Raw genomic sequence first — 55,680 nt, 5'->3', positions numbered from 1 at the left:
TGATCGACGATCCCCTTGACGACGTGTTCGAGCGCGGCAGACAGCACGGGGATTACTCGGCCGAGGTCTCGGCGGCGTCCTCAGCGGGCGCCTCGGCGGGAGCGTCGGCCTTCTTCTCGGCCTTGGGCTTGACGACCGACTTCTTCGAGGCGTCGGCCTCGAACGCGGCCTTGGGCTCGCGGACCTTGACGGTCGAAACGGCGTCCTTGTCGCCCTTGAACTTGCCCCAGTCGCCCGTGAGCTTGAGGATGGCGGCGACCTGCTCGGTGGGCTGGGCGCCGACCGACAGCCAGTACTGCGCGCGGTCCGAGTCGACCTCGATGAACGAGGGCTCCTCGGTCGGGTGGTACTTGCCGATCTCCTCGATGACGCGACCGTCGCGCTTGGTGCGCGAGTCGGCGACGACGATGCGGTAGTAGGGCGCGCGGATCTTTCCGAGGCGCTTGAGACGGATCTTGACAGCCACGATGACTCCAAATGATGAAAACGAACGAACCGAACGCCTGGAGAGTGGGGTGCACACCCGGCGGAAGCTCAAAAGGGTGGACCGACACTGGATAGAGGGTCGAGTGGCGGGTCCAGCCCTCTATTCTGCCAGACGCGCGGACCTCGCGGTGACAGGCGACACGCCGCGACACGGAGGGTAGCGGAGGATCCGCGCGTCGGGGCCCCGTGTCAGACTGACCGCATGAGGCTCCCGTTCGCTGCATCGACGCGTTCGTCCGTGGGTCTGGAGTGGGAGCTCATGCTCGCCGACCGCGAGACCGGCGACCTGGTCCCGCGCGCCCCTGAGGTCCTCGAGGAACTCGAGGAGAAGTCGGCGCTCGAGCGCTTCACGGTCACCGGGGAGCTGCTCACCAACACCGTCGAGGTGACCAGCGGCGTCGGCCACACCCTCGCCGAGGCCGTCGACGACATCGGCGACGCGATCTGCGCGCTGCGCGAGGAGACCGAGCCGCGCGGCGTCGAGCTGCTCTGCGCCGGCAGCCACCCGTTCGCGCAGTGGTACGACCAGCAGGTGACCGACAAGACGCGCTATCACACGCTCATCGAGCGGACCCAGTGGTGGGGCCGCAACATGATGATCTGGGGCATCCACGTGCACATCGGCGTCGACGACGTCGACAAGGTCATCCCCATCGTCAACGCCCTCACCGTGTTCCTCCCCCACCTGCAGGCGCTGTCGGCCTCGAGCCCGTTCTGGGCCGGCGAACGCACGGGGTACGCCTCGAATCGCGCCCTCGTCTTCCAGCAGCTCCCGACCGCGGGACTCCCCTGGCAGCTGCAGACCTGGGACGACTTCGAGGGCTACCTCGACGACATGGTGCGCACCGGCGTCATGGCGGATGCCAGCGAAGTGCGGTGGGACATCCGTCCGGCGCCGAAGTGGGGAACGGTGGAGATCCGCGCGTGCGACGGGATGTCGACGCTGCCGGAGCTCGCCGCCGTCGCGGCCCTCGCGCAGACACTGGTCGAGCACTTCTCGCGCCTGCTCGATGAGGGGCGCGAGTTGCCCGGCATCCCGCCCTGGTACGCGCGCGAGAACAAGTGGCGTGCCGCTCGCTACGGGCTCGACGCCCGGGTGATCGTCGACCGCGAGGGCACGCAGCGCCCGGTGGTGGAGCACCTGCGCGAGACCATGGAGGAGCTCGCCGAGGTGGCGCTGGAGCTGAAGTGCGCGCGCGAGTTCGCGAGCCTCGAGACCATCCTCGCCACCGGGGGCAGCTCCGCTCGACAGGTCGCGGTGGCCGACGCGGCCGACGGCGACCTGCGCGAGGTCGTGCAGCATCTCATCCGCGAGTTCCGGGGTGGCCCCACGCTGCGCGAGCACCTCGCCGCGCTGCGCGTCTAGAGGGCGGTCTCCGCGCGGGTTCATAGGCGCGCGCTCGTAGGATCGCGTCATGCATTCTGCGCGCCGCGTCCGGGCGACCTCGCTGGTGGCCCTCTGCGCGGGAGCGGTGGCCCTGCTCGCCGGGTGCGCGGCCGAACCGGTCGGTGCAGCCCACACGCCGTCCTTGGCGGCCCCGCAGCTGCCGGCACCGAAGGCCACCGCCTCCGTCACGCCGAGTCCCGTCATCACCCCCGCGCCGGTGCGCACCGTCGCCCTGGGCGACTCGCTCATGTCGGGTTTCGGTCTCGATCCCGCCGAGGCGTGGCCGGTCATGCTGGCCGCGCGCGGCGAGGTGGCCATGACGAACCTCGCATGTGCCGGGATGGGCTTCGTCGTGCAGGGCGACTGCGGAACCACCTACGCGGGCTTCGTCCCCGCGGTCGCCGCTCTGCAGCCTCAGCTGCTCATCGTCGAATCCTCGAGCAACGACTTCTGGGAGGATGCCGACGAGATCCGCGCCGACACCCAGGACACGGTGGCCGAACTGCACGACGCCGCCCCCGATGCGCGCATCGTCGGGCTCAGCACCATCTGGAACGACGAGGACGACGTGCCCGACGACACGGCCGTCACCTCCGACGCGTTGCGCGAAGCCGTCGACGCGGTGGGCGGGACCTATCTCGACATCGGCCAGCCGCTGCGAGGTCACCCCGAGTGGATGCAGGAGGACGACGTCCACCCCACCCCCCGCGGGCAGCGGGCGATCGAGCAGACCGTCATGTCGGCGTTGCAGGACGCCGGCATCCTGCCCTAGGGCCTCGGATCGCGCCGGTCAGCCCCGACCGAGCATCTTCTGCAGCTCGGCGAGGTCGGCCTCGCTCGGGGCGTTCTGACCGCCGAGACCGAACCCCGAACCCGTGGGGGCGGTGGTCGCCGCGATCCCGGCGTTCTCGGCCGCCCGCTTGGCGGGGTTGCCCGAGCGTGACCCCTTGGCCTTCTGCTGCTTGCCGCGCTTCGACGAGGCGCCGGGCTTTCCGCCCACCGGCCCCATGCCGGGGATGTTGGGCACGCCGCCGCGCGCGACGGTCTTCATCATCTTCGCGGCCTGGTCGAATCGCTGGACGAGCTGGTTGACGTCGGTGACGGTCATGCCCGAACCGCGCGCGATGCGCAGACGGCGCGAACCGTTGAGGATCTTGGGGTTGCGACGCTCGGCCAGCGTCATCGAGCGGATGATGGCCTCGGTGCGGTCGATCTCGCGCTCGTCGAAGTCCTCGAGCTGCTGCTTCATGTTCCCCATGCCCGGGAGCATCCCGAGCATCTTCTTCATGGAGCCCATCTTCTTCATCTGCTGCATCTGCTCGAGGAAGTCCTCGAGCGTGAAGGTCTCCGTCGCGAGCTTTTCGGCGACCTTCATCGCCTCGGCCTCGTCGAAGGCCGACTGCGCCTGCTCGATCAGGGTGAGGATGTCACCGAGGTCGAGGATGCGGGACGCCATGCGGTCGGGGTGGAAGGGCTCGACGTCGTCGAGACCCTCACCGGTCGACGCGAAGATGATCGGGCGTCCGGTCACCGAGGCGACCGAGAGGGCGGCGCCACCGCGGGCGTCACCGTCGAGCTTCGACAGCACCACGCCGGTGAAGTCGACGCCGTCCTGGAAGGCCTTGGCCGTGTTGACGGCATCCTGACCGATCATCGCGTCGATGACGAAGAGCACCTCGTCGGGCTGGGTGGCCGTGCGGATGTCGGCGGCCTGCTTCATCAGCTCGGCGTCGACGCCCAGACGTCCGGCGGTGTCGATGATGACGATGTCGTGCTGCTGACGCGTCGCGTAGGCGACGCCGTCGCGGGCGACCTTGACCGGGTCGCCGACGCCGTTACCCGGCTCGGGGGCGTAGATGGTGGCACCGGCGCGCTCGGCGACGACCTGCAGCTGGTTGACGGCGTTGGGACGCTGGAGGTCGCATGCCACGAGGAGGGGCGTGTGGCCGTCCTTCTCGAGCATCTTGGCGAGCTTGCCGGCGAAGGTCGTCTTTCCGGAGCCCTGGAGGCCGGCGAGCATGATGACGGTCGGCGGGTTCTTGGAGAACTGCAGACGGCGCTGCTGTCCGCCCAGGATGCCGATGAGCTCGTCGTTGACGATCTGCACGACCTGCTGCGCGGGGTTCAGCGCCCGGTTGACCTCGTCGCCGAGGGCGCGCTCGCGCACCGCGGCGGTGAACTCCTTGACCACGGGCAGCGCGACGTCGGCGTCGAGGAGGGCGCGGCGGATCTCGCGCACCGTCCCGTCGACATCGGCGGGCGTGAGCTGGCCCTTCTTCCGGAGGTTGCGGAAGGTCTCTGTGAGCCGGTCGGAGAGGGTGCCGAAAGTCGCCATGATGAGTCGAGTTTACGCGGCGACGGCCCGGACCGCCGCCGGGGACGGCCCGACACCGGATGCCGGCCCCTCACGCCGCGGCCAGGGCCTCCGACATCGCGTCGGTCAACGAGCGGCCGGCGGTGTGATCGGCCCATGCCCAGACGGCGGCGAGGACGGCCGCCGACAGAGCGCCCGCGCGCACCTGCGCGGCCAGGGGTGCGGCGCCCTCGCGGACCAGCCGCGCCGCGGCCTCGCGCTGCAGGCGGAACTGGCGGATCGCACGATCGCGATCCAGCTCGGCGGCGATCCCCATGGCATCCGCGTTGACGATGGCGAGTGCGAGGGCGTCCGGGGCGAGCCCGTCGCCGATCGCGGCGAGGACCTCGAGAGGGGCGCCCCCGTCGCGCAGGTCGGCGACCGCCGCGTCGACCCGTTCGTCGAAGCCCGACCACAGCACATCGCTCTTGGCGGAGAAATAGTTGAAGAAGCTCGAGCGGCTCACGCCGGCACGGCGGGTGATGTCCGAGACGGAGGTCGCGTCGTACCCCTGCTCGAGGAACAGCTCGCACGCGGCCTCCGACAGCACTTCGCGCGAGGAGGCGCGCGGTCTGCCGCTGCGGGGCTCGGGGGTCACCGCTCCAGACTATGTCGCGACCCGGGATGTATTGTTGGACTCAATCCAACATCGGAGGGGTCGATGATCGACATCCACGACGCCGGCCTCGCGCCGTACTACGTCCCGTATCTCGACGGCTGGGCACACCAGCGTCGCATCCACGCGGACGTCGTGGCCGGCACCCGCGCCGACACCCTGCTCCTGCTCGAGCACGAGGCCGTCTACACGGCGGGGAAGCGCACCGAGGCGCACGAGCGCCCCGACGACGGCACCCCCGTGGTCGACGTCGACCGCGGAGGCAAGATCACCTGGCACGGGCCGGGGCAGCTCGTGGGATACCCGATCGTTCGCCTGCCCGAGCCGATCGATGTCGTCGCGCACGTCCGGCGCCTCGAGGCGCTGCTGATCGACGCCCTCGGTGCGAACGGCGTCGACGGGTTCCGCGTGGAGGGACGCAGCGGCGTCTGGGTCCGACGCCCCCTCGGCGTCGACAAGATCGCGGCGATCGGTGTCCGCGTCGAAAAAGGAGTGACGATGCACGGCTTCGCCGTCAATTGCGACAACACCCTCGCGGGGTTCCGGCACATCGTGCCGTGCGGGATCTCGGATGCCGGGGTGACCACCGTCAGCGAGGTGCTCGGGGCCGACGTCTCCCCCGCCGACCTCGTGCCCGCCATCGAACGCGTCTTCCGCGCCGAGTACGCGGCGGTCGCCGCATGAGCGCCTGCGGGACCGGCGGCGCCGGGGCTCCGGCTTCCACCGCCCCGAACGGGCGGAAGCTGCTGAGGCTCGAGGTGCGCAACGCCGAGACACCGATCGAGCGCAAGCCCGAGTGGATCAAGACGAAGGCCAAGATGGGCCCCGAGTACACCGCGCTGCAGAACCTCGTGAAGACCGAGGAGCTGCACACCGTGTGCCAGGAGGCCGGGTGCCCCAACATCTTCGAGTGCTGGGAGGATCGCGAGGCCACCTTCCTCATCGGCGGCTCGCAGTGCACCCGCCGCTGCGACTTCTGCCAGATCGACACCGGCAAACCCGCCGACTACGACCGCGACGAGCCGCGCCGCGTGGCCGAGAGCGTCACGCGCATGCAGCTGCGCTACGCCACCGTGACCGGCGTCGCGCGCGACGACCTCCCCGACGAGGGCGCCTGGCTGCACGCCGAGACGGTGCGTCGCATCCACGCCGAGAACCCCGGCACGGGAGTGGAGATCCTCGCGACCGACTTCTCGGGCAACCCCGCGCACCTCGACGAGGTGTTCTCTTCGCGCCCCGAGGTGTTCGCGCACAACGTCGAGACGGTGCCGCGCATCTTCAAGCGCATCCGTCCCGCCTTCCGGTACGACCGCTCCCTCGGGGTGCTGAGCGCCGCGCGCGATGCGGGGCTCATCACGAAGTCGAACCTCATCCTCGGCATGGGCGAGGAGCCCGAGGAGGTCGTGCGGGCGCTCGAAGACCTGCACGCAGCGGGTACGGACATCATCACGATCACGCAGTACCTGCGCCCCACCCCGCGCCACCTCCCCGTCCAGCGCTGGGTGAAGCCCGCGGAGTTCGTGGAGTTCAAGGAAGAGGCGGAACGCATCGGCTTCCTCGGCGTACTGGCGGGCCCGCTGGTGCGCTCGTCGTACCGCGCGGGGCGCCTGTGGGCGCAGTCGATGGTGTCGAAGGGGCGCGAGATCCCCCCGCACCTCGCGCACCTCGCGAAGGACATCGCCTCCGCCGACGCCGGCTTCGCGCAGGCGGTGTGAGCCGACGGATGCCGGGAGCGTCCGCCCCGCAGCGGATGCCGCGGCATCCGCGAGCCGAGGCGTGACGCGTCAGACCGGCCAGACGTACGGCAGGTCGTCGGCGACGTCGCCGAACCGCGGGACGTAGAACTCCGGGTCCTTGCGGACGAGGTTGGAGCGGTGCGCGAGGTGGAACGCCTCGTCCCCGATCCAGGGCGGGAGGTCGAGATCGCTCTGCGCGGTGCCGTCGACCTCGGGTGCGAACGCCAGGATCTTCTCGCGCACCGTGTCGGCGTGGCCCTGGGCGATCCACTCGTCGGACATCACGAGACCGTAGGCGACCAAGGCCGGCAGGTGGCCGTCCCACATCTTCGCGGCCGGGTGGTGGCGCCAGCCGTGACCGGGCACGGTGAGCGCTCGGAGCAGCTGGAACGTCTCGACGCGCTGCTTGCCGAGGCGCTTCGGGTCGAGGGCGGCGGCGGAGTCGCGGAACGACGGGTACGGCAGGAAGGTCTGCACGATCAGTCGGCGCTGGTGACCGACTGCACCCGCCCGTCGGAGGCGAGGTTGACCAGGAGCACGTCGTCGGTGGCATCGGGATCGAGCGCGTACTCGAGCACCGCGAACGGGTCGGCGCCGCCGTGCTCGTCGGCGAGGATCGTCATGCTCATCAACTGCAGGGCCTTGATGACGTCGATATGGGTGTCGCCTGACGCGTCGAGGAGCAGGTCGTCGAGCTCGTCGCCCAGGGTCGCCTGCTGCTGGAGGATGTACTCGGTCACCTCGCTGGTGCGCGAGTCGAGCTCGTTGACCATCGCATTGCGGGCGGCGAGATCGACGGCCTCGAGCGACGAGATGAGCGAGGCGGCGACGTCGAGGGCCTCGGTCGACACGTCGTCCTGGTCGGGCGCGGTGAGGTCGACCGTCACGCTCTGGTCGCCGAACTCGACGTTCTCGCTCCAGAAGATCGACCCGTCGGGGCCCGACTCGAGGAGTCCGAAGAAGTCGTGCTCGATCGCCATGAGTCCCATGTAAGCATCACGCGCGGGCTTCGGGAAGGAGACCCGCCCGGAGCCGACGGTGCGGTATGGGCGCTCAGTCGACGAGCGACGCGGCGAACACGTGCGGGGTGAAACCGGTGAGATCGCCGATGCCCTCGCCCTGGCCGAGCAGCTTGACGGGGATGCCGGTGCGCTCCTGCACCGCGAGGACGAACCCGCCTCTCGCGGAACCGTCGAGCTTGGTGAGCACGAGCCCGGTGACGCCCGCGCTGTCGAGGAACGCCTGCGCCTGCATGAGCCCGTTCTGGCCCGTCGTGGCATCGAGCACCAGCAGCACCTCGCTGATGGGGGCCTGCTTCTCGACGACGCGCTTGATCTTGCCGAGCTCGTCCATGAGTCCGCCCTTGGTGTGCAGGCGCCCGGCCGTGTCGATGAGCACGATCTCGGTGGCGGTCTCCTTGGCGTGAGCGACGGTCTGGAAGGCGACGGATGCCGGATCCTGACCCTCGTGCTGCGGACGCACGATCGTGGCTCCCCCGCGCTCGGCCCACGTCGCGAGCTGGTCGACGGCGGCGGCGCGGAACGTGTCGGCGGCTCCGACCACCACGGTACGGCCGTAGCGCTGAAGGAACTTGGCGAACTTGCCGATCGTCGTCGTCTTGCCGACGCCGTTCACGCCGACCACGAGCACGACGGCGGGACGCTCGGTGAGGCGCAGCGTGGTGTCGAACTTCGCGAAGTGCTCCTCGAGCGTCTCGCGCAGCATGCGCTGCAGATCTCGGGGATCGGTGGTGCGATAGCGCTCGACCTTCTCGCGCAGTTCGTCGATGAGGCGCTCGGTGACGTCGGGACCGAAGTCCGCGGTCAGCAGCGCCGTCTCGAGGTCGTCCCAGGTCGTCTCGTCGATGGTGGGTTTGACGAACAACCCGCGCAGCGCGCGGCCCAGCGACCAGGAGTTCTCAGCCATTGCTTCAGCTTACGGGGGCCGCCTCGTCGCGGGCGGCGGCGGGGGCAGCCGGTCGCGACGCCGCGCGGTCGCCCACGCGCTGCCCCACCACCGCCGACACCCCGTCCTGCCGCATCGAGACGCCGTACAGCGCGTCGGCGATCTCCATCGTGCGCTTCTGATGGGTGATGACGATGAGCTGGCTGCTGGCGCGCAGCTTCTCGAACACCCCGAGGAGCCGGCCGAGGTTCGCGTCGTCGAGGGCGGCCTCGACCTCGTCGAGGATGTAGAAGGGGCTCGGGCGCGCCGTGAAGATCGAGGTCAGGAACGCCACCGCCGCGAGAGAACGCTCCCCGCCGGAGAGAAGGGACAGCCGCTCGATCTTCTTGCCGACGGGCCGCACAGCCACCTCGATGCCCGTGGTCAGCGGGGAGTCGGGATCGGTGAGCGAGATGCTGCCGGAACCGCCGGGGAAGAGGATCGGGAAGATGTCGGTGAACGCCGCCCGGGTGTCCTCGAACGCGGCGACGAAGATCGTCTGCATCCGCTCGTCGAGCTCGGCGATGATCGTCTGCAGATCGGCGCGCGTCTGCTGCAGGTCGGCGAGCTGCTCGGTGAGGAAGGCGTGCCGCTGCTCCAGCGCCGCGAACTCCTCGAGCGCGAGCGGATTCACCCGGCCGAGCTGCCCGAGCTTGCGCTCCGCATCCTGGAAGCGGCGTTTCTGAGCCGCGCGGTCGAAGGCCGTCGGCTGCCCATCGCCATCTGCGGGGACACCCTGGTCGGGACCGTATTCCGAAACGAGAATGTTTTCCTCGAGCGCCAGTTCCGATCGCACGCGTTCGAGCAGGCTCGTGACGTGGAGCTTCTTCTCGTGCATCTGGAGCTCGAGACCGTGCACGTTCTCGGTCAGGCGCGCGAGGCGTTCGCGCACGGCCGCCTCCTCCGCACGGGCGCGGGTCAGCTCGTCGGTGACCGCGGCGCGGGCGGTCTCGGCCGCCGCGAGCTCCACGCGGGCCTGGCTGACCGAGCGGTCGACCGAGTCCAGGAGGGCCGGGAGCGCCCCGGCGACCTCGGCCGCCACCTCGCGCTGGGCGCGGCGGATCACGGCACGGCGGGCGGCTTCGTCGGCGGCGGCGCGTTCGCGTTCGCGCTGCTGCTCGAGCTGCACGATGCGCAGCTCACCGGCACGCACCCGCTCCCTGAGCGTTTCGATGTCGAGGCGCGCGCGCATCTCGCGCTCGCGCGCCGTCTCGACCTCGGCGGCCAGGGGCTCCCTCGCCGATGCGTCCAGCAGCGGCCGGGGTGCGTCCAGCGCACGGGCGAGGGCGTCGTCGGCCCGTCGCGCCGCCGCCTCGGCCTCGGCCACGGCCGTCTCCGCTTGAGCGACACCGGCCGCGAGCCGGTCGCACTCCGCCATCGCCGCCTCGTGACGAACGGTGACGCGGTTCACCTTTTCGGCGTGGGCCGCCAGGGCGGCATCATGCGCGCGCAGTGTCGACAGCGTCTCCTTGGTGCGCTGCCGCGCGTCGGCCAGCGCCCGCTGCTCGTCGGTGAGGGCTTCGCGGAGCGAGTCGGCGACCACCACGATCTCGTCGAGCCGTTCGGCCGCGGCGTCGCGCTCGGCCGCGAGCTCGAGACGCGAGCGCCCCGAATCCGATCCGGCCCGGAGCGTGTGCGCGGTCATCACCTCACCCGTACGCGTGACGACGGTCACGTCGTGCGGGATCCGCTCGCGCAGCTCGTGCGCGGCGGCGAGGTCGTCGACGATCACGGTCCGGCTCAGGATGCCGCGCACCCCGTCGGACGCCGTGATCACGTCCGTCGCCGGGGTCGCGCCGAGGTCGGGAGGCGACACCGCGTCCGCATCCCCGGCGATGGCGATCTCGACCAGGCCGAGGTCGGACGCCGACGCCTCGCGCGCAGCGGCGAAGGCGGATGCCGCGTCGTCGACCAGCAGGCCCTCCGCGAGCGAGCCGAGCGCCGCCGCGATGGCGGCCTCGAAGCCCGCGGTGACCTTGACGTCGTCGCTCACGAGCCCGCGCACGCCGGGCCCGCCCGCCGCGAGGAGGTCGGCAGCGGCGTTGCGCACGTCGAGGGCCCGGCCGAGGGCCGTCGTCTGGGCGGCCAGGGCGTCACGCTCGCGCTCGGCGGCGTGCAGGCGCTCACGGAGTCCGGCCACGGTCGTCTCGACCTCGTTCGCGTCGCGCTGCGCGCGCTCGTACGCGGCCGCGTGCTCCGCCGTCGACGCCTCGGGGACGACATCGGGATCCAACTCGGCCCGGGCCTCCTCCGCTTCCGCTCGACGCGCGAGCGCGGCGTCCAAAGCCCTCTGCTGCCGCTCCAGACCGCCGCGCACGGCGGTGAGAGCCGAGTTCGCGGCATCCGCCGTTCCCCGTAGAGCCTGGATCCTGAGGTCGTGCTCCGACACGAGGGCGCTCTGGGCGGCGATGTCGACGTCGAGGGCATCGAGGTCGGCCCGCGCACGGACGACAGCGCGTGCCGCATCGGCCGCGGCATCCTGGGCGTCGCCCAGACCGGATGCGATGTCGTCGATCTCGGAGCGGACGTCATCGATCGTGCGCTGCGACACCGTCGGTGTGAACCCGGACCCGTCGCTGTCGTCATCGCTCAGCAGGGTGAGGCGCTGCCCGGCGAGGGTGTAGAGGCCGCGCAGACGCTCCTGCACCTGCTGAAGGGCGAAGGCGACGCTGCGGGCCCGATCGACGGCCTCGGAACGCTGATCGTTCTCGAGGCGCTCCACGCGCCGACGCAGTCCGTCGGCCTGCTCCTGGAGCCCGAGGCGCTCGGTGTGGCGCTCGCTCTCGGCGCGGGCCGCGTCGGCCAGCTCCGTGCGCAGGCGCACGAGGTCGTCGGCGTACAGGCGCGCCTTGGCGTCGCGCACGACCGCCGCGATCGTCGCCGCCTCTCGTGCGATCTCGGCCTGCTTGCCGAGGGGCTTGAGCTGACGACGCAGCTCGCCCGCCAGGTCGCTCAGGCGCGTGAGGTTCGTCTCCATCGCCTCGAGCTTGCGGACGGTCTTCTCTTTGCGGCGACGGTGCTTGAGTATGCCGGCGGCTTCTTCGATGAAGCCTCGTCGGTCTTCGGCGGTGGCCTGGAGGACGGTGTCGAGGCGCCCCTGGCCGATGATGACGTGCATCTCGCGTCCGAGGCCGGAGTCGCTCAACAGCTCCTGCACGTCGAGCAGTCGGCAGGTCTGTCCGTTGATGGCGTACTCGCTCGCCCCGTTGCGGAACAGCGTGCGACTGATCGTCACCTCGCTGTAGTCGATGGGCAGGGCGCCGTCGCCGTTGTCGATCGTCAGCTGCACCTCGGCACGGCCCAGCGGGCCGCGCGTCGACGTGCCGGCGAAGATGACGTCCTCCATCTTGCCGCCGCGCAGCGTCTTCGCCCCCTGTTCCCCCATCACCCACGCGAGTGCGTCCACGACGTTGGACTTGCCGGAGCCGTTCGGGCCGACGATGCAGGTGACGCCCGGCTCGAGGGCGAAGGTGGTCGACTGGGCGAAGGACTTGAAGCCTTTGAGCGTGACGCTCTTCAGATGCACGTCACCCTCCCTCGATCGTCCCGGCGCTCCACGCTATCCGAACACCCCCGGAATTCCGCGGCGGCGGGCCGATCTCGACGCGCAGACGCGCCCGGGGAGCGGCCGTTTCTGAGGATGAGCTTGACATTCGCTGAAAGCGTTCGCTAGCGTCGGGGGTCGCAACCGACGTCGAAAGGAGGTTCCTTCCATGATTCGCATCACCACCGGCTTCACCGCCCCCGGCTTCATCGCCGTCCCCGTGCTCTCCGCATCCGTGTCCGAAGGGGCTTCCACCGTCGGCATGCCCTCCCGACTCGGATAACCCCGTCGCGTCGAGACGTTCCCCGTCTCCGCGTCCGCGAGCCTCTCGTGCTCGCCGGACCTTCCCGGTCCCTCCACGCGCTCGTCGCGTCATCCGCTCGCTTTCATCCTCACGGAGTATCCGCATGAACGCCCTGTTCACGCGCGCGCCGCAGCACGCCTCGGCCGCGCCCACCCCGACACCCACCCCGTCGACGGTCACGTTCGACACCACCGCCTACCGCCCGCTCGGCCTGCTCGACCGGCTGTCGCTGCGCCTCGGCCTCTGGCTGCTGACGCGGCACGCCGATCGAGCCCGAGCGCTCGACCACCAGGCGGTCAGCGCGTACCGCGCCCGCACGGTCCAGGCCGAGCGCGAGAAGCGCGAACGCGCCTGGCGAAGCGCTGCGGCCTTCAGCCGCCCGCCCTTCTGAGCGGTGGGGCCGACGCATGACGTCGGCCCCACCGGCATCCCCCTTCGACCCGAAAGCTGTGACATGACCACCCTTCCGGCCGGCCTCGAGCTGCGCCCCCTCCACATCCCGACCTCCCTCGACGGCCCCGATGCCGCGGACTTCCTCGACATGGTGCGTTTGCGCAACCTCGTCTATGCCGAGGTCTCCGGCCACGACGACTCCTCGATGCCCGCCGACGAACTGCTCCCCCTCTATCAGCCACGACCCGAGATGAGACGGTTCTCCTGGATCGCGGTCTTCCACGGCGAAGTCGTGGGCCGGGTGGGTCTCGACTTCCCGCAGGAAGACGGCGCCCGCACCGGGTTCTGGCTGATCGAACTGCGGCGCTCCGCCTGGAGCCACGGCATCGGCCGCGCCGCCTTCGCCGAGATCGAGCGCATCGCCCGCGACGAAGGCCGCACCATTCTGCAGGCGTGGGCGGAGCACCCCGCCGCAAACGGCCCCCGTCTCGCGGCACCCACGGGTTTCGGGGCGATACCCGAAGACCACGCGGCGCGCTTCCTGTTGGCATCCGGGTGCACCCTCGAGCAGATCGTGCGGGTGAGTCAACTCGATCTGGCCGGCGCGCGCCCGCACCTCGGAACCCTGCTGGCCGAGGCGGAGGAGGCGGCCTCGGGCTACCGCGTCGTGCAGTGGACGCTGCCCACCCCCGACGAGTTCGTCGACGGTTTCGCGTGGATGAAGTCGCGCATGGTCACCGACGCGCCCTCGGCCGATCTCGAGTTCGACGAGGAGGTGTGGGATGCCGACCGCCTCCGCCGCTACGAAGCCGGATACCTCGACGCGGGGCGGCACATGCTCGTCACCGCCGCCCAGCACATCGACAGCGGCGAGCTCGCGGCGTTCAACGAGCTCGTGATCGGGAAGGACCGCACCACGGTGACGAGCCAGGAGGACACCCTGGTCGTCGCCGCCCACCGCGGCCACCGCCTCGGCATGCTCGTCAAGTGCGCCGGGCTTCTCGCGTGGCACGACGTCGCGCCGCTGTCCCCGCGCGTCATGACGTACAACGCGGAGGAGAACCGCCCGATGCTCTCGATCAACGAACGCATCGGCTTCGCCCCCATCTCGTACGAGGGCGTGTGGAAGAAGATCCTTGCCTGATCGTGTGAGTCGCCAGAAATCGTCGCCGGGGAGCAGCCCGGAGCGACGATTCCTGGCGACTCGCGCGAGTCGTGGTCAGCGCAGGCGCTGGCAGTGCGGGCAGAAGTGGCTCGAGCGGTTCATGAACGACACGCGCACGATCGGCCGACCGCATCGCGGGCACGGCTGGCCGGTGCGCCCGTAGGCGTTGAGCGAGTGGGCGAAGTACCCCGCCTGCCCGTTGACGTTGACGTATTGCGCGTCGAAGCTCGTTCCCCCCTCGGCGAGAGCCTTCTCGAGCACCGCCTGCACCTCGCCGAGCAGGCGGTTGACCGCCCGCGTCGACAGAGCGGATGCCGGAGTCTCGGGGTGGATGCGCGCGGCCCACAGCGACTCGTCGGCGTAGATGTTGCCGATGCCACTGGCCACCGTCTGATCGAGCAGCACGCGCTTGACGCCGGATGACGTGCGCCCCAGCCGTGCGCGGAAGCGCGCGGCGTCGAAGGCCGGGTCGAGGGGATCGCGCCCGATGTGCGCGACCTGCGTGGGGACCCGAGCGAGTCCGGAACCGCGTCCCCCTGCGGCGCCGTCGGGCGTGTCGACGAGCTCGTCGATCGCGAGCGAGCCGAACGTGCGCTGGTCGGCGAAGACGACCGACAGCGGACCGTGCACGGGGTGCTCGAGCTCGATCCGGATACGCTCGTGCCGCTCCTCGGGAGCCCCGGGAACGCGCAGGAGCATCTGACCGCTCATGCCGAGATGCGTGACGACCGTCTCGTCGTCGGACACCGGCATCCACAGGAACTTGCCGCGTCGCACGGCCGCGTCGATGCGTCGGCCGGTGAGCTCGCCTTCGAAGTGGGCCGCTCCCCCGGTGTGGCGGGTCAGGGCGCGGTCGTCGCGCACGTCGACCGATGTGATGAGCGCCCCGCGGACGGCGGGCTCGAGGCCCGCCCGTACGACCTCGACCTCGGGAAGCTCAGGCACGCGCGTCGAGTTCGCGCCAGGCGGTCAGCGCGGCGGCCATCTCCGCCTGCTTCTTGCTGGAGCCCTGGCCCGTGGTCACGACGTCGCCCACCGTGACGGTCGCGGTGAAACGACGGTCGTGGTCGGGTCCGGCGGCTTCGACGCCGTAGACGGGGGCGGTCAGACCGAGACGGGCCGCGATCTCCTGCAGGCTCGTCTTCGGGTCCATCGCGGCGCCGTAACGCTCGGGGTCGGCGAGAAGCGGCTCGACCAGGCGCAGAACCATCGCGGTCGCCGCCTCGGGTCCGGCCGAGAGGAAGGCCGCGCCGATGATCGCCTCCATGGTGTCGGCGAGGATCGAGTCCTTGTCGTGCCCGCCGGTGAGGATCTCGCCACGGCCGAGACGCACGTGATCGCCGAGCGCGATGCCACGGGCGACCTCGGCCAGCGCCACGGTCGAGACGACGCTCGCACGACGCTTGGCCAGGCTGCCCTCGTCGAGGTCGGGATGCCCGGTGAACAGACGCACCGTGACGGCTTGGCCCAGCACCGAGTCGCCGAGGAACTCCAGGCGTTCGTTGTGGGCGATGCCACCGTTCTCGTAGGCGAACGAGCGGTGCGTCAAAGCAAGAGAAAGAAGCTCGGGGTCGATGTCGACCCCGAGCTTCTCGGTGAGCGCATCGCGCTCGACGTTGTTACGCGTCACGAAGTGCCGATCAGACGTCGGCGACCTTGCGGCCCTTGTACTCAAGGAAGAGCTCGGTGCCCTGCGAGTCGGTGACGACCTTCGCCTGGTGAGGGCGGCTGTAGACGACCTTGCCGTTCTCGATGGTCTTGACCAGGGCGGGGGCTTCAGCCTTCCACTGGGCGCGACGCGAACGGGTGTTGGAGCGGGAGACCTTCCGCTTCGGGGGGTTACCTGCCATGTCTAGCTCTTCTCTGTCTTGGGGGCGGCGCGGAGCGCATCGCCGTGGTCTGGGGTGTACTGCTGGAGCGCAGCCCATCGAGAATCGACGGGCGACTGCTCCGGTTCGCCGGGGCTTTCCGTCAGCCTCTCGCCCGTGTTCGGGTCGAGCCCGGGGCAATCCGGCTGACACACCGGCTGGAACGGAAGCGACAGGACGATGGCATCCCGGACCAGATTTTCAAGATCCACGTGGTCGTCTTGAACGTCGAAGTCACTCGCTTCTCCCCCAGGATACGTGAAAAGTTCCTGGAACTCGACTTCGACAGGCTCGGTGATGTCGATGAGGCAGCGTCCGCACACGCCCGTGGCGGTGGTGTCGACGGTTCCCGACACGAGGATGCCCTCGTGCACGGACTCCAGACGCACGTCGAGTTCGAGCACCTCGGCCTCGGGGACCGAGACGAGACCCTCGCCCCATTTCTCGGGGGCGGGGATGTCAAGCGAGTGCTCGCGCATCTCTCCGGGCTTGCGCTCGATGTCGCGCACGGGGAGCTGGAAAGGTCCGGGACGGTGGGTTCTCACGGTCGACAATGCTACCCGCGCGCCCCTGGGCGCGGGCCGGGCGCCGCGCGGCGAGCCCGCCTCCTGCGATGTCGCCCGCCGCGCGCGCGTGTCACGGATGCGGCGCCGCGACGTCAGAGGTCGCGCGCGCCCGTGTCGAGGAACCGCGCCACGGCCGCCGGCACGTACGGCGACACGTCGCCCCCGAGTCCCGCGACCTGCCGCACGAGGGAGCTCGACACGAGCGCGTGCGAGGGGTCGGGCAGCAGGAAGACGGTCTCGACGTGCGCGAGGTCGCGATTGACGATCGCCATGGGGGTCTCGTACGCCACGTCGACCTGCGAACGGATGCCTTTGACGAGCACCTTGGCGCCCACGTCGGTCGCGTAGTCGACCAGCAGGCCCATGCTCCAGGCCGCCACGATCACGTCGCCCTCGATGCCCGCCTCGCGGATGGATTGCTCGAGCAGACTCTGCCGCTGCGCGATGGGCAGCATGGCCTCTTTGCCGGGGTTGTGCACCACCAGCACGTGGAGCTGGTCGAACAGACCGGCCGCGCGTCGGATGACGTCGAGATGGCCGAGCGTGGGCGGGTCGAACGAGCCGGGGACGACGGCGATCCGGGGGTCCATTCGGCCAGCCTAGCGAGGAGCTTCCCCCGCGGGGCCGACCACTCAGGACTTCGCCAGCGCGGCGCGCTCCTCGACGCCGACGCGCCGCTCCAGGGCGGCGGCGAGGCCCGGATGCCGGGTGAGCGCCGGGTCGTCGGCGAGGACGCGCTCGCCCTCGGCGCGGGCCTCGGTGATGAGCGCGGCATCCGTGACCACGCGCAGCAGCCGCAACGAAGACCGCACCCCCGACTGCGCGCCGCCGAGCACGTCTCCCTCGCCGCGCAGCTCGAGGTCGACCTCGGCGAGGGCGAATCCGTCGAGGGTCGCGGCGACGGCCTCGACCCGCGACCGGGCGGAGGTGCCCGGAGCAGCCTCCGTCACGAGCAGGCAGAGACCCGGCAGACCGCCGCGGCCGACGCGCCCGCGCAGCTGATGCAGCTGCGAGACGCCGAAGCGATCGGCTTCGAGGATCACCATCGTCGATGCGTTGGGCACGTCGACGCCGACCTCGATCACCGTGGTGGCGACCAGCACGTCGATGTCGCCGCGCGAGAAGGCCTGCATGACGGCATCCTTCTCGTCGGAGGCCATCTTGCCGTGCAGGATCTGCACGCGGATGTCGGCGAACGACGGCAGCTGTGCGAGGAGCGCGTCGACCTGCACGACGCCCCATCGGGTGCGATTTCCCTCGCCCGCGGCGGTGGCGACCGGGGCGTCGGCGGGCTCGTCGCTCTTGCCGTCGGCGGAGACCTGCTCCGCGTCGATCGCGGGGCACACCACGAAGGCCTGCCGGCCGAGCGCCACCTCTTCGGCCACGCGGTCCCAGACCCGGGCGAACCAGCCCGGCTTCTCGGCGAGCGGAGCGACGAACGATTGGATGCCGGCACGCCCGGCCGGCATGGTGCGGATGGTCGAGACGTCGAGGTCGCCGAAGACCGTCATCGCCACGGTGCGCGGAATGGGCGTCGCCGTGAGGACGAGGGTGTGCGGAGAGTCGCCCTTGGAGCGCAGCGCCTCGCGCTGGTCGACGCCGAAGCGGTGCTGTTCGTCGACCACGACGAACCCGAGGTCGGCGAAGGTGGTGGTCGCGCTCAGCAGCGCGTGGGTGCCGACGACGATGCGCGCCTGACCGGAGGCCACCCGCAGCGCCGCCTTCCGACGCTCGGCCGCCGGCATCTGCCCGGTGAGGAGGGTGGGCATGAGCTCGGGGGCCAGCTCCGGTCCCAGCATGCGGGCGATCGAGCGCAGGTGCTGGCCCGCGAGCACCTCGGTGGGCGCGATAAGCGCGGACTGGCCGCCGGACTCGGCGACCTGGAGCATGGCGCGCAGGGCGACCAGGGTCTTGCCCGACCCGACCTCGCCCTGCACGAGCCGGTTCATCGGCCAGTCGCCGACGAGGTCGGCCGCCAGCTGCGCGCCGACGCTCCGCTGGTCGGGAGTGAGGTCGAACGGGAGGATGGCGTCGAAGCGTTCGAGAAGCCCTCCCGCGGCGGCGGGACGTCGGGCGGCGGAGAGCGCACGCACGAACTGCCGCTGCTGCAGCAGAGCGGTCTGCAGCACAAAGGCCTCCTGCATGCGCAGCGTCTCGACCGCGGGCGGGATGTCGTCGTCACTCTCGGGGCGATGGATGCGCTCGAGCGCGGCGCGGGCGTCGAGGAGGCCGCGGCGCGCGCGCAGATCGTCGGGCAGGGGGTCGTCGATCTCGCCCAGCCCGTCGAGCACGAGCGCGATCGTCTTCTGCACGAGCGTGCTCGGGACGGAGCTCGTGGCCGGATAGATCGGAATGGGTCGCTTCGCGGTGACCTCCGCTTCGGCGCGCGCTTCGGCGATGTCGTCGAACAGCTCGTAGTCGGGGTTCGTCAGCTGCGTCTGCCGCCGGTACTCGCCCACCTTCCCCGAGAAGATCCCCCGTCGGCCGGGGGTGAGGTCTTTCAGTCGCCAGGGCTGATTGAAGAACGTCAGCGACATACGGCCGTCGCCGTCGCTGATCACGACCTCCAGCAGCGACCCGCGGCGGTTCTGCATGCGCCGCTCGTTCGCGCTGACCACCTCGGCGACGATGGTCACCGGCTCGCCCAGCGGCAACGTCGCGATGGGCGTGAGCTCGCCCCGCCGCGCGTACCGACGCGGGTAGTGCTCGAGGAGCTCGCCGACCGTCTTGACGCCGAACGCCTTGTCGAACGCCGTCGCCGTCTTGCCGCCGACGGCGCCATCGAGGCGGGACGCGAGCGAGAGTCCGGGCATGCTCCGAGTCTAGGCAGCCCCTCGGACACGACCCGCCCGTACCTCGGGGCCGCCCGGAGCGGGCCCCTGGTCGCGGGGCCGATCCGCGGCATCCGTAAACCGTAGGCTGGAGCGGTGACGCGCATCATCTCGGGCCGCGCCGGCGGCACCGTCCTCGACGTCCCCCCGAAGGGCACGCGCCCCACCAGCGACCGGGTGCGCGAGTCCCTCTTCGGCGCTCTCGAGTCCGCGGGCGTCCTCGACGACGCCCGCGTCGCCGACCTGTACGCCGGGTCCGGCGCTCTCGGCCTCGAGAGCCTCAGTCGCGGCGCCGCGTCCGCCGACCTCGTCGAGCTCTCCGCCCCGGCGGCGGCCCTCATCCGCAAGAACGCCGACCGTCTGCGCACGGCGGGCGTCACCGCGCCCGCGCGCGTGCACCGCGCGAACGTCACGACCTACCTCGCGGCATCCGCGCAGGTCTGGGACCTGGTGTTCATCGACCCGCCCTACGACGTCTCGGAGACCGAGATCACGAGCGTGCTCGTCGCGCTCGCGCCGCGGCTCAGCCCGGAGGCGACCGTGATCGTCGAGCGTGCGAAGCGCTCCCCCGCGCCCGATTGGGTCGCCGCCGGCCTCGAGGCCGACCGCGACCGGGCGTACGGCGACACGACGATGTGGTGGGGACGCCCCGCGACCTGACGAGCGCCTCGTCGCACGGTCGACGGGAGGGCCGGGGGACGCGCGCCCCACGCCGTTCGAGCGACAGGAGCGCGCACGGTGGTCACGCCCCGCCGACGGGGACCGCGGCCTCAGCCGCGCCCCGCGTCCCAATCGCGGTACGGGTCCCACCCGCCCGGGCCCTCCCAGGCGCGCCCGTCGACCCGCACCGCGTCGTCGCCCCGGGCGACCACCGTGCCGATGCGACGGCCGTGGGGCTCGGCATCCGGGGGGAACACGACGAGGAACCCGTGGTCCTCTCCCCCGTCCAGGGCGCGCGCCGGCTCATCGCCGAGCGTGGCACTGTCGATCTCGATCGTGACGTCGGAGGCGTCGGCCAGGCGCGTGGCGTCGAGGACGAGACCGTCGGAGACGTCCATCATGGCCGTCGCCCCGGATGCCGCGGCCGCCAGCGCCGCGGCCAGAGGCGGGCGCGGGGCGAGTTGGCGCGACACGGCCCGTGCGTCGAGGGGGTCGAGCGCCGCGCGGGCCTGCGGCGTCAGGGAGACGGGGGCGCCGTCGGCGTCGGTGAAACGCCGGAACAGCACCTCGAGCCCCCTCGCCGCCTCGCCGAGCTCGCCGATCACGTAGACGCCGTCGCCCACGCGGGCACCTGAACGGCGAACGGGGTCGCGCCCCTCGAGGCTGCCGAGCGCCGTCACAGCGATGGTGAGGGTGTCCGAGACGGTGAGGTCCCCACCCTCGACTGCGCAGCCGGGGGCCAGCTCGTCGCACGCCGCCGCGAGACCGTCGGCGAGGCCCTGCACGAACGACACGGGTGTCGCGTCGGGCATCGCCAGCGCGACCAGAAGAGCCACGGGGCGGGCGCCCATGGCCGCCACGTCGGCGAGGTTGACCGCTGCGGCCTTGAAACCGAGCTCGAACGGCGACGACCAGGCCAGGCGGAAGTCGGGCCCGTGCACGAGCGTGTCGGTCGTGGCGACCACGCGCCCGTCGGGCACCGAGAGCACGGCGGCGTCGTCGCCCGGGCCCACGGGCGCGGTCGAGGGCGGGAGGCGATCGAGGATGCCGCGGAGGACCTGCCCCTCGGACAGCTCGCCCACAGTTGTCTCGGGGGTGGTCTCGGCGTCGGTCACCCTCCCACGCTATTAGCCTGGAGGGGTGCCCCGCTCTCCCCGTACCCTCGCGCTGCTGACCGCTCTCGCCCTGCTCCCGGGGCTCGCGGCGTGCAGCGCGACGGTGGCGATGGAACCGGCGAAGGACGCGAACGACCCGGCGTGCGCCGACATCGTCTCGCGCCTGCCGCAGACCATCTCGGGCCAGGAACGTCGATGGACCGACGCCCAGGCCACCGGAGCGTGGGGCGACCCCGCCGCGATCCTGATGACCTGCGGGCTCGAGACGCCCGGCCCCTCGACGCTGCCGTGCCGTTCCTTCGACGGCGTCGACTGGCTCGTCGACGAGTCTCAGGCCGCCGACAACCGCTACACGCTCACGACGTTCGGTCGCACCCCCGCCCTGCAGGTCTACCTCGACTACGAGGCGGCGAGCAGCGGCGACGTCGCCCAGGCGCTCGGACCGCTGATCCGCACCTATCTGCAGCCCACCGGCTCGGTGTGCACCTCGGCGTCCGACGCCACGGCGACCCCCAGCGCCGCGCCGTAGCCCGCCCCCTTCCGACAGCGGACCCCGCCCGGGGGCCACGGCGCACCCATGAGCACCGCGGCGGTGGAACACGGCGACACGCCGCTCACCGGCATCCACTCGCGGTGTGTCAGACCGTCGGCCCGCCGTGAGGCACGGAAGGGGACGATGCGGAGATCGGCAGAGCGCGGAATCCGGCGACGGCCCGCGGAGGGATGACGCGAGCACGACCGCGGGTCGGTTCGCAGACACGCCTCGTCCCTGGCGCTCACCCCCGGCGTGTCGTCTCGACGACCCGCGGTCGTGCGCGGCCGCGGCACCCCGCGACGGGTCAGGCCCTCTCGAGCGCGGCGTCGAGCAGGTCGCTGATGAGGTCCGGGTACGACAGGCCCGAGGCGATCCAGCACGTGGGGAACATCGAGATCGGGGTGAACCCGGGCATCGTGTTGACCTCGTTCACGTAGAACTCGGTGCCGGTGTAGAAGAAGTCCACGCGGGCCAGCCCCTGACCGCCGATCGCCTCGAAGGCCTGGGCGGCGATGCGCTGCATCTCGGCGAGCTCGCCGTCGCGAAGGTCCGCGGGGCAGACCAGGTCGACGCCGGGGGCGTCGAGGTACTTGGCCTCGAAGTCGTAGAACTCGCGGCCCGTGACGACGATCTCCCCCGCCACCGAGACCCGCACCGGCCCGCCGTCGCGCCCGGGCAGCACGCCGCACTCGACCTCGCGTCCGACGATCGCCTTCTCGACCAGCACCAGGCCGTCTTCGGCGAAGGCGGTGTCGAGCGCGGTGTCCAGGTCTTCCCAGCGGGAGACCTTCGTCACACCGACGCTGGAACCCGCCTCGTTGGGCTTGACGAACACGGGCAGGTCGAGCGCCCGCATCCGCCCCTCCCACAGCCCGCGGTCGCGGGCGAGGTCTGCGCGCGTGACGGCCACCCACGGCACGACGGGCACGCCGGCCGCGCGGAGCACCTGCTTGGTGACGTGCTTGTTCATGCCGATCGCCGACATCAGCACGCCGCCGCCGGCGTACGGGATGCCGAGGAGCTCGAGCAGGCCCTGTACCGTGCCGTCTTCGCCGAACCGTCCGTGCAGGATCGGGAGCACCACGTCGACCTCGCCCAGCGAGCGGGTGCCGTCGGCATCCGTCACCGTCCACTCGCGCGACAGCGTCGAATCGGGCAGGCGTACCCGCGTGCCGTTGTCGCGGACCTCGGGCAGCGCGTCGGGGATCAGCGCGAACTTGTCGGGGTCGTCGTCCTCGAGCACGAAGGCGCCGTCGCGGGTGATGCCGACCGGGATCACCCGGAAGCGCTCACGGTCGATCGCCCGCAGCACCCCGCCCGCCGTGGCGGAACTGATCGAATGCTCGCTGGAGCGCCCGCCGAAGAGCACCACCACCACCGGATTGCTCATTCTGCGTCCTCTCGCCCTGCGGCTGGTCGTCGTCTGTGGTCAGGTGCGGGGCGATGTCGCGGGGATCCATCGTCCCGTCGAGCACCATCTTCACCTGCTGCACGATCGGCATGTCGACGCCGACCTGCTTCGCGAGTTGCAGCACGGGCGCGACGGATGCCAACCCCTCGGCGGTCTGCTGCATCTGCGTGACCACTTCTTTGTAGCCGTAGCCCTGGCCGAGCAGCCGCCCCGCGGTGTTGTTGCGGCTGAGCGGCGACTGGCACGTCGCGATCAGGTCGCCGAGGCCCGCGAGGCCCTGCAGGGTCTCGGGCTGCGCGCCCTGGGCGACCGCGAAGTCGGTCATCTCGACGAGCCCGCGGGTGATGATCGAGGCCTTCGTGTTCTCGCCGTAGCCCACGCCGTCGACGATGCCGATCGCGACCGCGATGAGGTTCTTCAGCACGCCGCCGAACTCGGTGCCGATGACGTCGGTGTTCACGAACGAGCGGAAGTACCGGTTGCGGGCGCGCCGGGCGACGGCCTCGGCCGTCTCGGGGCTCAGCGAGCTGATGACCGCGGCCGTCGGCTGCTCGCGCGCGATCTCGAGAGCGAGATTCGGACCGGATGCCACGGCGATGCGCGCCGGGTCGCACTCGAGCACCTGCTCGATGACCTGGCTCATGCGCAGGCCGGTCGACTTCTCGACGCCCTTCATGAGCGACACGAGCGGGACGTCGGTGCGCTCCACGAGCGGGCGGATCGCGGCGAGGTTCTCGCGCAGAGACTGGCTCGGCACCGACAGGTAGATCTGCTCGGCTCCGGTCAACGCCTCCGCCAGGTCGGTCGTCGCCGTCATGGAGCGGGGCAGGTTGATGCCCGAGAGGTAGCGGCTGTTGCGCTTGGACTCGGTGATCTCGGCCGCGAGCTCCGGGCGCCGCGCCCACATGACGACCGAGGCTCCGCCGTCGGCGAGGATCTTGCCGAACGTCGTGCCCCAGCTGCCGGCACCGACGACGGCGACCTTCGGACCCGCGGCCGGCTGCAGGTTCTTACGAGTCAAGGCGGCCCGTTTCGTTCTGCCCGTGCTGAGACGGGTTCCACCGCTCGGTGGGCGCGGGAATGCCGCGGATGCCGGAGAGCATCTCCGTGATGCGGTTCATCAACGCGTCCGTCGCCCGGGTCAGCGTCGCCGGTTGGGTGGGCGCGGCGGCGTAGTCCGACATGTCCATCGCCGGTCCGAACTCCACGATCACCCGCGAACGGCGCGGGAACCGCAGCTTGCCGTAGCGCGGAAGGATCTGCTGCACACCCCACTGCGCCATCGGGATGAGGGGCAGGTCGCCCGCGAGAGCAAGCCGCACCGCTCCCGTCTTGCCGCGCATCGGCCACAGCTCGGGGTCGCGCGTGAGCGTGCCCTCGGCATAGACGATGACGCCCCGCCCGTCGCGGGCGATCTGCTCGGCGGCCTTCATGGACTGGTTGGCGCTCGTCGAGGTGCGGGGAACGGGCACCATCCCCGTCGCCTTGAGCGCCGCACCGAGGACGGGGGCGCGGAAAAGGCTCTCCTTCGCCAGGAAGCGGGGAGCTCGACCGACCCGCCACACCGCGACGGCGACCACGAGGGGATCGAACTCCGAGTTGTGATTGGGGGCGAGTACGAACGCCCCCTCCCGCGGGAGGTTCTCGGCACCACGGATCTCGATGCGGGCGAAGAGCCCGGTGAGGGGCACCACGATCGCCGCGAGCGGCCAGAAGGCGCTCGGGCGGCTCTTCTCGGGGTTCGAGGCCACCGGCGTCAGCCCACGACGTCGAAGTCGGCGTGCAGAGCCGTGAGCTTCTCGAGGAACTTCTCGTACCCACGGCGGATGATGCCGATGTTGCGCACCGTCGACTCGCCCTCGGCTGCCAGCGCGGCGATGACGTAGCTGTACCCGCCGCGCAGGTCGGGGACCTCGACGTCGGCGGCGTGCAGCGGCGTAGGGCCGTTGATCACGGCCGCCTGCTCGAGGTCGCGACGCGGGACGCGACGGTCGGGGCTGTCGATGCCCTTGGGGTGCACGACGATGTCGGCGCCCATCTTGTTCAGCGCGGCGGTGAACCCGAGACGGTTCTCGTAGACGGTCTCGTGCACGGTCGAGGTGCCCGCCGCCTGCGTGAGGGCGACGATGAGCGGCTGCTGCCAGTCGGTCATGAAGCCGGGGTGCACGTCGGTCTCGACCATCACGGGCTTGAGTTCGTCGCCACGACGGAACAGGATGCCGTCTTCGCGCACGTCGAACCATCCCCCGGCCTTGCGGAAGACGTTGAGGAACGTGAGCATGTCCTGCTGACGCGCGCCCTTGGCGAAGATCTCGCCGTCGGTCGCGAGGGCCGCGCAGGCCCAGGATGCGGCCTCGTTGCGGTCGAAGATCGCGCGGTGGTCGTAGCCGACGAGCTTGTCGACGCCCTCGATGAAGATGACGCGGTTTGGCTCGTACGAGATGATCGCGCCCATCTTCTGCAGCACCGCGATGAGATCCATGATCTCGGGCTCGATCGCGGCGTTGCGCAGTTCCGTGACGCCCTTCGCGCGCACGGCGGTGAGGAGCACCTGCTCCGTGGCGCCGACGCTCGGGTACGGCAGCGTGATGTTCGCGCCGTGCAGGCCGTTGGGCGCCGTGATGCGGATGCCCTCGTAGCTCTTGTCGACGACCGCGCCGAAGGCGCGGAGCGCGTCCATGTGGAAGTTGATCGGACGGTCGCCGATGCGGCATCCACCGAGATCGGGGATGAGCGCCTCACCGAGCAGGTGCAGCAGCGGGCCGCAGAAGAGGATCGGGATGCGAGATGCCCCCGCGTGCGCGTCGATCTCCTCGAAGTGCGCGGCGACGGCGCCCGAGGGGTCGAGGTGGAGTGTGCCCTCCTCCTCGCCCTCGGTGACCGTGACGCCGTGCACCTCGAGGAGCGAGCGGACGACCTTGACGTCGCTGATCATCGGCACGTCGCGCAGGGTGCTCGCGGTCTCGCCCAGGAGGGCCGCCACCATCGCCTTGGTCACGAGGTTCTTCGCGCCCTTGACCTCGACCGTCCCCCGCAGCGGGCGCCCGCCGCGGATGGCCAGGGTCTCCGCGGATTCCCAGTCCGGCTGTCCGGGGGTGCGGTCTCCGGAATCGGTGACGAGTGTGCTCATAGGGGGGTGGACCTCACTTCGTGGACGAGGGGCGGCGAATCGATCCGATCGGGTCGATCGGATTCAGCGGACCGGGAGGGTCCGCGGCCGCCATGCCTCGCGGCGCGCCTCGAACTGCGTGATCTTGTCTTCATCGCGCAGCGTGAGCCCGATGTCGTCGAGCCCTTCGAGAAGCCGCCACCTAGTGTAATCGTCGATGTCGAAGGAGACCGTGAGGTCGCCGATCATCGCCGTCTTGGCCTGCAGGTCGACGGTCATCTCGATGCCCGGCTGCGCCTCGATGGCGGCCCAGATGCGCTCCAGATCGTCTTCGGTGATCACGCCCGTGACCAGGCCCTGCTTGCCGGAGTTGCCGCGGAAGATGTCGGCGAACTTCGGGCTCAGCACGACCTGGAAACCGTAGTCGCGCAGCGCCCACACGGCGTGTTCGCGGCTGGAACCCGTTCCGAAGTCGGGGCCCGCCACCAGGATGGATGCCGAGCGGTAGGCGTCCTGGTTCAGGATGAAGTCGGGATCCTGCCGCCAGTTGGCGAACAGCGCGTCGTCGAAGCCGGTCTTGGTGACCCGCTTGAGGAACACCGCGGGGATGATCTGGTCGGTGTCGACGGCCGAGCGCTTCAGCGGGGCGGCGACACCGGTGTGCGTCGTGAACTTCTCCATGTCAGGCCTCCGCCCCGGTCGAAACGGTCTCCGCGGGGAGCGGGTCGAGATCGGCGGGGCTCGACAGCGTCCCCCGCACGGCGGTGGCCGCGGCCACGAGCGGCGACACGAGGTGCGTGCGCCCGCCCTTGCCCTGCCGTCCCTCGAAGTTGCGGTTCGAGGTGGATGCGCAGCGCTCCCCCGGCGCCAGCTGGTCGGGGTTCATGCCCAGGCACATCGAGCACCCGGCGAAGCGCCACTCCGCGCCGAACGCGATGAAGACCTTGTCGAGGCCCTCGGCCTCGGCCTCCAGACGAACCCGCGCCGACCCCGGCACGACCATCACGCGGACGTTCTCGGCCTTCGACCGGCCCTCGATGACGGAGGCGAAGGCCCGCAGGTCTTCGATGCGGCTGTTGGTGCACGAGCCCATGAAGACGGCATCCACCGGGATGTCCTTCATCGGCGTGCCCGCGGCGAGGTCCATGTATTCCAGGGCCCGTTCGGCGGCGGCGCGCTCGTTGGGATCGGCGAGGTCGGAGGGGGTCGGGACCACGTTCGACAGCGACACGCCCTGACCGGGGTTGGTGCCCCACGTGACGAAGGGCTCGAGCTCATTCGCGTCGAGGAACACCTCCGCGTCGTAGACGGCGCCCTCATCGCTGGGGAGGGTGCGCCAGTAGGCGACCGCGTCGTCCCAGTCCTGCCCCTGCGGGGCGTGCGGCTTGTCCTTGACGTAGGCGAAGGTCGTCTCGTCGGGGGCGATCATGCCGGCGCGGGCGCCCGCCTCGATCGACATGTTGCACATCGTCATGCGCCCCTCCATCGAGAGGGAGCGGATCGCGCTGCCGCGGAACTCGAGCACGTAGCCCTGGCCGCCGTTCGCGCCGATCTTGGCGATGATCGCGAGGATGATGTCCTTCGCGGTGACCCCGGGCTTCAGCTCGCCCTCGACGGTGATCGCCATCGTCTTGAAGGGCTTCAGCGGCAGGGTCTGCGTGGCGAGCACGTGCTCGACCTCGCTCGTGCCGATGCCGAACGCCATGGCGCCGAAGGCGCCGTGGGTCGAGGTGTGCGAGTCGCCGCAGACCACGGTGATTCCGGGCATGGTCAGGCCGAGCTGCGGGCCGACGACGTGGACGATCCCCTGCTCCTTGTCGCCCAGCGAGTGGATGCGCACGCCGAACTCCTCCGCGTTGCGACGGAGGGTGTCGATCTGGGTGCGACTGGTGAGGTCGGCGATCGGCTTGTCGATGTCGAGGGTCGGGGTGTTGTGGTCCTCGGTGGCGATCGTCAGGTCGAGACGGCGCACCGGACGCCCCTCGGCGCGCAGACCGTCGAACGCCTGCGGGCTCGTGACCTCGTGCACGAGGTGCAGGTCGATGTAGATGAGATCGGGCTGGCCGTTCTCACCCTTGACCACGAGGTGGTCATCCCAGACCTTCTCGGCCAGGGTGCGGGGGCGCTCCGGAACGTGGATGCCGTCGATCGATGTGCTGCTCATGGTGGCGTTTCTCCTCGGAAGGGGTGTGAGGCCCGCGACGAACTCCGCGACGAGAGAGGCCTAGGACAAGGTCTCGTCGCGGCCGCTAAGGAGGAGGCGAGCGATCCGCACCCGGTCACGATACCACCGGCCGCGACACCCCCTTCCGCGTAACACGGCGCCGCACATTTCGTCGATCCGCGCCGAGGCGTGCGAATCTGACCCGATCCCGAAGGAAGGAGCGCGCCCCATGACCGCAGGTGCCGACACCGGATTCTCGACCCGCCAGGTGCACGCGGGCTCGGCCACCGCGCCCGCCACGCCGCGGGCCACACCGATCTACCTGACCGCGGGGTTCACCTTCAGCGACCTCGACGAATCGGCCGAGCACTTCGGGACCGGCGCCGGCTTCGGGTACAGCCGCACCGGCAACCCCACCGTGCAGGCCGTCGAGGAGCGCCTGGCCTCGCTCGAGGGCGGGGATCAGGCCGTCCTCGTCTCCAGCGGCCAGGCCGCGGTGACCGTGGCCCTGCTCGCCCTCGCCGGCGCGGGCGACCATGTCGTCGTCTCGGAGCACATCTACGAGGGCACGCGCGGACTCCTGCTCGACAACCTCGCGCGGCTGGGGGTCGAGACGACCTTCGTCGACGTCTCCGATCCGGATGCCGTCCGCGAAGCCGTCACACCCCGGACGAAGGCCCTCTTCGCCGAGACCCTCTCCAACGCCCGCAACGACGTGCTCGATGTCGCCGCCGTCGCCGCGGTCGGTGCCGAGCGCGGCATCCCCCTCGTCGTCGACAGCACCTTCACCACGCCGTACCTCCTGCGCCCGATCGAGCACGGCGCGGCCGTCGTGGTGCACTCCGCGAGCAAGTTCCTGGCCGGTCAGGGGGCGGTGCTCGGCGGTGTCATCGTCGACGACGGACGCTTCGACGCCGCGGCATCCGGGCACCTCTTCCCCCACCTGGTGCAGACCGACCGGCTGGGCGGCGCGAGCTACGCCGAGAAGCACGGGCCGCGCGCGCGCGGGCAGTACATCCGCGAGAGCGTGGCGCCACGCTTCGGCCCCTCCCCGTCGCCCCTCAACGCCTTCCTCATCGGCCAGGGCATCGAGACGCTGAGCCTGCGCGTCGAGCGCCAGTCCGCGAACGCGCTGGTGGTGGCGCGGTGGCTCGAGGGGCGCCCCGAAGTGGAGCGCGTCGATTACGTCGGGCTCGAATCACACCCCCACCACGCTCTCGGCGAGCGGTATCTCCGAGCCGGGCACGGCTCGGTCTTCACCGTGACCCTGCGCGGCGGGCTCGAAGCCGCGCGTCACCTCGTGCAGTCGGTACGCCTGATCACGCACATGACGCACCTCGGTGACGTGCGATCGCTCATCCTGCATCCGCAGAGCACCTCCCACTCCGCACGCACGGTCGCCGAGCGCGAGCGGGCCGGCGTGTTCCCGGGCACGGTGCGACTGTCGATCGGCATCGAAGACGTGGACGACATCATCGCCGACCTCGAGCAGGCGCTCGTCGGTGTGCCCTCCCTCGAGCGGAAGACGGTCGTCCTGTGAGCCGCCTGCAGCATTTCGGCTGGTTCCTGGCGCGCGGCTTCGGCCCGCACGGCTGGGGGCACCCGTACCTGCGGTGGAACCACCGATGGACCGAGCCCGGGCTCTACCAGGATTCCGCGCGCACCCTCGAGCAGGCGGGCTTCGACCTGCTGATCATCGAGGACGCGCCCTCGCTCGGCAGCGCCGACACGATCGACCTGCGCGTGCGCCACGCCTTCGGCGGCCCCAAGCACGACCCGCTGCTGCTCGCACCGTACCTCTTCGCGGCGACGCAGCACCTCGGCGTCGTCCCGACCGTCAATCCCGCGGCCTCCCTGCCCTACACCGCCGCCCGACAGTTCGCGACGCTCCAGCACCTCAGCGGGCACCGCCTGGGCCTGAACGTCGTCACCGACACCGGCAGCGCACGCCACTTCTCCACGGCTCCCCAGCTCGGGCACGATGCGGCGTACGACCGTGCCGAGGAGTGGCTCGACGGCATCCGGCAGCTCTGGCGCAGCTGGGGCGAGGGCGCCCTCGTCGTCGACGAGGAATCCGGCGTCTACGCCGACGGCACCAGACTGGATGCCACGCATCACCGCGGCGAGTACTTCGGGTTCGACGGGCCGCTGAACGCCATCCCCTTCACCGACGGCGAGCCCGCCATCGTCTCCCCCGGCGGCTCAGGCCGCGGTCTGTCGTTCGCCGGGCACAACTCGGACGTTCAGCTCGCGCTCGCGCCGCTCGACGAAGCGAGCATCCGCGCGTATCGCGGGCGCATCCACGCCGCTGCCGAGGCGGCCGGGCGCTCCGCCGCCGACATCAAGATCCTCTTCGCGATCCAACCCGTGCTCGTGTCGTCGCCGGAGGAAGCCGACCGGCTGGTGGCGGCATCCGCGGATCCCTCCGACGACGCCCTGATCGCGATCGCGCGCAAGCAGTCGAGCGACCTGGAGACCGACCTGACGGGTCTGGATCTCGACCGCCCTCTCGAGCGCTCGATCTTCGGCGAGCACGTGTCGGAGGGCAGCATCCGGCGCCTCGTCGGGAAGCACGACGCCGACACCCCGCTGCGCACACTCCTCGCTGCGCACGCACGCCTCGGCCGCTTGAACGACGGCTCCGGCTTCGTGGGCACGGCCGACGAGTTCGCCGACCGCATCGAGGAGCTCGGCGAGTGGGGCAACGACGGCGTGCTGCTGTGGGGCGACCTGCACCCGGTCACGGTGCACCGGGTGCTGGACGACCTGGTGCCGATCCTCCGGCGCCGCGGCATCCTCCGCGAGGAGTACGTCGACGGCGGTCTGCAGGCGAACCTGCGCGCGTTCTAGATCCCGGACGTCGGGAGGCCGGGGCCCCGACGGCGGCCGAGCTCCCGCGAGGTGGCTGAGCCTGTCGAAGCCACCGTCCCCCGCGCGGCGGCCGAGCGCCCGCGAGGTCTCTGAGCCCCGCGAGGCGGCCAAGCTCCCGCGAGGTGGCTGAGCCTGTCGAAGCCACCGTCCCCCGCGCACGTCCGGACCCTTCGACCAGCTCAGGGTCCTCCCGGTCTCGCGCAATCCTGCTGCGCCGCCGGATCAGTCGCGCTCGGGCTGTTCCACCGTCGAGGGGGTGCCCTTCTCGTCGGCGACGACCGCTGCAGCATCCTGACGTCCCTCGGCATCCGGTTCCCGGCGCGCCGCGATCAGGCTCGCGACCGTGGCCACCGCCATCGACAGGATGATCACCGCGAGCGAGACCCACGTCGAGATCTCGGGCGCCCACTCGATCGGCTCGCCGCCGTTGAGGAACGGCAGCTCGTTGACGTGCATCGCGTGCAGGATGAGCTTCACGCCGATGAAGGCGAGGATGAACGCGATGCCGTAGTGCAGGTACTTCAGGCGGTCGAGCAGGTCACCGAGCAGGAAGTACAGCTGGCGCAGACCCATGAGGGCGAAGAGGTTCGCGGTGAACACGATGAACGGGCTCTGCGTGATGCCGAAGATCGCGGGGATGGAGTCGATCGCGAAGAGCAGGTCGGTCACACCGATCGCCACGAACACGATGATCATCGGCGTGAACAGCTTCTTGCCGTTCACGCGGGTGATGACCTTCTTGCCGTCGTAGGAGTCGCTCATGGGCAGCACGCGACGCAGCGTCCGCACGATGAGGTTCTCTTTCTGCGCATCGTCGTCGTCGTCGCCCGGGAACGCCTGCCGGATCGCGGTGTAGATCAGGAACAGACCGAAGAGGTAGAAGATCGGGCTGAAGTTCTCGATGATCGTCGCGCCGACCAGGATGAACGCCCCGCGCAGGACGAGCGCGATGATGATGCCCACCATGAGCACTTCCTGCTGGTAGCGACGCGGTACCGAGAACTGGCCCATGATCAGCACGAAGACGAAGAGGTTGTCGATCGACAGGCTGTATTCGGTGAGCCAGCCGGCGACGAACTGGCCCGCGACCTCTCCCCCGGCGACGATCCACAGGACGCCCGCGAAGATCAGCGCGAGAGTGACGTAGAAGACGACCCACAGCGTCGACTCCTTGGGCGCCGGGATATGCGGACGCTTGAGGATGATCAGCAGGTCGGCGATCAGGATGACGACCAGCACCACCAGCGTGATCGTCTGGAAGAGCGGGTCGAGCTGCAGCTCCATCGCGTGGCCTTTCTCCGGGGGAAACGCTCGAGTCTATCGAGCGCCCTTCGTCGGCCCGCGGGTTATGCAAGTACTTCTCATTGCGTGCGTAGTTGTGCGAGACGATCCGCCGCGCGCGGACACCTCTCAATGAGAGAGTGCTCGAAGAGCCTCGCCGGCCGGGAAGGGATGCCGATGACCGACGCCGTGATCGACGACAGATCCCTCGTCGCGCGCGCCGCCGCCGGGTCGGACGTGGCCTTCCGGGAGCTGTATCGCGCCTATGTGCGGCCCGTGTACTGGGTCGCGTTCGGGCTGGTCGGCCACGCCGCGGACGCGGAGGACGTCACCCAGGAGACCTTCGTCGTCGCGTGGCGGAAGATCCCGACGCTGCGCCTGGAGGGCGATTCGCTCCTCCCGTGGCTCGCGACGATCTGCCGCCTGCAGGCGCAGAATCGCCTGCGGGCGCGTCGGCGGCACGGCAGTCACGCCGAACTCGACGCGGACATCCCCTCCATCGTCGACGTCGAAGCGCAGGTCGTGCAGGTGCAGACCGTCGCCGCCATCCTGGCCGCCGTCGACCGGTTGAGCGAGCTCGACCGCGAGATCTTCCGGCTGTGCGCGGCGGAGGGCTACGGGTACGAGGCCGCCGCCGCCTCGCTGGGCGTGTCGCACGGCACGGTGCGCAACCGCCTCTCCCGCATCCGCTCACGGATGCGCGCCACCGCGATGGAGACGGAGACACCATGAGCAGCCCCACCCTCCCCACCCTTCCCGCCGATCGTGTGGATGCCATCGAGACGGCCGTCTTCGGGCGGATCGCCGATGAGCGCGACCGTCGTCGCCGTCGTCGCGGCGGCGTGTGGACGGGCGTCGGCGCTGCCGCGGCCGTCGTCGTGGTGGCCGCCGTCGTGGGCCCCTCGCTCGGCACGACCTCGGGCGTCAGCGGTTCGTCGACCGCCGTGGGAGCAGCCGACAGGGCGCCGGAGAGCGGGACGACCGATCAGTCCGCCCAGGGCTTCGCCGGCGCGGGGGCGGGTTCCGCCCCGGTCGCCCCCGACCAGAGCGGCGCGGGAATCCGGTCGGAAGCCTCCGCGTCGACGGCCACCCCAGGGCGGGAGATCGTCGCCACGGGGTCCAGCACCGTGGCCGTCGACGATATCGGCACCGCCATCGAGGCGATCGGCGACACCGCCACCGCCGCCGGCGGCTACGTCGAATCCTCGCAACTCGGTGACGGCGGTGTCGCGATGCCCCTCGAGGGTGCCACGACCGGCGCGACGCTCTCGTCCGGGTGGATCACGGTCCGAGTGCCCGCGGACTCGCTCACCGGCGTGATGGACGGCCTCGGCGACGTGGGCGAGGTCACCGCGACCAGTGTGACCCGGTCCGACGTCACCGACCAGGCGATCGATCTGCGCGCGCGGGTGGCCGCCGGCGAGGCCTCGGTGGCCCGGCTGACCGAACTGATGGCCCAGGCCGGTTCGGTGTCCGACCTCATCGCCGCCGAGTCCGCCCTCGCGGAGCGGCAGGCTCAGCTCGACAGCGATCGGCAGGTCCTGCAGTCGCTGTCCTCCCAGGTGGCGATGTCGTCGCTGAGCGTGCAGCTGACCGCCCGCACGGCATCCGTCGCCGCCGACCCGGCCGGCTTCGGCGACGGCCTCTCCGCCGGGTGGAACGGGCTCGTCGCGACGCTGAACGGGGCGGTCATCGGTCTCGGGTTCCTGCTGCCGTGGATCGCCGTGGCCGCGATCGCCGCGGCGGTGGTGTGGGGCGCGCGCCGGATCGTCCGCCGCCGCCGCGCGGCACGCGAGAGCTGAAGGGATGCCGCGGAGCCTCCGGGCGGTGGGGCCCAACCCGCGCATGCGGCTCCTCGTCCTACCGAGGTCGCCGACAACGAAGAAGAGCTCCGACCATCCGGTCGAAGCTCTTTTTCGTGTTGGTGACCCCAGCGGGATTCTCCCTCCGCCCCCTCCACGCGCCGCTTCACGGCGCGCGGAGCCTCCGGGCGGTGGGGCCCAACCCGCGCATGCGGCTCCTCGTCCCACCGAGGTCGCCGACAACGAAAAAGAGCTCCGACCATCCGGTCGAAGCTCTTTTTCGTGTTGGTGACCCCAGCGGGATTCGAACCCGCGTTACCGCCGTGAGAGGGCGGCGTACTAGGCCGCTATACGATGGGGCCGCGTCGCAACGTGTTCAAGTATGCACCACGAATGACGCGCACGCAAAATCGGGGCCGAGCCGCCGATATCCCGGGCGTGTCCGGCCACGGTACCGCGATCCGGCGGTCAACGGAAGAGGCGTTAGACGCTGTTCACCTCACGCGCCAGCGCTTGCCGCCCCCTGGCATCCGGGAGTTGGATCGGAGTATGCGCCTCACCAAACACGAACACGCCGCTCTCGTCGTCGTCGAATCCGGGCACACGCTCGTCATCGATCCCGGCAGCTTCACCTCGCCCCTCGAAGACCTGGTGGGTCTCGTCGGCGTGGTCATCACGCACGAGCACCCCGACCACTGGACCCCGGAGCACCTGACGCGACTGCAGAAGGCCCACCCCGACGTGCCGATCTACGGCCCCGAGGGCGTTCGCGACGCCGCTGCCGGGTTCGAGGTGATGGTCGTGAAACCCGGCGACCGGCTCGATCTCGGGCCGTTCCACCTCGAGTTCTTCGGCGGACGTCACGAGGTGATCCACGAGTCGATCCCCGTGGTCGACAACGTCGGCGTCCTCGTCAACGACACGCTCTACTACCCCGGCGATTCCTACGCGGTGCCGAAGCACAAGAAGGTCTCGCTCCTCGCCGCGCCGGTCGGGGGCCCTTGGCTCAAGATCGGCGACGCGATCGACTACGTCCTCGCGGTCAAGCCCGAGCGGGTGTTCACCACGCACGACATGACCCTGTCGGTCGCCGGCAAACAGATGGGCGACGCCCGCCTGACGTGGGCGGTCGAGCAGAACGGCGGCTCCTTCGTCGATCTGAAGCCCGGCGACACGGTCGAGGTCTAGCCGAGGCTGCGGCCGACGGTCCCCGCGCTGTCATCCCGACGGTCGCCGACGTGTCGATAGACGGTGTGTGCAAGATGCCGCTGTCGGACGGCCGCGTCGATGCGCACGCCTGGCCAGGCCGTTATCAGGTGGAGGTCTCCGACCCCACGGGAGTCCTCGAGCGCTCGGAGTCGTTCCTCCTCGCGGTACCGGACGGGACGACGACAGGCCTGAACGGGGATCCCCTCTCGCTTCCGGCTGTTCCGGACGGCGAGCTGGCTCTCGTGCAGTCGGAGGCCACTCCCCTGCTCCGGGCCGCGTTCGGGAGATGCGCCGAGGCCGGCTTCTCCGGACCCTCCTGTCCCCCGGAGCTGCGGGGAGTCGCGCCGATCGAGGTGGCCGCCGCGAGCGACGGATACCTCACGATCGATCGTCTCCTGTCGGAGGACGGGGGGTCCTAGCGGTTCGAATCGGGAACAGGTTCCCTTGCGGTGACGGAGGACGGGTCGCCTGCGACCGTCGAGTTCCGCTTCACCGGTACCGTCTTGCGCGAGGCAGACGGGTCCCTCTCCCTCACCTTCGACTGACCGATCACCGCCCATGACAGAACACCGGATGCCACGACCCCTCGGGGCCGTGGCATCCGGTGTTCTGGTGCGACGTGCTTACTGCGCGTCGAGGTCGGTCTCGAGGAGCGCGACGAGCTCGTCGAGCGCCTGCTCGGCACCCTCGCCCTCGGCCTTGAGCGTCACGACCGTGCCGTGGCCGGCGCCGAGACCCATGAGCGACAGGATGCTGCCCGCGTTGAGGTCGGGACCGCCCTGGGCGGCGATCGTGACCGGGACCTTCTTCTCCTGCACGGCCTGCACGAAGAGCTTGGCGGGTCGGGCGTGGAGGCCCGAGGCGCTGGCGATGGTGGCCTGACGTTCTGCCATGGTGAATCCTTCCGATTCGACGGGGTGTTACGCGGCGACCGTGGCTGCGGGAGCAGTCTCGGCGACGGCGGCGTCCTTGGTGCTGCGGCCGATGCCCTTGAGGGCGACGACGATCAGCGCCGTCACGACGGTACCCGCCACGATCGCGAGGGCGAAACCCCAGAAGGGGTTGATCGCGAAGAAGACGAAGATGCCGCCGTGCGGGGCGAACGACTGCGTGCCGAACAGCATGCTCAGACCACCGGTGATGGCACCGCCCACCATCGACGCGGGGATGACGCGCAGCGGGTCGGCCGCAGCGAACGGGATCGCCCCCTCGGAGATGAACGAGGCGCCGAGCAGCCACGCGGCCGCGCCGTTCTCGCGCTCGACCGGCGTGAACTTCTTGCGGGCGAGAAGCGTCGAGGCCAGGGCCATCGCGAGCGGCGGGACCATACCGGCGGCCATGACCGCGGCCATGATCAGGTACGGAGCCGTGTTGGTCTGCGTGGCGGCGGCGAGGCCCGTGGTGGCGAAGACGTAGGCGACCTTGTTGACCGGTCCACCGAGGTCGAAGCACATCATGAGGCCCAGGATCACGCCGAGCAGGATCGCACCGGCGCCGGAGGCGGCGAGCGAGTTGAGACCGTCGGTGAGGGCGGCCATGAGGGCGGCGATCGGACGACCGAGGAAGAGGATCATCAAGCCCGAGGCGAAGATCGATCCGAGGAACGGCACGATGACGACGGGCATGAGGCCCCGCAACCAGCGCGGCGCGTCGAAGCGGCCGAGCCACCAGGCGATGAAGCCGGCGAGCAGACCACCGATGATGCCGCCGATGAAGCCCGCGTTCATGAGCACGGCGACGGCACCGGCCACGAAGCCGGGCGCGATACCGGGGCGATCGGCGATCGCGTAGGCGATGAAGCCCGCGAGCACGGCGACGATGAAGCCCATCGACGTCGCACCGATCATGAAGGCCACCGAGCCGAGGTATTGGCCGATCGGGCCGAGCGGCGAGGTGATGCCGTCGGTCGGGAGGTCCCACAGCGAGTTCTGGATGATGACGTTCGCGGCGTTCTGCGTCACCTGGTAGCCGCCGAGCAGGAAGCCCAGGGCGATCAGCAGACCGCCACCGGCGACGAACGGGATCATGTAGCTCACACCGGTGAGCAGCCACCGCTGGATGCGACGGCCGACCGACTGCTGGGCCGCCGGAGCGTCGGAGGCGGATGCCGTGGCGGCGCCGCCCTGCACGCGTGCGGCGTTCGGGTTGTCGGACGCGGCGAGGGCCTCGGCGATGAGCTGCTTCGGCTGTTCGATACCGCGCTTGACGCCGGCGCGGACGACCGGCTTGCCCGCGAAGCGCTGCGGCTCGCGGACGTCGACGTCGACCGCGAAGATCACGGCGTCGGCGTCGTCGATCACGCTCTGCGGGAGCGCCTTGTAGCCGCTCGAGCCCTGCGGCTCGACGACGAGCTCCACGCCGTCGGTCTCGGCACCGGCCGCGGTGAGCGCGTCGGCGGCCATGAAGGTGTGGGCGATGCCGGTGGCGCACGCGGTGACCGCGACGATCTTCTTCGTCTTGGTCGCCGTGGCGGTGCGCGCCTCGGCGCGGGTCGCGGCGGGGGCCTCGGCGGCCGGGGCGGACGCCGGCGCGGGGTTCACGGCATCCGTGATGATGCGCACGGCGTCGGACGGCGTCGTCGCTGCACGAAGACCCGACATGAAGCCGTCGTTCATGAGGCTGCGGGCGAGCTGCGACAGCACCGCGAGGTGGGCCTCGTCGGCGCCCGCCGGCGCGGCGATGAGGAACACGATGTCGGCGGGACCGTCCGGGGCGCCGAAGTCGACGCCCGGCGTGAGGCGGGCGAAGGCGAGGGTCGGTTCGGTGACCGACGCGCTCCGCGCGTGCGGGATGCCGATGCCGCCGGGCAGGCCGGTCTCGTCCTTCTGCTCGCGGGCCCACGCGTCGTCGAAGAGCTCTTGAGCGCTCGTCGCGCGGCCCTGCGCGACGACGCGCTCGGCCAGGGCGCGGATCACCGACTGCTTGTCGGTGCCCAGGGGCACGTCGAGAGTGACGAGCTCCGGAGTGATGATGTCGGACATTGTCGTGACCTCCGTGGTCAGGATGTGGCGATGGGGGTGGCGAAATCGGATACGGCGATCGGGCCCGCGGGCAGATCGGCCGGTGTCGGGGCCTGCGTCCCCGGCAGGGTCGCGGCAGCGGCGCCGTAGGCGATGCTGCGTGCGAGACGGTCGGGGGCCGAGGCCCCGTCGAGATCGGCCAGCAGATAGCCGGCGAGCGAGCTGTCGCCCGCGCCGACCGTGCTGGCGACCTGGATCTTGGGGGCGCGTCCGCGCCAGGCTCCCTCGGCCGTGAACAGCAGAGCGCCATCGGCGCCGAGGGTCACGAGAGCGGATGCCACACGGCCGGGCACGAGGGCCGTGGCACGACGCACCGCCTCGGCGAGCACGTCGACGTCGTCCGCGGCATCCTCGCCCACCAGCTCGGCGAGCTCCTCGTGGTTGGGCTTGATGAGGTCGGGGCGCGCGCTCTCGACCACGGCCGCGAGGGCCTCACCCGAGGCATCGACGGCGATGAGCGGAGCGGCGACACCCCACCGCGTGCGGACCGCGGACACGAGATCGGCGTAGAACGACGCGGGGACCCCGGGGGGCAGCGAACCGGCGAGCACGAGCCAGGTCGCGCCTTCGGCCGCCGCGACGACACCCGCCGTGAGGGCTTCGGCCTCGGCGGCGCTCAGCTCCGCGCCGGGGAGGTTGAGCTTGGTCGTCTCGCCGGCGGGGTCGGTGATGGTGAGGTTCGCGCGGGCACGACCGGCCACCTCGACGATGTCGAGGCCGATGCCGGTGTCCTCGAGCAGGACGCGATAGGGGTCGTGGGCGCCGACCGGCACGACCGCGCGGGCCGGGGCGCCGGCAGCCGTGACGACGCGCGCGACGTTGACGCCCTTGCCCCCGGCATCCTCCCGCGACGACACGGCGCGCTGGACCTCGCCCGGGACGAGGGCGTCGGACAGCACGACGGCGCGGTCGGCCGAGGGGTTGGCGGTCAGGGTGACGATCATGCGACACGCACCTCGACGTCGGCGTCGGCGAGGGCGTCGGCCAGATCGGCGGGCGGGGTCGCATCGGTGACGAGGACGTCGATCTCGTCGAGCTGGGCGAAACGCACGAGCAGTTCCTCTCCGAACTTGGCCGCATCCGCGACGAGCACGACGCGGCGGGCCGACTGGATGATGGCGGCCTTCACCGCGGCCTCGTCGGGGTCGGGCGTGCTGAGGCCGAAGCCCGCACTGAGGCCGTTCGTGCCGACGAAGGCGATGTCGGGCCGCAGCTGACCGATCGTGCGGACCGTGTGCGCGCCGACCGCTGCGGCGGTGACCCCGCGGACGCGGCCCCCGATGGTGGTCAGCGACAGGCGGTCATCGCCGGAGAGCACGTGCGCCGCTTCGAGCGAGTGCGTCACGACCTCGACGGCGCCGACACCCGCGACGAGAGCCTCGGGCAGCAGAGCGGCCACCGCGGCGGGCGTCGTCCCCGCATCGAGGAAGACCGAGCCGCGGAAGTCCGGACCCAGCAGCGAGACCGCGGCCGCGGCGATCGCGCGCTTCGCATCGCCGTGACGTTCGCGGCGCTCGGTGAGCGGGGACTCCGCCGTGCTGGCCCGACCGGCGTCGACCGCTCCGCCGTGGACGCGACGGAGGGAGCCGAGGCTCTCCAGACGGTCGAGGTCGCGACGCACGGTCTCCGTCGTCACGTCGAAGCGGCGGGCGAGATCGACGACGCTGACGCGTCCGACTTCGCGCAGTTCGCGCTCGATGAGCTGCTGGCGCTCCATTGCGTACACGGGATCTCCTTCGAAGATTCCCACACAGTACAACATGAACCCACACAGGGCAACAGAATGATCGGATCCAGCGAAGATGCGCGGCGCACCGACACGGCGGAACGCGTCCTCACTGGGAAGGCGCGGCACAGCGGCGCGCGGGCGCGCGGTTCTCCGCCGCTCTCCCCGCGCGACGAACGGGCGGGCCTCGAAGACCCCCGCCCGACACGAGATGACGAGCGGTCGGCGCTTAAGGCGCCACCACGGAGATCGTGAAGTCGACCTGCTTCCCGTCAGGGCCGGTGACGGTCGCAGCCGTCGTCCCGAGTGCGCGGGCGATGAACCCGGGGCGGAACACCGCGCCCTCCGAGGGTCCGCCGGCGGAGAATTCCGCGATCGTCACGTCGGCGGTGGTACCGGTCCACTCCGCCTCGGTGCCGTCGGGGACGGCGACGACGAGCGCGCTCCCGATGGCGACGCGGACATCGGTCCCCGCGAGGCCGTCGGGCGACGCGATGGCGGGCTCCGGCACCTGCTCCCCCGGCGACGCCGACGGAGAGGGCGCGGGGGCGCTTTCGGCCGGAATGACAGCGGAGGATGCCGTGGGCGCGCAGCCCGCGATGACGAGCGGCAGCCCGACCGCCACCGCGGCGACGACGCGCGGCCTCCCCCGTTCGGCGCGCGACGGCGGAGTCGCGGCGCGACGCATGATCACGCGCTCAGTCCCTCGCGCCCTCGGCGGGCGGGACCGGGATCTCGATCGAAGCGATGGGCGCGTCGACGAGCCCCAGCAGACCGGCCGGGGAGGCTTCGGGGTGCTCATCGTCGGGGAGCATCTCGGCGCGCGTCCGCTGCCGCACCGGCTCACCGGGCAGCCCGGCCCACTCGCTCGGTTCCTCGGGTCGCTGTACGAAGAGTCCCATCGCACCAGTGTGGGCCCGCCGCTTCGGCGTGGGCTGGGAGAAACGGAAAAGTCCCGACGATCTCTCGATCATCGGGACTTTTCTCGAAGCTGGGGTACCTGGACTCGAACCAAGAACAACGGAACCAGAAACCGCCGTGTTGCCAATTACACCATACCCCAAGGCGCTGAGCCGGAACTCGTGCCGAGGATCAAGCTTACGTGAGAGCCGCTCCCCTGCCAAATCCCGCCCCGCCCGCGCGCGTCGCGCGGACGAGGACGCTCAGCCCAGGTGCTGCACCAGAGCGTTCAGGCGCCGCAGCGTCTCGTCCTTCCCGAGCAGCTCCATCGACTCGAACAGCGGCGGCGACACCCGCCGGCCCGTCAGGGCGACGCGCGGCGGACCGTAGGCCACGCGCGGCTTGAGTCCCAGTTCGTCGACGAGCGCCGTCGACAGCGCCGCCTGCACACCGGCGGCGGTGAAGTCGTCGACGCCCTCGAGGGCGCGGGAGCATGCCGTGAGCACCTCCGCCGCGTTCGCGGGAAGCCCCTTCAGCGCGTCCTCGGCGTACGACACGTCGGAGACGAAGAGGAAGCCGAGCATGCCCGGGACCTCGCCGAGCAGCTGCACGCGTTCCTGCACGAGGGGCGCTGCGGCGGCGATGATGGCGCGGTGCTCCTCCGACGGCTCCTCCGCGATATACCCCGCGCCCGCGAGGTAGGGGACGATCCGCGCGGCGAAGTCGTCGGCATCCAGCATGCGGATGTGGTCGCCGTTGATCGCCTCGGCCTTCTTCTGATCGAAGCGTGCCGGGTTCGGGTTCACGTCGGCGATGTCGAAGGCGGCGATCATCTCGTCGAGCGAGAAGACGTCGCGATCGCTCGCGAGCGACCACCCCAGCAGCGAGAGGTAGTTGAGCAGGCCCTCGTGGATGAAGCCCTTCTCGCGCTGCAGGAACAGATCGGCCTGCGGGTCGCGCTTCGACAGCTTCTTGTTGCCCGTCTCGCCCAGCACGAGGGGCATGTGGCCGAAGCGCGGGATGAACGTCGTGACCCCGGCATCCACCAGGGCCGAGTACAGCGCGAGCTGGCGCGCCGTCGACGGCATGAGGTCTTCACCGCGGATGACGTGGGTGATGCCCATGAGCGCGTCGTCGACCGGGTTCACGAACGGGTACAGCGGCACTCCGCCGGCGCGCACGAGCACGAAGTCGGGGAACGACCCCGCCGGGAACGTCACCTCGCCGCGGATGAGGTCGACGTAGCTGAGGTCGTGATCGGGGACGCGCAGACGCCACGCGGGCTGACGCCCCTCGGCGCGGAAGGCCGCACGCTGCTCATCGGTGAGGTCGCGGTCGAAGTTGTCGTAGCCGAGCTGCTTCGCGCGGCCGTTGGCCTCATTACGGGCGTCGATCTCCTCCGCCGTCGAGTAGCTCTCGTACACCGCGCCGGCCGCGACGAGCTTGTCGAGCACCTCGCGATAGATCTCATGGCGCTGCGACTGCCGGTACGGCGCGTGCGGGCCGCCGACCTCGACGCCCTCGTCCCAGTCGATGTTCATCCACCGCAGCGCGTCGAGGAGCTGCTGGTAGCTCTCTTCGCTGTCGCGCGCGGCATCGGTGTCTTCGATACGGAAGACGAGCTTGCCGCCGTTGTGCCGGGCGTAGGCCCAGTTGAACAGGACGGTGCGGATGAGACCGACGTGGGGCAGGCCCGTCGGGGACGGGCAGAAGCGGACGCGAACGTCGGCGCCGGTGGCGGTCGTGGTGCGGGGATCGGGCGTGGCAGACATCCCCTCGATCCTACCGGCGGGCGTTACCGGGCCGATGGTCGGCCAGCACCTCCGCCACGACCTCGAGGGCCGCACCGACCGCGGGCACGCTCTCGGCCCCCCGCGCCGTCACGACGTGCAGCGTCCGGGCTTCGGCGGCGGGGAGGCGCGGCACCGCGATCCCGGCGGGGAGGGGAAGGGATGCCACCGCCATGCGCGGCAGGATCGCCATGCCGACGCCGAGCGCGACGAGGTTCTCGACGGCGATGTAGTTGTCGGTCTCGAACGCGATGTCGGGGGTGAAGCCCGCCCGCCCGCAGGCCTCGAGCAGGTGCCCGCGGCACTGGGGGCAGCCCGCGATCCATCGCTCCCCCGCGAGCTGCGAGAGGTCGATCGGGTCGTCGGTGGCGGCCGGGTGCTCGGCGGGGACGACGACGACGGTGTCGTCGTCGCCGAGACGGCGCACCGAGAGCCCGGCGGCGGCCTGGGCGAGCTGCTCCCGGCGGTCGCCGGGGTAGCTGTAGATGAGCGCGATGTCGGCGCGATCCTCGCGCACCGCCGAGATGGCCTCGGGCGGCTCCGCCTCGACGAAGCTGATCGAGACACCGGGGCGGCGGGCCGTGACCGCGGCGATGACGCGGGGCACGACGGTCGACGAGGCGGAGGGGAACGCCGCGATCCGCACGCGTCCGGCGCGCAGCCCCCTCAGCTCCGCGAGGTCGCCCGCGGCGGCATCGAGGGCCGTCGTCACCGTGGCCGCGTGCCGGGCGAGCACCCAGCCGGCCTCGGTGAGGCGCACCCCACGCCCGACGCGTTCGACGATGGGCATGCCCGCGCGCTGCTCGAGGCGCCGCAACTGTTGACTGACCGCGGGCTGGCTGTAGCCGAGGGCACGCGCCGCGGCGGTGATCGATCCGGTGTCGGCGATCGCTTTGACGACCCGCAGGCCGTGGGCGTCGAGGCCCTCGTCGATGTCGCTCATCCGAACACATAAGCAGGATGGATGCTTCTCATGCAACACCTGCCCTAGTGCAATAGGCGCTGACGGACGAACCTGGTTCCATGAGCAGCCTCGCCTCGCACTTCGCCGGCGGCCGCGACTACCTCGCCGCCTGCACCCTCGGCCTACCGTCGCGCGGGACGGTGCGCGCCGTCCGCGCGGATCTCGACGCCGCGGCATCCGGTCGCCCCGACGTCGTCGCGGCCTCGCAGGCAGTGGAGGACGCCCGCGCGTCGTACGCCCGCCTCGTGAGCGCGCCGCGGGGCGACGTCGCAATCGGCTCGCAGACGTCGGTGCAGGTCGCGCTCATCGCCGCCTCGGTTCCCGACGGCGCCGAGGTGCTCTGCGCCGAAGGCGACTTCTCCTCGCTCGTCGCGCCTTTCGCCCACGCGGGTCGAGGCATCCGGTTGCGCACCGCTCCCCTCTCGGAGCTCGCGGCCGCTGTGTCCGCCGACACCTGGCTCGTGGCCTTCTCGCTCGTGCAGTCGGCCACCGGCGACGTGGCGGATGCCGTGGGCATCGCCGCCGCCGCCGCACGCGCGGGTGCGCGGACGCTCTGCGACCTCACGCAGGCCGCAGGGTGGCTGCCCGTCGACGCGACGATGTTCGACGCGACCGTGTGCCACGCCTACAAGTGGCTGTGCTGCCCCCGCGGCGTCTCATTCCTCACCATCTCACCCGCGTTCGCCCACGAGATCCGACCGGTGCAGGCCGGCTGGTACTCCGGCGACAACCCGTGGTCGTCGTGTTACGGAACGGGCGGCGTGCTCGCCCCCGACGCGCGCCGCTTCGACGTCTCGCCGGCGTGGCAGGCCTTCGTCGGCGCCGCTCCCGCCCTGGCTCTGTTCGCCGATGCCGACATCACCGCGACGTACGCGCACACCACGGGCCTCGCCGCGCGCTTCCGCGACGGCCTGGGCCTGGCTCACCCCGAGCGCCCCTCGGCCATCGTCACCTGGCCGGATGCCACCGGCGAAGCCCTCGCGCAGCTCACCGCCCACGGCATCACGGCGTCGGGCCGCGCGGGTCGCGCCCGGGTGGCCTTCCACGTCTTCAACGACGAGCGCGACGTCGACCGCGCCCTGCATGCGCTCGGCGTGCGCGGGATCGAGAACCTCTCGGCCTTCGACGGCCTGGTCTACACGATCTGACCCACTCCCCCGTGCGAGGTGCCGAGAATTGTCGCCTGGTAGGGCTCGAAAGCGACGATTCTCGGGGACTCACGCGCGGGTGCGGAGCGCCACGACGGCGGCGATGCAGACCACGGCCACCGGAACGAGCGCCCAGAGGGCGAGACCGCCGTACCCGACGAGGCCGAGGATCACGCCCGCGAGCACGGAGCCCGCAGCCGCGCACGCCGTCATCAGCGTGTCGCTGCGTCCCTGACGACGCGGCCGCAGCGCCACCGGCGTCGCCTCGGTGAGCAGGGCGGAGCCGGCCACCGTCGCCGCGCTCCATCCGAGGCCGAGCAGCACCAGCGCCACCAGGACGCCGGCCTGGGAGCCACCGAAAGCCGACGCGGTGGCGAGCGAAGCCGCGAGCAGCACCTGCCCGAGCACGATGACGGGGATCCGCCCCCGGCGGTCGGCCAGGATGCCGAACACCGGCGACAGCCCGTACATCCCGAACACGTGGAGGGCGATCGTCACGCCGACAGCCAGGGTGACGGCGTCCGGGGCGACGATGTGGGACAGGTGGACGGGCGTCATCGCCATGACCGACGCCATCGTCACGTGCGAGGCGGCGACCGCGAGCATCGCGAAGCGCGCGAGCGCGGGACGGTCGGCCTGCGGCACGGCAGGGGCGAGTGCCGTGCTCTCACGATCGAGGCGCTGGGCGAGCAGCAGCGGATCCGGGCGCAGGACGAGCACGTAGAGCGCGAAGGCGCACGCCTGGGCCGCGAACGAGAAGAGGTACGCCCCGGTGAGGCGCGGCATCCCGATGCTCGCCCCGAGGAGTTCGCCGGGAGCGAGCAGGAGCGGACCGACCACTCCACCCACCGTGGTCGCCCAGACGACCGTGGCGAGGTCGCGGCCCCGCCGGGCGGTGGGTGCGAGATCGGTCGCGGCGAAACGCGACTGCAGGGTCGCGGCGTTGCCGGCTCCGATCAACGCGATCCCCACGAGCAGCAGGGGGAAGGCGCGCGACGCCGCCGCGGCGATGACCACCGCGATACCCGTCAGCGCGGCGATGTTGCCGGTGGTCAGCGCGAGGCGCCTCCCCCGGCGCGCAGCGAGACGCGCGAGAGGGATCGCCGTCAACGCGGCCCCCAGCGTCACCGAGGCGGTCGCGAAGCCCGACAGCGCCTCCTGGCCCGACAGGTCGGCGGCGAGGAGGGCGCCGAGCGAGAGCGTCGCCCCGAAGGCCACGCCGGTGAGCACCTGCCCCGCCGCGAGCACGCGCACCATACGGCGCTGCGTGGCGACGAGGTCGACACCCGCCGGCGCGGCGGTGTCAGGCATCGCGGGCGGTGTTGCGCAGCACCCCGATGCCGCCGATCTCGACCTCGACGACGTCGCCCGCACCGAAGGAGCCGATCCCGGCGGGCGTTCCGGTCAGGATCAGGTCGCCCGGAAGCAGCGTGAACACCGCGGAGGCGTAGGCGACGAGGGTCGGGATGTCGTGGATCATGTCGGAGACCGGGCCGTCCTGACGGACCTCGCCGTTCACGCGGGTCACGATCGTGGCCGATGGGACGTCGAGGTCGGTCTCGATGACCGGGCCGACGGGGCAGAAGGTGTCGAACCCCTTCGCGCGCGACCACTGGCCGTCGCTGCGCTGCAGATCGCGCGCGGTGACGTCGTTGGCGACGGTGTAGCCGAAGATGTACTCCCCCGCCCGCTCGACCGGGACGTTCTTGGCGATACGGCCGATGACGACGGCGAGTTCGCCCTCGTAGTCGGTCTGCGAGCTGAGGGCCGTCGGGCGCACGATGACGTCGTTCGGGCCGATGACGGAGGTGTTCGGCTTGAGGAACATCAGGGGCTCGGCGGGCGCCTCACCCCCCATCTCGGCAGCGTGGTCGTGGTAGTTCTTACCGATGCACACGACTTTCGAGCGCGGGATGACGGGGGCCAGCAGCGTCACGTCGGAGAGGGGGATGCGCTCACCCGTGGTGTCGAACCCGGCGAACATGGGGTCACCCTCGAGCACGACGACGTGGTCGTCGTCGACGATGCCGTAGCGGAGGGCGTCCTGGTGGCTGAATCGAGCGATCTTCACCGGGCCAGCCTATCCGCGGGGTCCGACACCACCATCCGCTTCCCGGTCCCTTAGACAAGCTCAGGGACCTCGCTTCCGTGAGAGTCATCACGTCAGGGGGCTGAGCCTGTCGAAGCCCCGGTGCACGCCACGAAGGGGCCCCCGGCATCCGGGAACCCCTCCATCCGACGACGCGGATCAGGCGTCGAGGCGGTACAACCAGCCGTGCTTGTCTTCCGCGCGGCCGTACTGGATGTTCGTCAGCTCCTCGCGCAGTTCGAGCGCGAGCGTCCCCGAAGGCTGCTCGTCGATGAAATCGCGCCCCTTGAGGATGCCGATCGGAGTGACCACGGCAGCGGTGCCGCACGCGAACACCTCGACGATGTCTCCGGATGCCACGCCCTCGCGCCACTCGGTCAGCGAGACGTTGCGCCCCTCGACGTGGTGGCCGCGGTCGCGCGCGAGCTGCAGGAGCGAGTCGCGCGTGATGCCCTCGAGGATGGAGTCGGACTGCGGAGTGACGATGGTGCCGTCCTTATAGACGAACACGACGTTCATGCCGCCGAGCTCCTCGACGTTGCGATCCTGGTCGAGGAAGACGACCTGGTCGCACTCGTTCTCGTACGCCTCGGACTGGGGAAGGAGGCTCGCGGCGTAGTTTCCGCCGGTCTTTGCCGCCCCCGTGCCGCCCTTACCCGCGCGCGAGTAGTCCTCGCTCAGCCAGATCGAGACCGGCTGGACGCCGCCCTTGAAGTAGGCGCCGGCCGGACTGGCGATCAGGTAGTACGCGACCTTGTGGGCGGGGCGCACCCCGAGGAACGCCTCCTTCGCGAACATGAAGGGCCGCAGGTAGAGGCTCTGGTCTTCGCCGGAGGGCACCCAGGCACCGTCGACGGCGATGAGCTCGCGCAGCGACTGGAGGAAGTAGGGAACCGGCAGTTCGGGCAGGGCAAGACGGCGGGCCGAGCGCTGCAGCCGTCGCCCGTTCTGATCGGGCCGGAAGGTGTGGACCGACCCGTCGGCGTGACGGTAGGCCTTGATGCCCTCGAAGATCTCCTGGCCGTAGTGCAGCACGGCGGCCGCGGGGTCGAGCGAGATCGGGCCGTACGGAGACACTCGGGGGCGGTGCCAGCCGCCGCGGACCGACCAGCAGATGTCGACCATGTGGTCGGTGAAGCTCTGCCCGAAGCCGGGGCTGGCCAGGATCGCGTCGCGGTCGGCGGTGCTCTTGGCCGCGAGGTTGCGCGTGACGGAGAACTCGAGCGGGTCGAGTCCGGTGTCGGGGTCGGTGTCGATGGTGGTCATCTGTGATCCAAAACTCTTCGTGTGCCGGGGGCGAAGCGGGCCGGTCGGTCCAGGTTACGCCTGGACGCGTGCGGCGATGGCGTCGCCGATCTGAGCAGTGGTGCGCGAGCCCTCACGGTGCGCGATGTCGTCTTCCACCGCGCGGGTGACGCGGGCGGATTCATCGGTGAGCCCGAGGTGATCGAGCAGCAGGGCGACGGAGAGGATCGCGGCCGTGGGGTCGGCCTTCTGGCTTCCCGCGATGTCGGGCGCCGATCCGTGCACGGGCTCGAACATCGAGGGGAACGCGCCGTCGGGGTTGATGTTGCCCGATGCGGCGAGGCCGATGCCACCGGTGACGGCGCCGGCCAGGTCGGTCAGGATGTCGCCGAAGAGGTTGTCGGTGACGATCACGTCGAAGCGGCCCGGGTTCGTGACCAGGAAGATGGTTGCCGCGTCGACGTGCAGGTAGTCTACGTCGACCCCCGGGAACTCCGATGCCACGGCATCCACGATGCGCTTCCACATGCCGCCCGCGTGGACGAGCACGTTGGTCTTGTGCACGAGCGTGAGCGTGCGGCGACGGCGCTCGGCCAGGGCGAAGGCGTACCGCACGACGCGCTCGACGCCGTAGGCCGTGTTGACCGAGGTCTCGTTGGCGACCTCGTGCGGGGTTCCGCGGCGGATGGCACCGCCGTTGCCGACGTACGGCCCCTCGGTCCCCTCGCGCACGACGACGAAGTCGATGTCGCCCGGGTCTGCCAGGGGGCCCGCGGCGCCGGGGTAGAGCTTCGACGGTCGCAGGTTGACGTAGTGGTCGAGCTCGAAGCGGAGCTTCAGCAGCAGTCCGCGCTCGATGTTCGCGTCCTTCAGGCGCGGGTCGCCCGGCACGCCGCCGACGGCGCCGAGCAGAATCGCGTCGTGGCCCGCGATCGCGGCAAGGTCGTCGTCGGTGAGCGTGTCGCCGGTCTCGAGGTAGCGCCCGGCGCCGAGCGAGAAGGGCGTCTTGTCGAAGACGACATCCGACTCGGCGGTGACGGCGTCGAGCACCTTGACGGCCTCGGCGACGACTTCGGGACCGATGCCGTCACCGGGGATGACGGCCAGCTTCACGACACGCGACATCGCTCTCCTCAGAGCTCGGGGCACGTCACTTCGTCGACGCGCCGCGGGTTCCTCCCAGGGTAGTGGCAGCGATCACCGCGGCCACGACGATCAGCCCCGCGCCGATCAAGGCCGTGATGACCACGCCGGAGTCGAAGGCGTGCGCGGCGGCGAGCCGCAGGGCGTCCGCCAGCGCCGGGTCGTCGAGGGTCTGCGACACCGCCACGGCCCCGGCGAGGGTTTCGCGGGCCGCCTGGGCCGCGGCATCCGGGAGCCCCGCCGGGAGCACCAGCTGCGCCCGATAGAAGGCCGCGAGGATGCCACCGAGCACGGCGGTGCCCAGCACCGCGCCGACCTCGTAGGCCGTCTCGGAGACGGCGCTCGCGGCACCGGCCTTGGCCGAGGGGGCGCTCGACAGGATCAGCTCGTTCGACACGGTCTCGGCGGCACCGATACCGATGCCCAGCAGGCCGAACGCCACGATGAGCTGGACGAGGTCGGCGGTCGAGAGCGCGACGAGGACATACGCGACGACGGAGAACGTGAGCGCGACGGGCACGACCACGCGCGGGGCGAACCGCTTCGCGACCGGCACCACGGCGAGTCCGGAGACGATCATGAGTACGAGCCCGGGCAGGAGCGCGAAGCCCGCGACCATCGGCGACAGCCCCACGACCAGCTGCAGGTGCTGCGCGACGAAGTAGAGGAATCCGACGAGTCCGACCACGCTGAGCAGGTTCACGAGGATGGCGCCGGAGAAGGTGCCTCGACGGAACAGCGACATGTCGAGCATCGGCGTGGGCAGCGAGCGCTGACGGCGCACGAACAGCCATCCGAAGACGATGCCGACGACGAAGAGCGCCGGGGCAAGCGAGAGCGGGCCGTCGACGGCGAGCTTCTTGATGCCGTAGACGATCGGGACCATCGTCGCGAGCGAGAGCAGCACGCTGACGGGGTCGAAGCGGCCGGGGTGCGGGTCGCGACTCTCGGGCACGAAGAACGGGGCGAGGATCAGGAGGGGGATGAGCACGGGCACCGCCATGAGGAACACCGACCCCCACGAGAAGTGCTCGAGGAGGAAACCCCCCACGATGGGGCCGAGGGCGGCCCCAGCGGAGAAGCCCGAGGCCCAGATGGCGATGGCGAAGCGACGCTGATCGCGGTCGCGGAAGATGCTGCGCAGCAGGGAGAGCGTCGACGGCATCAGCATGGCGCCGAAGACGCCCATGAGCGCTCGACCCGCGATGAGCAGGGCCGCCGTGGGCGCGAAGGCCGACAGTGCGGAGACGGCCGCGAAGCCGGTCGCGCCGATCAACAGCAGACGCCGACGGCCGAACCGGTCGCCCAAGGTGCCCATCGTGACGAGCAGGCCCGCGAGCACGAGCGGGTAGACATCGATGATCCACAGCTGCTCGATACTGGACGGCTGCAGCGACAGTGCGATCTCGGGCAGCGCGAAACTCAGCACCGTGTTGTCGACCGAGACCAGCAGCACGGGCAGCATGAGCACCGCCAGCGCGAACCACCCGCGCCACCCGGCGCGGGTCACGGTGATCTCCGAGGTGGGCATCGACGAGGTGAGCATTCTTCCGATCCGTTTCTTAACCGTCCAGCCGGTATAGTATCAGGTCCGAGGTCCCACCCGCCAGTACGATCGAGGAGTCATGAGTCGCCCCCCTCTCGCCCGCGAAGCCGTCCTCGACGCCTTCACACGGATCCTCGTCGACGAGGGCGAGCGCGCCGCGACGATGGATGCCACGGCGCGCGGCGCCGGCGTGTCGAAGGGCGGCCTGCTCTACCACTTCAACTCGAAGAGCGCTCTCGAAGCGGCACTGGTCGACCGCCTCGAGCGCCTGGCGCAGGAAGACGTCGACGAGATCGAGAAGTCCGCCGAGGGCGTCGTCGCGGCGCACCTGCGCTCGTCGCAGAACACCGGGTCTCCGCTCGACGTGACGATCCTCGCGGTCTCCCGCCTCGCTCAGAACGGCAACGACACCGCCTCCGCATCGCTTCGCCGCGTGCGCGAGCTGTGGGAGGAGAGCCTGCGCGCCCACACGCGTGACGAGACGGCGCTGCAGATGGTGCTGCTGGTCAGCGACGGGCTCTACTTCAACGCGGTCCTCGACCTCAACGCCGTCCCCGGCCCGACCCTCGAGGGACCGGAGCTCGACAAGCTCATCGACGCCGTGGTGGCTGCCACCACCTGAGGCAGCCAGTCCGCAACGCCACGCGGCACCGCCCTTCGAATGAGAAAGGGGGCCGCCGCAGCGACCCCCTCCCCCGTCATGCGTCCGGGACTCAGCCCTCGATGATCTCGATCTGCCGGAACAGATCGGCGCCGACGGACTCGCGCATCGCACCGAGGATCTCGTCGGGAACCGGCGAGTCCACCGTGAGCACCGACAGCGCGCGGCCCGTGGCATCCTGGGCCGCCACCTGGAGACCCGCGATGTTGATGCCGGCCTCACCGAGCTTCTGGCCGTAGATCGCGACGATGCCGGGGCGGTCGGCGTAGCGCATGACGATGTGGTGCTGCTCGATCGGCACCTCGATGTCGTAGCCGTTGATCGCGACGACCTTGGGCACCATGCGAGTGCCGGCGAGCGTACCGGCCACCGTGAGGGTCGAGCCGTCCGCGAGGGTGCCGCGGAGGATCGTGATGTTGCGGTACAGCGGGCTCTCGGCCTCGACGACCAAGCGCGCCTCGACGCCGCGCTGCTCGGCGAAGAGCGGGGCGTTCACGTAAGACACCGTTTCACTGACGATGCGGCTGAAGTAGCCCTTCAGCGCCGCGAGGCGGTAGACGCTCACGTCGTACTGCGCGAGCTCTCCGCGCACCTCGATGTCCAGGCTCGTGAGCGCGCTGTCGGCGAGACCGCTGAAGAACTGACCGAGCATCTCGACCAGGGCGATACCGGGACGCACGAACGGGTCGATCGCTCCCCCGGCGACGTTCACGGCATCCGGGACGAGGTCGCCCTCGAGGGCGAGCTTGACCGAACGGGCGACGGAGACGCCGGCCTTCTCCTGCGCCTCCTCCGTGCTGGCCCCGAGATGCGGGGTGACCACGACGTTCGGAAGGTCGAGGAGCTTGCGGGCGGGGCCGCCCTCGGCGGGGGGCTCGGTCGAGAAGACGTCGAGGCCGGCCCCCGCGATCTCGCCCGAGGTGAGGGCGTCGAACAGCGCCTCTTCGTCGATCAGGCCGCCGCGCGCGACGTTGATGACGTACGCGGAGTTCTTCATGCGGCGCAGCTGCTCGGCGCCGATCATGCCGGTCGTCTCGGGCGTCTTCGGCATGTGGATCGTGACGAAGTCGCTCTGCTCGAGGAGTTCGTCGAGCGAGACCAGCTGCACGCCGAGCTGCTGCGCACGCGCGGCCGTGACGTAGGGGTCGTACGCGATGACGCGCATGTCGAATCCCTGAAGGCGCGCGGCGATGAGGGCGCCGATGCGTCCGAGGCCGATGATGCCGATCGTCTTCTCGAAGAGCTCGGTGCCGGTGAAGGAGCTGCGCTTCCACAGGCCCTGCGCGAGAGAGGCATGCGCGGCGGGGATGCGGCGCGCGAGGCTCAGCACATGGCCTACGGTCAGCTCGGCGGCCGAGATGATGTTGGAGGTCGGGGCGTTCACGACCATGACACCTGCGGCGGTGGCCGACTTGATGTCGACGTTGTCGAGGCCGACCCCGGCGCGGGCGACGACCTTGAGCGAGGGAGCCGCGGCAAGCGCCTCGGCATCGATCTGGGTGGCCGAGCGCACGAGCACCGCGTGCGCGTCGGCGAGGGCCGAGAGCAGCGCGGGGCGGTCGGTCCCGTCGACGTTGCGCACGTCGAAGTCGGGGCCGAGCGCGTCGATCGTGGCGGGAGAGAGTTCTTCGGCGATGAGCACGACGGGCTTCGTCACGGATGCGTCCTTCGAAACGGTGCTGGGGACCGGCGCGCACCGCCGCGCACCGCCGGCGCGAACCGGGCGCACGACCCGTGCGGGCCGTGTGTCAGCCTAGCGCGGCCCCGCGAGAGCTCCCGACCGTATGACGCCGGACGCCTCGGCCCGTCGACGACGGCGACGCACGGGCTCGCGCGGCCCCTCGGTCACGCCGCGAGGCGGCATCTCCCGGCGGCTCGGCTTCGGCCCACGGTTCGGGATGCCGGCGCGACGACGTCATGCCGCGGGGCGCACGAACGGATGCCGGCACGACGACGTCACGCCGCGGGGCGCCCGATCGGACGCCGGCACGACACCGCTTCGCCGCGGGGCGCACGGCCGGAGACCGGAGTCGCCCGCCTCAGCCCCCGTAGAGCCCGTACGACGTCGCTCCGTAGCCGACGATCGCGAGCCAGAACGCCGCCGAGAGGGTGAGACCCGCGAGCATCGCCAGGGCGAACTCCCCCGCCGCGCGGCGCGCACCGATCGCGAAGGCGACCGCGAACGCGAGCAGGGGGAAGACGATCGGGAGGATGTAGACCACCCACCCGAGGGTGTTGAGACCCAGCGGACCGGTCGCCTGCGTGATGAGCAGCGCGACCGCGCTCCAGACGACGTAGGCGTAGAACAGCCCGAAGAGCCCGGCGATGGCCACGACGACCCATGTGGGCAGGACGCGCGTGCGCGTGGCGGTGCTCATGCGAGTGCTCCCACCGACAGGAACGGCCAGGGGACGAGCAGCACGATGCCCACGATCAGCAGCAGGAATCGCTGCCATGTCCGCCATGCACGGGTGAGCACCAGGACCGCCACGAACCACACGAGCGGGGCCAGCACGGCTCCCGCGGTGAGGGCGATCACCGTGACGTCGGGGATCGGCAGCCCCAGGCTGCGCAGTCGCAGACCGGCGAGGAGCCAGCCGAGGGCGAAGAGCAGGAACGTCGCGGCGACCATGCCGATGCCCACGAGGCCGACGTTGCCCAGCGGCGCCGAGGAGTCGGCATCCGCGTCGTGGTCGTCATCGGCCGGCCCGGCGTCGGCGGGGGCGTCGTGCACCGCGGATGCCGGCACCTGCGGAGTCCGCGACGCCGACGTCGCGGCGGGCTGCAGCGGCTCCGGCTCGGCCGCCGGCTGCAGCGGCTCGGGCTCGCTCGACACGGGCTGCACGGGATCCGACGGTCGCACCTCGGGCGCACGCTTCTCGCCGACGTCGAGGGTCGGGTCGTCGTCACCGCCCCACGAGAGGGCGTCGTCATCGCGCGGAGTGCTCACGGTTCCACGGTAGCGGGCTCCCCCGCGGCCGGGTCGCGCCCCGCCGATCACGCCGGGTGCGAGGCATCCGGAACCGAAGACGTCCCGCCGAACGGCGAACGCCCCGCGGCCGGAGCCACGGGGCGTTCGAGACGATCGGGAGGTCAGCGCGCAGCCGAGCCCTCGACGTAGTCGCTGTCCTGCTGCTTCCACGCGAAGAGGCCGCGGAGCTCCTTGCCGGTGGCCTCGATGGGGTGGCCCTGCTCCTTCTCGCGGAGCTCGAGGAACTCGGGGGCGCCCTTGTCCTGATCGGCGATGAAGCGCTCGGCGAACGCGCCCGACTGGATGTCGGCGAGGACGGCCTTCATGCTCTCCTTGACGTCGGGCGAGATGACGCGCGGGCCCGAGACGTAGTCGCCGTACTCGGCGGTGTCGGAGATCGACCAGCGCTGCTTGGCGATGCCGCCCTCCCACATGAGGTCGACGATGAGCTTGAGCTCGTGCAGCACCTCGAAGTACGCGATCTGCGGCTGGTAGCCCGCCTCGGTGAGGGTCTCGAAACCGGCCTGCACGAGGTGGCTCATGCCACCGCAGAGCACGGCCTGCTCGCCGAAGAGGTCGGTCTCGGTCTCTTCGGTGAAGGTCGTCTTGATGACGCCGGCGCGGGTGCCGCCGATGGCCTTCGCGTACGAGAGGGCGGTGTCCCAGGCCGAGCCAGAGGCGTCGCGCTCGACGGCGATGATGTCGGGGATGCCGCGGCCGGCGACGTACTCGCGACGCACGGTGTGGCCGGGGGCCTTGGGGGCGACGAGGATGACGTCCACGCCCTCGGGGGCGTCGATGTAGCCGAAGCGGATGTTGAAGCCGTGCGCGAAGGCGAGCGTCTTGCCCTCGGTGAGCTTGTCCTTGATCGAGTCGGCGAAGATCGAGCGCTGGTGCTGGTCGGGCGCGAGGATCATGATGAGGTCGGCCCACTCGGCCGCGTCGGCGACGTTCTTGACCTCGAAGCCGTCCTCCTGCGCCTTGGCGGCCGACTTGGAGCCGTCCTTGAGGGCGATGACGACCTCGACGCCCGAGTCGCGCAGGTTCTGCGCGTGGGCGTGACCCTGCGAGCCGTAGCCGACGATCGCGACCTTCTTGCCCTGGATGATCGAGAGGTCGGCGTCGTC

The 55,680-nt window shown here is 70.9% G+C and carries 55 protein-coding genes and 2 tRNA genes (2 of these 57 cut by a window edge); 16 read left to right on the top strand and 41 right to left on the bottom strand.

The window, feature by feature from the left end:
* Together AB0230_RS11255 and rpsP are read right to left on the bottom strand one after the other, a co-directional pair.
* On the bottom strand, positions 1–47 hold the 5' end (the start) of the coding sequence (locus tag AB0230_RS11255; RefSeq protein WP_315995517.1) for an RNA-binding protein. Its footprint begins 184 nt before the window's first position; the window shows 47 of its 231 coding nt (coding positions 1–47); it begins with the start codon at positions 45–47; its stop codon lies beyond the left edge, outside the window.
* A gap of 5 nt (positions 48–52) precedes the next feature.
* Positions 53–466 carry a 30S ribosomal protein S16 gene (rpsP, locus tag AB0230_RS11250; protein ID WP_315995516.1) on the bottom strand — a complete coding sequence of 138 codons (414 nt, stop codon included), beginning with the start codon at positions 464–466 and terminating at the stop codon, positions 53–55.
* A 222-nt stretch (positions 467–688) separates the two neighbouring features.
* Here rpsP and AB0230_RS11245 point away from each other — a divergent pair, with 222 nt between their 5' ends.
* Both AB0230_RS11245 and AB0230_RS11240 read left to right on the top strand, forming a co-directional pair.
* Entirely contained in the window at positions 689–1,852 is a 1,164-nt protein-coding gene (locus AB0230_RS11245) for a glutamate--cysteine ligase (protein ID WP_366375791.1), read from the top strand.
* Between the two features lie 49 nt (positions 1,853–1,901).
* Positions 1,902–2,645, top strand: coding sequence for an SGNH/GDSL hydrolase family protein (locus AB0230_RS11240; protein WP_366375789.1), 744 nt, complete (start codon positions 1,902–1,904; stop codon positions 2,643–2,645).
* 18 nt (positions 2,646–2,663) lie between these two features.
* Here the strand turns inward: AB0230_RS11240 and ffh are convergent, their stop codons facing one another.
* Together ffh and AB0230_RS11230 are read right to left on the bottom strand one after the other, a co-directional pair.
* Positions 2,664–4,208, bottom strand: coding sequence for a signal recognition particle protein (ffh, locus tag AB0230_RS11235; protein ID WP_366375787.1), 1,545 nt, complete (start codon positions 4,206–4,208; stop codon positions 2,664–2,666).
* A gap of 70 nt (positions 4,209–4,278) precedes the next feature.
* The gene (locus tag AB0230_RS11230; RefSeq protein WP_315995512.1) at positions 4,279–4,824 is read right to left on the bottom strand and encodes a helix-turn-helix domain-containing protein; all 546 of its coding nucleotides are present in this window, start codon (positions 4,822–4,824) and stop codon (positions 4,279–4,281) included.
* Between the two features lie 63 nt (positions 4,825–4,887).
* Here AB0230_RS11230 and lipB point away from each other — a divergent pair, with 63 nt between their 5' ends.
* Both lipB and lipA read left to right on the top strand, forming a co-directional pair.
* Positions 4,888–5,526, top strand: coding sequence for a lipoyl(octanoyl) transferase LipB (gene lipB / locus AB0230_RS11225; protein ID WP_366375785.1), 639 nt, complete (start codon positions 4,888–4,890; stop codon positions 5,524–5,526).
* Positions 5,523–6,557 (top strand): lipoyl synthase, encoded by a 1,035-nt coding sequence (lipA, locus tag AB0230_RS11220; protein WP_315995510.1) that lies wholly within the window; start codon positions 5,523–5,525, stop codon positions 6,555–6,557. Before lipB ends, lipA begins: the two co-directional genes overlap by 4 nt.
* A 69-nt stretch (positions 6,558–6,626) precedes the next feature.
* On the opposite strand, the gene AB0230_RS11215 is transcribed toward lipA, so the two are convergent.
* The 4 genes from AB0230_RS11215 to smc form a co-directional block, all read right to left on the bottom strand.
* A complete protein-coding gene (locus tag AB0230_RS11215; RefSeq protein WP_315995509.1) occupies positions 6,627–7,055 on the bottom strand; it encodes an MSMEG_6728 family protein in 429 nt (142 codons plus the stop codon).
* A 2-nt stretch (positions 7,056–7,057) separates the two neighbouring features.
* Positions 7,058–7,558: a DUF2004 domain-containing protein gene (locus AB0230_RS11210; RefSeq protein ID WP_315995508.1), complete on the bottom strand. Its 501-nt coding sequence runs from the start codon at positions 7,556–7,558 to the stop codon at positions 7,058–7,060.
* Positions 7,559–7,631: 73 nt separating this feature from the next.
* A complete protein-coding gene (ftsY, locus tag AB0230_RS11205) occupies positions 7,632–8,504 on the bottom strand; it encodes a signal recognition particle-docking protein FtsY (RefSeq protein WP_366375782.1) in 873 nt (290 codons plus the stop codon).
* A gap of 4 nt (positions 8,505–8,508) precedes the next feature.
* The gene (gene smc / locus AB0230_RS11200; protein WP_366375780.1) at positions 8,509–12,048 is read right to left on the bottom strand and encodes a chromosome segregation protein SMC; all 3,540 of its coding nucleotides are present in this window, start codon (positions 12,046–12,048) and stop codon (positions 8,509–8,511) included.
* Between the two features lie 425 nt (positions 12,049–12,473).
* Between smc and AB0230_RS11195 the strand changes: the two genes are divergently transcribed.
* Both AB0230_RS11195 and AB0230_RS11190 read left to right on the top strand, forming a co-directional pair.
* Positions 12,474–12,761: a hypothetical protein gene (locus AB0230_RS11195; protein ID WP_315995505.1), complete on the top strand. Its 288-nt coding sequence runs from the start codon at positions 12,474–12,476 to the stop codon at positions 12,759–12,761.
* A gap of 63 nt (positions 12,762–12,824) precedes the next feature.
* Positions 12,825–13,907, top strand: coding sequence for a GNAT family N-acetyltransferase (locus AB0230_RS11190; RefSeq protein ID WP_366375778.1), 1,083 nt, complete (start codon positions 12,825–12,827; stop codon positions 13,905–13,907).
* Between the two features lie 75 nt (positions 13,908–13,982).
* Here the strand turns inward: AB0230_RS11190 and mutM are convergent, their stop codons facing one another.
* From mutM to AB0230_RS11160, 6 genes are all read right to left on the bottom strand, one after another.
* Positions 13,983–14,873 carry a bifunctional DNA-formamidopyrimidine glycosylase/DNA-(apurinic or apyrimidinic site) lyase gene (gene mutM, locus AB0230_RS11185; RefSeq protein WP_366375776.1) on the bottom strand — a complete coding sequence of 297 codons (891 nt, stop codon included), beginning with the start codon at positions 14,871–14,873 and terminating at the stop codon, positions 13,983–13,985.
* Positions 14,866–15,558 (bottom strand): ribonuclease III, encoded by a 693-nt coding sequence (gene rnc, locus AB0230_RS11180; RefSeq protein ID WP_315995502.1) that lies wholly within the window; start codon positions 15,556–15,558, stop codon positions 14,866–14,868. The genes mutM and rnc overlap by 8 nt, the downstream gene beginning before the upstream one ends.
* 10 nt (positions 15,559–15,568) lie before the next feature.
* Complete coding sequence (rpmF, locus tag AB0230_RS11175; protein ID WP_013586329.1) at positions 15,569–15,778, bottom strand: 50S ribosomal protein L32; 210 nt, start codon at positions 15,776–15,778, stop codon at positions 15,569–15,571.
* 2 nt (positions 15,779–15,780) lie between these two features.
* Positions 15,781–16,275: a DUF177 domain-containing protein gene (locus AB0230_RS11170; protein ID WP_315995897.1), complete on the bottom strand. Its 495-nt coding sequence runs from the start codon at positions 16,273–16,275 to the stop codon at positions 15,781–15,783.
* Between the two features lie 179 nt (positions 16,276–16,454).
* On the bottom strand, positions 16,455–16,952 hold the full coding sequence (gene coaD, locus AB0230_RS11165; protein WP_298872270.1) for a pantetheine-phosphate adenylyltransferase: 498 nt from the start codon (positions 16,950–16,952) through the stop codon (positions 16,455–16,457).
* Positions 16,953–16,994: 42 nt separating this feature from the next.
* Positions 16,995–19,175 carry an ATP-dependent DNA helicase RecG gene (locus AB0230_RS11160; protein ID WP_366375773.1) on the bottom strand — a complete coding sequence of 727 codons (2,181 nt, stop codon included), beginning with the start codon at positions 19,173–19,175 and terminating at the stop codon, positions 16,995–16,997.
* A 114-nt stretch (positions 19,176–19,289) separates the two neighbouring features.
* On the opposite strand from AB0230_RS11160, the gene rsmD reads away from it, so the two are divergent.
* The gene (gene rsmD / locus AB0230_RS11155) at positions 19,290–19,853 is read left to right on the top strand and encodes a 16S rRNA (guanine(966)-N(2))-methyltransferase RsmD (RefSeq protein ID WP_363391962.1); all 564 of its coding nucleotides are present in this window, start codon (positions 19,290–19,292) and stop codon (positions 19,851–19,853) included.
* A gap of 110 nt (positions 19,854–19,963) precedes the next feature.
* Here the strand turns inward: rsmD and thiL are convergent, their stop codons facing one another.
* Positions 19,964–20,968, bottom strand: coding sequence for a thiamine-phosphate kinase (gene thiL / locus AB0230_RS11150; RefSeq protein ID WP_363579259.1), 1,005 nt, complete (start codon positions 20,966–20,968; stop codon positions 19,964–19,966).
* A gap of 25 nt (positions 20,969–20,993) precedes the next feature.
* On the opposite strand from thiL, the gene AB0230_RS11145 reads away from it, so the two are divergent.
* Positions 20,994–21,497, top strand: a complete 504-nt coding sequence (locus AB0230_RS11145; protein ID WP_315995497.1) for a DUF3515 family protein — start codon at positions 20,994–20,996, stop codon at positions 21,495–21,497.
* Positions 21,498–21,807: 310 nt separating this feature from the next.
* Here the strand turns inward: AB0230_RS11145 and AB0230_RS11140 are convergent, their stop codons facing one another.
* The 6 genes from AB0230_RS11140 to leuC all read right to left on the bottom strand — a co-directional run bounded on the left by AB0230_RS11140 (position 21,808) and on the right by leuC (position 28,187).
* The gene (locus AB0230_RS11140; protein ID WP_366375770.1) at positions 21,808–22,893 is read right to left on the bottom strand and encodes a D-alanine--D-alanine ligase family protein; all 1,086 of its coding nucleotides are present in this window, start codon (positions 22,891–22,893) and stop codon (positions 21,808–21,810) included.
* Positions 22,793–23,935 (bottom strand): NAD(P)H-dependent glycerol-3-phosphate dehydrogenase, encoded by a 1,143-nt coding sequence (locus AB0230_RS11135; protein WP_315995495.1) that lies wholly within the window; start codon positions 23,933–23,935, stop codon positions 22,793–22,795. The genes AB0230_RS11140 and AB0230_RS11135 overlap by 101 nt, the downstream gene beginning before the upstream one ends.
* Positions 23,925–24,665, bottom strand: coding sequence for a lysophospholipid acyltransferase family protein (locus tag AB0230_RS11130; protein WP_315995494.1), 741 nt, complete (start codon positions 24,663–24,665; stop codon positions 23,925–23,927). Before AB0230_RS11130 ends, AB0230_RS11135 begins: the two co-directional genes overlap by 11 nt.
* Positions 24,666–24,670: 5 nt before the next feature.
* Positions 24,671–26,044 carry a UDP-N-acetylglucosamine 1-carboxyvinyltransferase gene (gene murA, locus AB0230_RS11125; RefSeq protein ID WP_315995493.1) on the bottom strand — a complete coding sequence of 458 codons (1,374 nt, stop codon included), beginning with the start codon at positions 26,042–26,044 and terminating at the stop codon, positions 24,671–24,673.
* 63 nt (positions 26,045–26,107) lie between these two features.
* Entirely contained in the window at positions 26,108–26,704 is a 597-nt protein-coding gene (leuD, locus tag AB0230_RS11120) for a 3-isopropylmalate dehydratase small subunit (protein WP_315995492.1), read from the bottom strand.
* Between the two features lies 1 nt (position 26,705).
* Positions 26,706–28,187, bottom strand: a complete 1,482-nt coding sequence (gene leuC / locus AB0230_RS11115) for a 3-isopropylmalate dehydratase large subunit (RefSeq protein ID WP_366375767.1) — start codon at positions 28,185–28,187, stop codon at positions 26,706–26,708.
* Between the two features lie 229 nt (positions 28,188–28,416).
* Between leuC and AB0230_RS11110 the strand changes: the two genes are divergently transcribed.
* Complete coding sequence (locus tag AB0230_RS11110; RefSeq protein WP_363391973.1) at positions 28,417–29,727, top strand: PLP-dependent transferase; 1,311 nt, start codon at positions 28,417–28,419, stop codon at positions 29,725–29,727.
* Positions 29,724–31,037: an LLM class flavin-dependent oxidoreductase gene (locus AB0230_RS11105; protein ID WP_366375765.1), complete on the top strand. Its 1,314-nt coding sequence runs from the start codon at positions 29,724–29,726 to the stop codon at positions 31,035–31,037. The genes AB0230_RS11110 and AB0230_RS11105 overlap by 4 nt, the downstream gene beginning before the upstream one ends.
* Positions 31,038–31,280: 243 nt before the next feature.
* Here AB0230_RS11105 and AB0230_RS11100 read toward each other — a convergent pair whose 3' ends face one another.
* Positions 31,281–32,342 carry a TerC/Alx family metal homeostasis membrane protein gene (locus AB0230_RS11100; RefSeq protein WP_366375763.1) on the bottom strand — a complete coding sequence of 354 codons (1,062 nt, stop codon included), beginning with the start codon at positions 32,340–32,342 and terminating at the stop codon, positions 31,281–31,283.
* Between the two features lie 174 nt (positions 32,343–32,516).
* Between AB0230_RS11100 and AB0230_RS11095 the strand changes: the two genes are divergently transcribed.
* Complete coding sequence (locus AB0230_RS11095; RefSeq protein WP_366375761.1) at positions 32,517–33,071, top strand: sigma-70 family RNA polymerase sigma factor; 555 nt, start codon at positions 32,517–32,519, stop codon at positions 33,069–33,071.
* Positions 33,068–34,141 (top strand): DUF4349 domain-containing protein, encoded by a 1,074-nt coding sequence (locus tag AB0230_RS11090; RefSeq protein ID WP_366375759.1) that lies wholly within the window; start codon positions 33,068–33,070, stop codon positions 34,139–34,141. Before AB0230_RS11095 ends, AB0230_RS11090 begins: the two co-directional genes overlap by 4 nt.
* A gap of 286 nt (positions 34,142–34,427) precedes the next feature.
* Here AB0230_RS11090 and AB0230_RS11085 read toward each other — a convergent pair.
* Positions 34,428–34,503: transfer RNA gene (locus AB0230_RS11085), tRNA-Glu, on the bottom strand.
* A 187-nt stretch (positions 34,504–34,690) separates the two neighbouring features.
* Here AB0230_RS11085 and AB0230_RS11080 point away from each other — a divergent pair.
* Together AB0230_RS11080 and AB0230_RS11075 are read left to right on the top strand one after the other, a co-directional pair.
* Positions 34,691–35,329 (top strand): MBL fold metallo-hydrolase, encoded by a 639-nt coding sequence (locus AB0230_RS11080; RefSeq protein WP_366375757.1) that lies wholly within the window; start codon positions 34,691–34,693, stop codon positions 35,327–35,329.
* 50 nt (positions 35,330–35,379) lie between these two features.
* Complete coding sequence (locus tag AB0230_RS11075; protein ID WP_366375755.1) at positions 35,380–35,769, top strand: hypothetical protein; 390 nt, start codon at positions 35,380–35,382, stop codon at positions 35,767–35,769.
* 204 nt (positions 35,770–35,973) lie between these two features.
* On the opposite strand, the gene AB0230_RS11070 is transcribed toward AB0230_RS11075, so the two are convergent.
* From AB0230_RS11070 to AB0230_RS11030, 9 genes are all read right to left on the bottom strand, one after another.
* Positions 35,974–36,243, bottom strand: coding sequence for an HPr family phosphocarrier protein (locus tag AB0230_RS11070; RefSeq protein ID WP_058623374.1), 270 nt, complete (start codon positions 36,241–36,243; stop codon positions 35,974–35,976).
* Between the two features lie 27 nt (positions 36,244–36,270).
* Positions 36,271–38,331: a fructose-specific PTS transporter subunit EIIC gene (locus AB0230_RS11065; RefSeq protein WP_315995482.1), complete on the bottom strand. Its 2,061-nt coding sequence runs from the start codon at positions 38,329–38,331 to the stop codon at positions 36,271–36,273.
* A gap of 17 nt (positions 38,332–38,348) precedes the next feature.
* Positions 38,349–39,314: a 1-phosphofructokinase family hexose kinase gene (locus AB0230_RS11060; protein WP_363391987.1), complete on the bottom strand. Its 966-nt coding sequence runs from the start codon at positions 39,312–39,314 to the stop codon at positions 38,349–38,351.
* The gene (locus AB0230_RS11055; protein ID WP_315995480.1) at positions 39,311–40,096 is read right to left on the bottom strand and encodes a DeoR/GlpR family DNA-binding transcription regulator; all 786 of its coding nucleotides are present in this window, start codon (positions 40,094–40,096) and stop codon (positions 39,311–39,313) included. Before AB0230_RS11055 ends, AB0230_RS11060 begins: the two co-directional genes overlap by 4 nt.
* Before the next feature lie 229 nt (positions 40,097–40,325).
* Complete coding sequence (locus AB0230_RS11050; RefSeq protein WP_366375752.1) at positions 40,326–40,790, bottom strand: hypothetical protein; 465 nt, start codon at positions 40,788–40,790, stop codon at positions 40,326–40,328.
* 4 nt (positions 40,791–40,794) lie between these two features.
* Entirely contained in the window at positions 40,795–40,998 is a 204-nt protein-coding gene (locus AB0230_RS11045) for a hypothetical protein (protein WP_366375750.1), read from the bottom strand.
* Between the two features lie 89 nt (positions 40,999–41,087).
* Positions 41,088–41,159: transfer RNA gene (locus AB0230_RS11040), tRNA-Gln, on the bottom strand.
* Positions 41,160–41,259: 100 nt separating this feature from the next.
* Positions 41,260–42,768, bottom strand: a complete 1,509-nt coding sequence (gene gltX / locus AB0230_RS11035) for a glutamate--tRNA ligase (protein WP_366375748.1) — start codon at positions 42,766–42,768, stop codon at positions 41,260–41,262.
* Positions 42,769–42,778: 10 nt separating this feature from the next.
* Positions 42,779–43,729 carry a LysR family transcriptional regulator gene (locus tag AB0230_RS11030; protein WP_315995476.1) on the bottom strand — a complete coding sequence of 317 codons (951 nt, stop codon included), beginning with the start codon at positions 43,727–43,729 and terminating at the stop codon, positions 42,779–42,781.
* Positions 43,730–43,809: 80 nt separating this feature from the next.
* On the opposite strand from AB0230_RS11030, the gene AB0230_RS11025 reads away from it, so the two are divergent.
* Entirely contained in the window at positions 43,810–44,898 is a 1,089-nt protein-coding gene (locus tag AB0230_RS11025; RefSeq protein ID WP_366375745.1) for an aminotransferase class V-fold PLP-dependent enzyme, read from the top strand.
* Positions 44,899–44,967: 69 nt separating this feature from the next.
* On the opposite strand, the gene AB0230_RS11020 is transcribed toward AB0230_RS11025, so the two are convergent.
* The 5 genes from AB0230_RS11020 to AB0230_RS11000 form a co-directional block, all read right to left on the bottom strand.
* Positions 44,968–46,209: an MFS transporter gene (locus AB0230_RS11020; RefSeq protein ID WP_366375743.1), complete on the bottom strand. Its 1,242-nt coding sequence runs from the start codon at positions 46,207–46,209 to the stop codon at positions 44,968–44,970.
* Positions 46,202–46,969 (bottom strand): fumarylacetoacetate hydrolase family protein, encoded by a 768-nt coding sequence (locus tag AB0230_RS11015; RefSeq protein ID WP_366375741.1) that lies wholly within the window; start codon positions 46,967–46,969, stop codon positions 46,202–46,204. The genes AB0230_RS11020 and AB0230_RS11015 overlap by 8 nt, the downstream gene beginning before the upstream one ends.
* A 177-nt stretch (positions 46,970–47,146) precedes the next feature.
* The gene (locus AB0230_RS11010) at positions 47,147–48,253 is read right to left on the bottom strand and encodes a branched-chain amino acid aminotransferase (protein WP_363392004.1); all 1,107 of its coding nucleotides are present in this window, start codon (positions 48,251–48,253) and stop codon (positions 47,147–47,149) included.
* A 54-nt stretch (positions 48,254–48,307) separates the two neighbouring features.
* Complete coding sequence (locus tag AB0230_RS11005) at positions 48,308–49,357, bottom strand: 3-isopropylmalate dehydrogenase (protein ID WP_315995471.1); 1,050 nt, start codon at positions 49,355–49,357, stop codon at positions 48,308–48,310.
* Positions 49,358–49,382: 25 nt separating this feature from the next.
* A complete protein-coding gene (locus tag AB0230_RS11000; RefSeq protein ID WP_363392008.1) occupies positions 49,383–50,906 on the bottom strand; it encodes an MFS transporter in 1,524 nt (507 codons plus the stop codon).
* Between the two features lie 94 nt (positions 50,907–51,000).
* On the opposite strand from AB0230_RS11000, the gene AB0230_RS10995 reads away from it, so the two are divergent.
* On the top strand, positions 51,001–51,543 hold the full coding sequence (locus AB0230_RS10995; protein WP_366375738.1) for a TetR/AcrR family transcriptional regulator: 543 nt from the start codon (positions 51,001–51,003) through the stop codon (positions 51,541–51,543).
* Between the two features lie 91 nt (positions 51,544–51,634).
* Here AB0230_RS10995 and serA read toward each other — a convergent pair whose 3' ends face one another.
* The 4 genes from serA to ilvC all read right to left on the bottom strand — a co-directional run.
* Positions 51,635–53,239 (bottom strand): phosphoglycerate dehydrogenase, encoded by a 1,605-nt coding sequence (gene serA, locus AB0230_RS10990; protein WP_363392010.1) that lies wholly within the window; start codon positions 53,237–53,239, stop codon positions 51,635–51,637.
* A gap of 382 nt (positions 53,240–53,621) precedes the next feature.
* Positions 53,622–53,960 carry a bacitracin resistance protein gene (locus tag AB0230_RS10985; protein ID WP_315995467.1) on the bottom strand — a complete coding sequence of 113 codons (339 nt, stop codon included), beginning with the start codon at positions 53,958–53,960 and terminating at the stop codon, positions 53,622–53,624.
* Entirely contained in the window at positions 53,957–54,532 is a 576-nt protein-coding gene (locus tag AB0230_RS10980; protein ID WP_366375735.1) for a DNA polymerase III subunit gamma/tau, read from the bottom strand. Before AB0230_RS10980 ends, AB0230_RS10985 begins: the two co-directional genes overlap by 4 nt.
* A 143-nt stretch (positions 54,533–54,675) precedes the next feature.
* A protein-coding gene (gene ilvC / locus AB0230_RS10975) for a ketol-acid reductoisomerase (RefSeq protein WP_315995465.1) crosses the window boundary here: on the bottom strand, positions 54,676–55,680 show its 3' portion. Its footprint extends 21 nt past the window's final position; only the last 1,005 of its 1,026 coding nucleotides appear in the window; its start codon lies beyond the right edge, outside the window; it ends in the stop codon at positions 54,676–54,678.

The sequence above is a fragment of the Microbacterium sp. NPDC089190 genome, assembly GCF_040701795.1.
Taxonomy (GTDB): Bacteria; Actinomycetota; Actinomycetes; order Actinomycetales; family Microbacteriaceae; genus Microbacterium; species Microbacterium galbum.
The sequence above is the reverse complement of the archived record's forward strand: the minus strand, read 5'-3'. Positions and strand labels throughout refer to the sequence as shown.

Coding starts and splice junctions, on each gene's coding strand:
- ffh (WP_366375787.1), bottom strand. CDS start 4,208: ATGGCGACTTTCGGCACCCTCTCCGACCGGCTCACAGAGACCTTCCGC.
- leuC (WP_366375767.1), bottom strand. CDS start 28,187: ATGAGCAGCACATCGATCGACGGCATCCACGTTCCGGAGCGCCCCCGC.
- AB0230_RS11140 (WP_366375770.1), bottom strand. CDS start 22,893: ATGAGCAATCCGGTGGTGGTGGTGCTCTTCGGCGGGCGCTCCAGCGAG.
- AB0230_RS11005 (WP_315995471.1), bottom strand. CDS start 49,357: ATGTCGCGTGTCGTGAAGCTGGCCGTCATCCCCGGTGACGGCATCGGT.
- AB0230_RS11090 (WP_366375759.1), top strand. CDS start 33,068: ATGAGCAGCCCCACCCTCCCCACCCTTCCCGCCGATCGTGTGGATGCC.
- gltX (WP_366375748.1), bottom strand. CDS start 42,768: ATGTCTGCCACGCCCGATCCCCGCACCACGACCGCCACCGGCGCCGAC.
- AB0230_RS11160 (WP_366375773.1), bottom strand. CDS start 19,175: ATGCCCGGACTCTCGCTCGCGTCCCGCCTCGATGGCGCCGTCGGCGGC.
- AB0230_RS11240 (WP_366375789.1), top strand. CDS start 1,902: ATGCATTCTGCGCGCCGCGTCCGGGCGACCTCGCTGGTGGCCCTCTGC.
- AB0230_RS11170 (WP_315995897.1), bottom strand. CDS start 16,275: ATGCGCGAGCACTCGCTTGACATCCCCGCCCCCGAGAAATGGGGCGAG.
- lipA (WP_315995510.1), top strand. CDS start 5,523: ATGAGCGCCTGCGGGACCGGCGGCGCCGGGGCTCCGGCTTCCACCGCC.
- AB0230_RS11190 (WP_366375778.1), top strand. CDS start 12,825: ATGACCACCCTTCCGGCCGGCCTCGAGCTGCGCCCCCTCCACATCCCG.
- coaD (WP_298872270.1), bottom strand. CDS start 16,952: ATGGACCCCCGGATCGCCGTCGTCCCCGGCTCGTTCGACCCGCCCACG.
- AB0230_RS11245 (WP_366375791.1), top strand. CDS start 689: ATGAGGCTCCCGTTCGCTGCATCGACGCGTTCGTCCGTGGGTCTGGAG.
- ftsY (WP_366375782.1), bottom strand. CDS start 8,504: ATGGCTGAGAACTCCTGGTCGCTGGGCCGCGCGCTGCGCGGGTTGTTC.
- AB0230_RS11060 (WP_363391987.1), bottom strand. CDS start 39,314: ATGATCGTCACCCTGACCGCCAACCCCTCGGCCGACCGCGCCGTCGTG.
- AB0230_RS11210 (WP_315995508.1), bottom strand. CDS start 7,558: ATGGCGATCGAGCACGACTTCTTCGGACTCCTCGAGTCGGGCCCCGAC.
- AB0230_RS11195 (WP_315995505.1), top strand. CDS start 12,474: ATGAACGCCCTGTTCACGCGCGCGCCGCAGCACGCCTCGGCCGCGCCC.
- AB0230_RS11065 (WP_315995482.1), bottom strand. CDS start 38,331: ATGTCCGACATCATCACTCCGGAGCTCGTCACTCTCGACGTGCCCCTG.
- AB0230_RS10985 (WP_315995467.1), bottom strand. CDS start 53,960: ATGAGCACCGCCACGCGCACGCGCGTCCTGCCCACATGGGTCGTCGTG.
- leuD (WP_315995492.1), bottom strand. CDS start 26,704: ATGGAGAAGTTCACGACGCACACCGGTGTCGCCGCCCCGCTGAAGCGC.
- AB0230_RS11070 (WP_058623374.1), bottom strand. CDS start 36,243: ATGGCAGAACGTCAGGCCACCATCGCCAGCGCCTCGGGCCTCCACGCC.
- AB0230_RS11080 (WP_366375757.1), top strand. CDS start 34,691: ATGCGCCTCACCAAACACGAACACGCCGCTCTCGTCGTCGTCGAATCC.
- AB0230_RS11010 (WP_363392004.1), bottom strand. CDS start 48,253: ATGACCACCATCGACACCGACCCCGACACCGGACTCGACCCGCTCGAG.
- AB0230_RS11025 (WP_366375745.1), top strand. CDS start 43,810: ATGAGCAGCCTCGCCTCGCACTTCGCCGGCGGCCGCGACTACCTCGCC.
- AB0230_RS11100 (WP_366375763.1), bottom strand. CDS start 32,342: ATGGAGCTGCAGCTCGACCCGCTCTTCCAGACGATCACGCTGGTGGTG.
- AB0230_RS11020 (WP_366375743.1), bottom strand. CDS start 46,209: ATGCCTGACACCGCCGCGCCGGCGGGTGTCGACCTCGTCGCCACGCAG.
- AB0230_RS11030 (WP_315995476.1), bottom strand. CDS start 43,729: ATGAGCGACATCGACGAGGGCCTCGACGCCCACGGCCTGCGGGTCGTC.
- lipB (WP_366375785.1), top strand. CDS start 4,888: ATGATCGACATCCACGACGCCGGCCTCGCGCCGTACTACGTCCCGTAT.
- AB0230_RS10995 (WP_366375738.1), top strand. CDS start 51,001: ATGAGTCGCCCCCCTCTCGCCCGCGAAGCCGTCCTCGACGCCTTCACA.
- rpmF (WP_013586329.1), bottom strand. CDS start 15,778: ATGGCAGGTAACCCCCCGAAGCGGAAGGTCTCCCGCTCCAACACCCGT.
- AB0230_RS11000 (WP_363392008.1), bottom strand. CDS start 50,906: ATGCCCACCTCGGAGATCACCGTGACCCGCGCCGGGTGGCGCGGGTGG.
- AB0230_RS11110 (WP_363391973.1), top strand. CDS start 28,417: ATGACCGCAGGTGCCGACACCGGATTCTCGACCCGCCAGGTGCACGCG.
- AB0230_RS11095 (WP_366375761.1), top strand. CDS start 32,517: ATGACCGACGCCGTGATCGACGACAGATCCCTCGTCGCGCGCGCCGCC.
- AB0230_RS11045 (WP_366375750.1), bottom strand. CDS start 40,998: ATGGGACTCTTCGTACAGCGACCCGAGGAACCGAGCGAGTGGGCCGGG.
- murA (WP_315995493.1), bottom strand. CDS start 26,044: ATGAGCACACTCGTCACCGATTCCGGAGACCGCACCCCCGGACAGCCG.